The sequence below is a fragment of the Chitinophaga ginsengisegetis genome, assembly GCF_900168065.1.
Lineage (GTDB): Bacteria > Bacteroidota > Bacteroidia > Chitinophagales > Chitinophagaceae > Chitinophaga > Chitinophaga ginsengisegetis.
Genome location: NZ_FUZZ01000007.1, coordinates 1 through 57,671, shown reverse-complemented (window position 1 = coordinate 57,671; position 57,671 = coordinate 1). Strand labels below are relative to the sequence as shown.

The window sequence follows — 57,671 nt, the reverse complement described above, 5'->3', positions numbered from 1 at the left end:
GTTCGAGTCCCTTCATCCGCACATATAATATTATGTGGCAATGCGTCAATATGGCAACGTGATAATGCTATGCTCTCCCTCACTTTCATTGTCACTCCTGTCTTATTCAGACACAGTTTCACCTGATTTTATTCAAAAATAGTTTCCTGCCATTCCTACTTGCCGTTGTGACTTCATGGCAGAAAAATAAACAAGGAATCATTATTGCTTCTTAAAGAACACTTTATACAATTCAATTATGGCAACCGTTACGAGAGAAAACATTGGTTTATTGAACGATAAGATCACTGTGAAAGTGAGCCAGGAAGACTACCTTCCTAATTTTGACAAAGCAGTAAAGCAATTCAGCAAAAATGCGAACATACCAGGCTTCCGTAAAGGAATGGTACCTGCAGGTATGGTTAAGAAGATGCACGGTCAGGCTATCTTTGGCGACGAAATTCTGAAAACTGTTGAGAGAGAATTAATGGGTTATGTGCAGACAGAGAAACTGGAAATCTTCGGCCAGCCACTGTCCCTGGAAAAACAGGCAAAAGACCTGGATTTCAACAAACCTGCTGATTATGCCTTCGAATTTGAAGTGGGTCTGAAACCCAGCTTCAGCGTTACTCCCCTGGAAGATAACAAAACCACCCTTACTAAATATAAAGTAACCGTTACCGATGAAATGGTGAACGATGAAGTACAGCGTTTACAGCTGAAAGGTGGAAAAACAACAGAACCTGAAACAATTACTTCAGAAGATAACGTGATTAACGTTAAATTCGAAGAGTCTGACAAGAAAGGTAATGTAGTGGAAGGCGGTATCGTAAAAGAAAACTCCTTACTGGTAAAATACTTTTCACCGGCCATCCAGGCTGAGCTGCAGGGTAAAAAGAATGAAGACAGCATTGTATTCCAATTGGCTACTTCCTTTGATGAGCAGCGTTTGGGCTGGATCCTGAAAGATCTGGGCTTTGAAGCTGGCGACAAAGAAGCGGCAAAGAAATATTTCAAACTGACCATCACCAAAGTTGGTTTGATTGAGAAGAGAGAACTGAATGAAGATTTCTTCAAAGAAGTTTATCCGGGAGAAGAAATCACTACTGAAGAAGCTTTCCGCGCTAAACTGAAAGAAGAGATCGGCAAATACTGGGATTCTGAAAGCCGTAACCACCTTCACAACGACCTGTTTGAAGTACTGGTACACGAAACGCCGATTGAATTGCCAAAGGATTTCCTCAAACGCTGGCTGCAGGTAGGCGGTGAAAAGCCCAAAACTGCGGAAGAAGCGGAAAAAGAATTCCCTGGTTTTGACCATCAATTACGTTGGACACTCATCAGCGATAAACTGGTTAAAGAAAATAAACTGGAAGTTTCTTTCGAAGATCTGAAGGAAAATGCCAAACAAAAAGTATTAGGCTACTATGGCGGCGCCGCTGCTGATGGAGCAGAATGGTTAGACAGCTACCTGGATCGCCTGTTACAGGATGAGAAATTTGTAGACCAGACTTACCGTGAAATGATCACTGCCAAGTTATTTGACTGGGCTGAGGCTAAGGTGAACGTGAAAGAAGAGGAAATCAAAGCAGAAGATTTTGTTAATTTACCTCATAAACATCACCATCATGAACATTAATAATGAATTCAGAAAATATGCCATCCAGCATCGGGGAATCAGCAGCCTGGTAGTAGACAGTTACACCAAAAGCCACCAGATCAACAGTCTGACTCCTTATATCCTTGAAGAACGCCAGATGAATATGACCCAGATGGACGTTTTCTCCAGGTTGATGGCTGATCGTATTATTTTCCTGGGAGATCCCGTGAACGACTACGTGGCAAACGTAATTACCGCGCAGCTGTTGTTCCTCGAGTCTTCCGACCGTAACCGTGATATACAGATGTACATCAATAGCCCCGGAGGAAGCGTTTACGCCGGCCTGGGTATTTATGATACTATGCAGATCATTTCTCCCGATGTAGCTACTATCTGTACCGGTATGGCCGCCTCTTTCGGCGCTGTATTGCTGGTAGCAGGTACAAAAGGAAAACGTACCGCGCTGAAACATGCACGTGTAATGATTCACCAGCCTCATGGCGGTGCAGAAGGCCAGACTTCAGACATCGAAATCACTGCGCGTGAGTTCGTGAAACTGAAAAAGGAACTCAACGAAATCATTGCCGGCCACTGCGGACAACCGGTTAAAAAAGTGGAAAAAGATTCTGACCGTGACTACTGGATGACTGCGGATGAAGCAAAAGAATACGGCATCATTGATGACGTACTCCAGAAAAATCCAAAGAAAAATCTGGAAACGCCTCAGTAAAAGCTTAAAGCTCAAGGCATAAATAAGCTATTGTAGCGAAGATTACAGCGATACATATTAAAAAACGCTACTATCTTCACTACAATAGCTTTTATTTTGTGAGATGATAAGCTTTACCGTATTAAGACTTACGCTTTCGGCTATTTAGTGTAAATTTGTAACCCTGCAATATCAATGCAGGCAATGATAGTTTCGTAGAAAAATAATCTATTCCGAAATGAAAGAATCTAAAATCCGATGCTCCTTTTGCAGCCGCTCCAAAGAAGAAGTGCAGATACTGATTGCAGGCGCTGAAGGACACATCTGTGAAAACTGTGTAGCCAACGCGCAGGAGATAATTGACCAGGAGTTATTCACCCCCGGCAAGAAAGCAGCTGCAGCCGTAGCTCCCAACTTCGCACCCAAAGTGTCCAAACCAATTGACATGAAGAAATTCCTGGACGAATACGTAATCGGTCAGGATGATGCGAAAAAAATACTGGCAGTAGCTGTATACAACCACTATAAAAGACTCAACCAGCAAATTGGCGATGACGAGGTAGAGATTGAAAAATCCAACATCATCATGGTGGGTGAAACCGGTACGGGTAAAACCCTGCTGGCCAAATCCATTGCCAAACAATTAAACGTTCCCTTCGCTATTGTGGATGCTACCGTATTTACAGAAGCAGGCTATGTGGGTGAAGACGTGGAAAGTATCCTCAGCCGCCTGTTACAGGTTTGTAACTACGATGTGGAAGCTGCCGAACGCGGCATTGTTTATATCGACGAAATCGATAAAATCGCCCGTAAAAATGATAACCCTTCCATCACCCGTGATGTAAGCGGCGAAGGCGTTCAACAGGGTCTGCTGAAATTACTGGAAGGCACCGAAGTACTGGTACCTCCACAGGGTGGCCGTAAACACCCTGAACAGAAACTGATCAAGCTGAACACACAAAATATCCTCTTCATCTGCGGTGGCGCATTTGATGGCGTAGAAAGAATCATCAGCAGAAGAGTACAAACCCACTCTATCGGTTTTACCGTTAACAAGGAAAAAGAAGAAGAAAACAGGAAGCAGATCCTGCGTTATATCAACTCACAGGACCTGAAATCCTTTGGTCTGATTCCTGAGTTACTGGGCCGTTTACCGGTAGTTACCTATCTCAACTCGCTCGACAGAGATACCCTGAAACTGATTCTTACCGAGCCTAAAAACGCGCTGGTAAAGCAATACAAGAAACTTTTCAAGGTAGAAAATATCGATTTACAGATAGAAGAAGAAGCAATAGACTATATCGTAGACAAAGCAATGGAATACAAACTGGGTGCGCGTGGATTACGCTCCATCTGTGAGGTAGTGCTGAGTGACGCGATGTACGAACTGCCGTCTGCCAACGAAACACACTTTCATCTTACCAGGGAATATGCACAGGCAAAACTGGAGCAGTCTACCCTCATTAAACTGAAAGTGGCATAACTGTTCCGGTGATCCGTTAACAGCAACACTATCTCTAACCATAAAACGCTATTTATGCAGGAACTCATTCAGCAATTACAGGAAAAAGCCGGACTTACAGCCGAACAGGCCGCACAGTCCATCGATGTGATCAAAGAATATGTGAAGGGCAAATTACCTCCTTTTATTGCCGGTACCGTTGATAACTGGTTTGCAGGCATGTCAGACAAAGCCGAAGGAAAAAAGGCAGGTCTGATGGATCAGGCAGGTGATTTCCTGGATAACGTGAAAGATAAAGCGGAAGATTGGGCAGAAGAAGCAAAGGATAAAGTGTCCGACTTCTTCAACAAGGATAAAAAGTAGTTTTAAATACAGTGAAGAAGGGCTTTCCGGAGATATACTTTCCGGAAAGCCCTTCTTCTTTTTTAGAGGCTTCTGAGATAAAGATACAACGCGGTTAACTCTTCATCCGTGTACTGTGCAGTCATGTTCCACGGCATATCTTTTACCTGCAACTGCTTTCCTTCCGGTGTTTTGCCGGTACGCAGCGTAGTAATAAAATCGTGCTGGCTCCATTTTCCCACATGCCCGGTAGAGGTGATATTGGCTACCGGTACAGCGCCCGGCACCGGGTTATCCCCGCCGGTCAATGCAGGCTTGTGGCAACCGGTACAGGATGCCGCCAGGTATTGGCCATATTCTTTTGTAGCCGCCTTTGCCACCTGGTTGGGCTGTTCCTTGTGATGATCAATTTTCTCTGCGGGAAACAGGGGTATTTTGCCCATTACAGACAGGATTTTTCCCATTGGTCCCATCTCTATGGGAATAGAAGGCGCATCTATTTTTGGCTGTGCCCTGCAAAACGCAATTATAGCCGCAATATCGTGATCATCCATCCGGGTGAACTCCTCTGAAGGCATGAGCAATAACGGCTTATTTGCGGTATTTAAACCATGCCGTAATGCCTTTAGCCAGTCGGTGTTGTCATAGCTTTCCGGCAACCCTCCTGTTCCATACGTAATATTGTTGCCGGCAATGCGTCCAATGGCCGGATCATCCACCACCACTTTCCCGCGCAGGTCTGCACCATGGCATTCGCCGCAACCCTTTATTTCATAAAGGTGCCGGCCCTCTGCAATAGTGGCTGAATCGTTGGGGATGGGAATGTTTCTTACGGTAACTGTATATTTTTTGCTGGCATGCTGACGGAAGATAAAATTAAAAACGCCGTACACCGTCAATACGATCACTACCAGGCCCAGCACAATACGTGCGGCCCATTTTAGAACTTTGGAGAACATAACAATAAGGAATAATTTCAGCTGTAAAAGTAATAGGGATAAATATTACAGGTATCAGTAGAACTACTGAATTAAAGAAGAATCATAACGTGGATTACAGGCTTCACATTTTTACTAAGCATCTTTATACGGGATAAACCAGTTCAGACCCGGTATAGAAAAGCACCCGTATTACAGGGTGCTTTTCATTGCGTAAATGTGTTTCAAATCTTTCTTGATTTTGTGTGTTAAGGTTGATAAACGGTAAAGAGTGATGAATTAACCCAAATTTAACGTTCCTTTTGCAATATTCAATAACACTAAAGGGGTAATATTAAATTATTTTGAAAAAATGATGAGCGGCTTATAAATGCTCTTTTCATAAATTATAAAAATCCTGCTATCTCAATAGAATCAGTATCAATTGCAAAATCGTTATTCTATCTCAGTGCTTCCCGGGCAATTACGATCTTTTGAATCTCGGAAGTTCCTTCCCCGATGGTGCATAATTTTGCATCACGATAAAATTTTTCGACCGGAAAGTCCTTTGTATAGCCATACCCCCCAAAAATCTGTACGGCGTCGTTGGCTACCCTTACCGCTACTTCCGACGCATAATATTTAGCCATAGCGGCCTGCTGCGTCATTTTCACCTTACGGTTTTTCATGTCTGCCGCCTGCATGGTGAGTAATTCCGCAGCGGCTATTTCTGTGGCCATATCTGCCAGCTTAAAGGACACCCCCTGGAAGTTGGAGATGGGCTGATCAAACTGGTGCCGTTCCTTTGAGTACTTCAATGCGGCGTCCATAGCGCCTTTGGCGATACCGAGCGATAGTGCGGCAATAGAAATCCGGCCGCCGTCCAATACTTTCATGGATTGGATAAAGCCGTCACCTTCCGCGCCAAGCATATTTTCCGCAGGGATGCGGCAATTATCGAATATCATTTCTGCGGTTTCAGAGGCCCGCATACCCAGTTTATTTTCTTTCTTGCCGCCGCTGAAGCCGGGAGTGCCCTTTTCCACGAGGAAGGCGCTCATACCATGACTGTCGCGCACATCCCCCGTGCGGGCTATCACTACCGCCACATCGCAGCTTTTGCCGTGGGTAATCCAGCATTTGGTGCCGTTCAGTACCCAGTCGTTGCCATCCTTTTTAGCCACGCACTTCATATTCATGGCGTCAGAACCGGTGTTGGGTTCTGTTAATCCCCAGGCGCCAATCCATTCACCGGTGGCCAGTTTGGGCAGGTAACGCTGCTTTTGCGCCTCATTGGCGAACTGCATCGTATGACCGGTACACAATGAGTTATGGGCTGCCACGCTTAATCCGATTGCCCCGCAAATACGTGAAATTTCACTCACCACGGTTACATACTCCAGGTATCCCAACCCGCTCCCACCGTATTCCTGGGGCACAAGTACGCCCATCAATCCCAGCTCTCCGAGCTGTTTGAATATATGTACCGGAAACTCCTGCTGCTCGTCCCATTCCATCACGTGAGGCTGAATATGTGTTTTCCCGAAATCCCGGATCATTTGTGCAATCTGTTGTTGCATTTCCGTAGGCGCAAAGTTCATAAACGTGTGGCTTTAATATTTGATCTCAATGTAATGTTCAATTTTACGATAAATAATCTCATCCACCAACGGCAGGCTGCGGAGGTCGGATACCGACCTGAAACCCGCGTGGCTACTGCGATACTGCACAATGAGACGGGCCAGTTTATAGCGTATGTATGGGTGAGCTGCCAAAGATTTTTCATCTGTGAGGTTGAGGTCTAGTTTTTTTAGAGAACTGCTACCGATCTGTAAGAACGGTTGAATTTTTTGAAATGTGGAGTCAGGTAAGCCATAACATTCTGCCACCTGTTCCACTGCATAAAAACCTCCCAGCCGGTCGCGGAAGGCAATAATCCGTCGCGCGAAGCCTGCTCCGATGCCTGGGAGCGACTGCCAGGCGACGCTGTCTGCCGTGTTAATATCGATCGGTGCAGCCGGTGGTTTCTTACGATAACGCGTAAACGAAGCATCGTCGCGGGCGCTGTCCCGGTAATAGGAGCGTCCTTTGTTTTTACTTCCCTCATACAGCACATTACTATCTCCATGATAGTACGAGGCCCTCCCCCAACCACCGCTATAGTCTTTATTTCCAGGTCCGTTGCGCGGTCCATATCTCCCGGAAAACCTGTTCCCGCCTTTATCCGCAATGCGCACATAAGGTATTAGCTGTGCGCATAACGCGGGAGGCAAACCATAAATCTTCTCCAGATCAGCCGGCACCCGGAAATGCCCGCCCCGGGCCAGGTATTTACCAATGGTGGTGGCGGTGCGTTCGCTTACCCCCAACTGCTGCCAGCCGCTTGCGGGCAAAGTGTTGGGATCAAAATAAAACAAGACGGCGTTCCCCGGATCTGCGCCGGTATGTACATAGCGTCCCCTCGTCAAAGCCGATTCTTTTTCAGCGGCTGCCAGTCCGGCTTCAAAGGCGGTTACCGCCACTTTCAGGTCATCACTACCGGTAACGGGCCTACGTTGAAAATAAAAGAGCAGGTCGGGCAAATAGCTGGTTAGTATCATGAGTAACGCCAGCATTAATATACCATGCCGTTCTTTCCGGGAAAACCGCAGATATTCGCGGGCAAATGATTTCCACATGGGTCAACAACAATTTTTGCCCCAAGCTAAGTTGATCTGTACGGTGTTTTGTTAACAGAAATAGAATGCGCCTTAAATTTCGAGAGAGAGGCCGTCGTAGGCCAGGTGGGTACCAGGCGGCAGTTCCGCAGATACCGCCTCATGCAATCCGAGCTGGTGGCTGATATGTGTGAGGTATACTTCCGGTACATCCAGTTCCTTTCCCAGTGCAATGGCTTCTTCCAGGGTAAAATGAGAGATATGCTTTTCGCGGCGTAGTGCGTTCAGTACCAGGATCTTTGAACCACGGATCTTCTCTTTTTCCTCCGGCGCAATATAGTTGGCGTCGGTGATATAGGTAAAGTCGTGGATGCGGAAGCCCAGTACGGGCATCTGATGATGCATAACATGTACCGGCGTAATGGTTAGTCCGTTTACATCGAAAGGATCATCAGCAATAGTTTTCAGATTTATTTCCGGGATGCCGGGGTATTTGAAATCAGAAAAGGCGTAGGCAAACTCGCGTTTGATCACGCTTTGCGAAAACTCGGTGGCATATATATTAATAGCGCTTTTCTGGAAATAGTTAAAGGCGCGGATATCGTCCATGCCGGCAATATGATCTTTATGGGAGTGGGTGATGAGTACGGCTTCCAGGTGCCCAACCTTTTCGCGCAGCATCTGGTAACGGAAATCCGGCGTGGTATCCACAACGATATTGCCGGCGGGCGCCGAGATCATAATACTGCTGCGTAAGCGTTTATCTTTTTTATCGGCCGAGGAGCAAACTTCGCAACCACAAGCTATAACCGGAACTCCCTGCGACGTGCCTGTACCTAAGAATGTAACTTTCATCCCAACATCATTTGTCTGTTTTTGCCTATTCTGCCGCGTGTTCTTCCGGGGCCCCGCCTTCTTCTTCCCCCGCTTCCGGGATCGGTTTGCTGGCCTGTATCTGTTTATACAGTTTGTGCGACTCTGCCGTCAGCGCCTCTTCGTCCAGCGGCAGGGTCGTTAAAATATCGATCAGCGTATTGATACGCCCTTCGAGATTCAGGAATTTATTGATCACTACCACCTTCTTATGTTCCAGGATGCAGTAACCGGACAGGAAACTACCTTTTTCGAAGCGCAGCACATATTTGGCCTCATCGAAGATTTTTTCCAGCTTAGTCAGGTTATTAGGTGTGATTTTGATATTCATGTCGCAAAAATAGCAAAAAGCTGTTGTTACTTTGTTACCATCCTGGCAAAAGGTACAATCATTTCTTCCAGGGAAATACCGCCGTGCTGGAAGGTATTCCGGTAATAGTTTACAAAATAGTTATAGTTGTTGGGATAACACAGATACCCGTCTCCTTTTGCAAAGATGTAGGAAGAGTTAACGTTTGGCTTTGGCAGCCCGGCGTCACGGGGATCGCGGAAGGCCAGTACCTCTTTCGGATCATAGTTCAGATTGCGGCCGTGTTTATAGCGCAGATTGGTGGTGGTTTGTTTGTCGCCGATCACTTTCACCGGTGTTTTCACCCTTACACTGCCATGATCCGTGGCGATGATCAGGTTTATTTTTTTATCGCTGATGCGTTTCAATGCCTGATGCAGCGGGCTGTGTTCAAACCAGCTGGCGGTGATAGAGCGGTAAGAGGCTTCATCGCCGGCCAGTTCCTTCAGTACTTCCATTTCCGTGCGGGCATGACTGAGCATATCAACGAAGTTATATACAATCACGCTCAGCGGATAGTCCAGCATATTATGGATATTATTGAGCATGGTTTGGGCATCGGCATGATTGGTCACTTTGGTGTATGAAAACCGGGGATCCATCTTCATCTGCTTCAGCTGGGCAGCAAAAAAATGTTCTTCATACAGGTTTTTCCCACCTTCTTCATCATCATTCTTCCATTCCTGGGGAAACCGGTGTTCGATATCTATGGGCAACATGCCGGCGAAAATGGCATTGCGGCTATATTGTGTGCTGGTAGGCAATATGCTGTAAAACGATTCTTCCTCCACAAGCCGGAACGATTCCTGGAAAATAGGCTGGATCGCCTTCCACTGGTCGTACCGCAGGTTGTCGATAAGCAGGAATACGTTGGGTACGTTGGGGTCCAGGTTAGGCACAACCTTATCGCGGAACAGGGTATGCGACATAACCGGGGCTTCTTTTGTTTTTGGATGGAGCCAGTCGCTGTAATTACGGCTGATGAACTTGGAAAACTCGTTGTTAGCCTCGGTTTTCTGGGCATTGAATACTTCCAGCATTTCCGGGCTGTTGGTTTTGGTCATTTCCATTTCCCAATACACCAGTTTCTTGTAGATGTCCATCCACTCGTTAAAGTCGGGGTTGGAACTCAGGGCCATAAACAGGCTGCGGAACTCCTGCTGGTAGGCCGTGGTGGTTTTTTCGGCCACCAGTCTTTTGTTATCAATTATTTTTTTGAGAGATAATAATACCTGGTTTGGATTTACCGGTTTGATGAGATAGTCGGTGATCTGGGACCCGATAGCGTCGTCCATGACGTTTTCCGCTTCGTTTTTGGTGATCATGACCACGGGGATCTGCTGATCAATTTCCTTGATCTTACCGAGGGTTTCCAGGCCGGTGATGCCGGGCATGGATTCGTCCAGTAACACTACATCTACCACCTGTTCTTTCAAAAATTCGAGTGCGTCGTATCCGTTGGTAAGAGCCGAAACTTTGTAGCCTTTGCTCTCCAGGAAGATAATCTGCGATTTCAGGGACTCTATTTCATCATCTACCCATAGTATATTTATCTGACTCATAATATGATTTAAGGTGCCGGTAAAAAAAGGAAATTACCCCTAATTTTTTGCAAATATCATTCCCCGTCTATCATTTGCCGGTAATTATATGTTAAAAAGGGCTGAACACGGTAAAATGATAGCAGGAAAAAGTGAACAGGCTGATAAAGTTATTTACCTTCGCATCCATAAGATTAATTACCTGTAACCTACCAATTGTTTTGAACTGTCATAGGGGTATCGTGGATGCAGCGCGTCATTATAAGTAAAAAAATTACATATAATTAATTTCGGGTGTAGTTTTGCATACAGGCACCAGGGATTCAGACGCGGACGCCCCCGTCTGAAATCGTATAATTAAATGCAATGACCGAACGCAAGCGAAAAATTGTTAATGATCCGGTGTATGGCTTTATTACCATAGATCACCCGTTGATTCTTAACCTCATTTCACATCCATATTACCAGCGGCTTCGCCGCATACACCAGATGGCGCTGGCGCACCTGGTGTATCCTGGTGCTATGCATACGCGGTTTCATCATAGCATGGGCGCTTATCACCTTATCAGTATGGCCCTGCAGGAGCTTCGCAGCAAGGGGGCAGACATTACCCCGGAAGAGGAAGTGGCTGCAAAAATGGCCATTTTACTGCATGACATAGGGCATGGGCCTTATTCCCATGCATTAGAGAACGGCATTATTGAGGGGGTATCTCACGAAGAGATTTCCCAGTGGCTGATGGAAGCATTGAACAGGGAAATGAACGGCGCCCTGTCGCTTACGCTGGATATTTTTAACGGACGTTATCATAAGAAATTCCTGCATCAGCTGGTGTCGAGCCAGCTGGATGTGGACAGAATGGATTACCTGAACCGCGACAGCTTCTTCACGGGAGTGGCGGAAGGCACTATCGGATACGACCGCATCATCAAGATGCTGATTGTACATAAGGGGGAGCTGATGGTGGAAGAAAAGGGAATTTATTCTATTGAGAAGTTTATCATAGCCCGGCGGCTGATGTACTGGCAGGTATACCTGCATAAAACGGTGCTCAGCGCCGAAAACATGCTGGTAAAGATCCTGACCAGGGCGAAATCGCTGGCACAGGAGGGAAAGGAGCTGTTCTGCTCCCCTGCCCTGGCATATTTCCTGTATAATACCGTTACGAAGAACAATTTTGAATGCGGTCCCGAATGCCTGGAGTTATTTTGCCAACTGGATGACTATGATATAATGGGGGCTATTAAAGTTTGGACAACGCACGAGGACAAAGTTTTGTCGCTTTTGTGCAAATGGCTGATAGACAGGAACTTATTTAAAGTTGTGTTAAGCAATCAGGCGTTCGACGGAAGTGCAGCACTATTATTGAAGGAGCAGGTGAAGCAAAAATGGGGGATTGAAGGCGCTGACCTGGATTACTTTGTTTTTTCCGGTGCAGCCTCGCTGAGGGCGTATAACGTTAACGACGAGAAGATTAATATCCTATTCAAGGATGGAACTGTAAAAGACATTTCCTCCATCGACAATGCACTGATTAGCCATACACTGGCGATACCGGTAAAAAAATTCTACATTTGTCATCCAAAAATTCAGGCTAACAACGTTTTATAAGGAATAAAATGTTAAATAAATAAGTTCATACTATCCGGTGTAGCCTGGAAAACATTACAATTTTAAACTATGCAGTTTAGCGCATTACAATTAGCTACCATGTTAGATGGTAAGCTGGAGGGAAATCCGGACGTAAAGGTGAGCAACATCGCCAAGATTGAGGAAGCTGGCGAGGGCATGCTCAGTTTCATAGCCAATCCTAAATATGAAGAATTCATATATACCACCAATGCCTCCATTCTGATTGTGAATGAGAGCCTGGTGATTGAGCGTCCGATCAAATCGACCCTGATCCGGGTAAAGGATGCCTATAGCAGCTTTGCGTTGTTATTGGAGCAATACAGGTACCTGACCGGCAATAAGTCTGGTATTCAGCAACCTTCCTACATTCCTGCATCTGTAAAGATGGGGGAAAACGTGTTTGTGGGTGCTTTTGCGTACCTGGGTGAGAACGTGGTGCTGGGCAACAACGTAAAAATATATCCCGGCGTATACCTGGGTGATAATGTGATCGTTAATAACGATTCCATCCTGTACCCGGGCGTGAAAGTATACGATAACTGTATTGTAGGCAGCCGCGTAATGCTGCATGCCGGTTGTGTGATCGGTGGAGATGGCTTTGGCTTTGCCCCTCAGCCGGATGGCTCCTATAAAAAGGTACCCCAGATTGGCAACGTAGTAATCCATGACGACGTGGAAATTGGCGCCAATACTACTATCGACCGGGCTACTATGGGTAGTACGGTGATCCGTAAAGGTGTGAAACTAGATAACCTGATCCAGGTGGCACATAACGTAGACATCGGCATTAACACGGTGATTGCGGCGCAAACCGGCGTTTCCGGCAGTACCAAAATCGGCCAGAACTGCGTGATTGGCGGCCAGGTTGGGATGGTAGGTCATATCCACATCGCCGACAACACCAAAATCAATGCACAGAGCGGCTTATCCAAGTCTATTACAGTGCCCAATACCTCTCTCACAGGCTCTCCGGCGTACGATTATAAAAGTTCGCTGAAAAGTCAGGCAATTTTTAGAAATTTGCCGGACCTTGAAAAGCGCGTAAAAGAGCTGGAAGAGATGGTTAAACAACTGCTGCAAGAACGAGCGGGTGTATAAATGATTACTGGTTAAATAGTTACATATTAGTTAGCTTATTATGGAAAATCAACAGTTGCAATACCAGCATACCCTTAAAGGTGAGATCACCTTGTCGGGTATTGGTTTGCATACAGGCGCCTATGTTAATATGACCCTTAAACCGGCAACGCCGGGTCATGGGATTAAATTTCAACGTGTAGACCTGCCGGGACAACCCATCGTGAAAGCAGATGTGGATTACGTAGTAGAAACAACCCGCAGCACTACACTCGAGCACAACGGCGCCAGAGTGAGTACCGTAGAACACATTATGGCTGCTTTGGCAGGAACCGGTGTGGACAACGTGCTGGTGGAACTGGATGGTGGAGAAATTCCTATCATGGACGGAAGCGCCTACGCTTTTATTGAAGCAATAGAAAAAACCGGCCTGCAGAACCAGGATGCCAAAAAAGTATACTATACTATTGATACCAACATCAGTTATTATGATGAGAAGAAAAAGGTAGAAATGGTGGCGATGCCGGCACTGGATTACCGCATTACCTGTCTTATCGACTTCAACTCACCGGTATTGGGTACCCAGCACGCCAAAATGAAGGGTATCGAAGAGTTCAAAACAGAAATTGCGCCCTGCCGTACCTTCTGCTTCCTGCATGAACTGGAATACCAGCTGTCGCTTAACCTGATCAAAGGTGGCGATATCAACAACGCGATTGTGGTGGTAGACAAGCCGGTAACGGAAGATGAGCTGACCCGTTTAGCCAAGGTATTTAACCGGGAAACCATTTCTGTACAGAAAGAAGGTATCCTGAACAATATAGAATTACGTTTCCCGAACGAACCGGCACGTCACAAACTGCTGGATGTGGTAGGTGATCTGGCCCTGATCGGTTACCCGATCAATGCGCATATCATTGCCAACCGTCCCGGACACGCATCGAACGTGGAGTTTGCCCGCGCGATCAAAGCATATATCAAGAAGAACAAACATAATAAAGACGTACCTGTTTACGATCCCAATCAGCCACCTGTATTTGATACGCCGCGTATTGAAAGAACATTGCCGCATCGTTACCCGATGCTGCTGGTAGATAAGATCATTGAACTGGGAGAAGAGAAAGTAGTAGGTATCAAGAACGTTACCTTCAACGAACATTTCTTCCAGGGCCATTTCCCTTCAAACCCTGTAATGCCGGGCGTTCTGCAACTGGAAGCGCTGGCGCAGGTAGGCGGTATCCTTGCATTGAACCGTGTACCTGATCCTGAAAACTATGATACCTATTTCCTGAAGATAGATAATTGTAAATTCAAACAGAAAGTAGTTCCGGGCGACACCATGATCCTGAAAATGGAGTTGCTGAGTCCTATCAGAAGAGGGCTTGTGGAAATGCGGGGGACAGTATTCATCGGCAATAAAGTAGCTACTGAAGCCGACATGATAGCACAAATTATAAAAACAAGAGAAGGCAAATAATAGCAATGATCCACCCGCTTACATACATACATCCGGACGCCAAAGTTGCGCCTAATGTAAAAATTGATCCATTCACCGTTATACATAAAAACGTAGAAATCGGTGATGGTACCTGGATAGGTTCCAACGTAACTATTATGGAAGGAGCCCGCATCGGCAAAAACTGCCGTATTTTTCCGGGCGCTGTTATTTCTGCCATCCCCCAGGATTTGAAATTTGCGGGCGAAGAAACTACCGTTGAAATCGGCGACAACACTACTATCCGTGAATATGTGACGATCAACCGCGGTACCAAAGACAAATGGAAAACCAAAATCGGGAATAACTGCCTGATCATGGCATACAGCCACATTGCACACGATTGCGAAGTAGGCAACTACTGCGTATTTTCAAATAATACTACCCTCGCCGGTCATATTACCGTGGGCGACCACGTAGTACTGGCTGGAATGGTAGCCATTCAACAGTTCTGTAAAGTAGGCGATCACGCATTTGTAACCGGTGGTTCCATGGTGCGTAAAGATGTGCCTCCTTTCGTAAAAGCAGCACGCGAGCCACTTTCCTATGTGGGCGTAAATTCCGTAGGACTGAAGAGAAGAGGCTTTTCCCTGGAAAAGATCAACTCAATCCTGGACATTTACCGCGTCATCTTTGTAAAAGGTTATAAATTATCAAAAGCCGTGAACATCATCGAAGCAGAATTCCCTGCTACCGATGAGAGAGATGAAATCCTGTCGTTCATCCGTGAATCAGGACGTGGTATCATGAGAGGCTATACTTCCAGAACCAATGACGATATCTCTTAACCAGACAGGTAAGCGTTTTAACTACGACTGGATCTTCCGTCGGGTAACCCTCACCTTTAGTGAAGGACAACGTTATGCCATACTGGGTCCCAATGGTTCAGGGAAATCCACTTTATTACAGGTAATCAGCGGCGCCATTCAACACAATGAAGGCGCCGTTACCTATAGCACGCCGGAAAAACCCATCGCTCCCGATGCGTTTTTCCAGTATTGTGCCATCGCTGCTCCTTATCTTGAACTCATCGAAGAGTTTACCCTCACAGAAATCATCCAGTTCCATCAACAGTTCAAAAGCTTCCTGCCGGGGATTACACCCGCCATTGCCATGCAGCTGGTAGGACTGGAAAAAGCCGCCAACAAACAACTCCGCAACTTTTCTTCCGGGATGAAACAGCGTATCAAGCTGGCCCTCGCCATCCTCTCTGATGTTCCCGTTCTCCTGCTGGACGAACCCTGCACCAACCTCGATGCAGCCGGTATCGCCGTGTACCAGCAGCTCATCAATGACTATGGCGGCAACCGCCTTATTATTGTAAGCTCCAACGATGAACAGGAATACTTCATGTGCCGCGAGCATATCCATATCATGGATTATAAATAAGATAAAATCAACGGGAATATTATCTTCGTGAAAAGCTAAAAGCTATATGAAGACTGCCAGTAAGAAAGTGATTAATGGCTGGGCAATGTACGATTGGGCCAATTCCGTGTACAACCTCGTTATCACCACTACTTTTTTCCCTATCTATTTTTTAGCGGTTACAGGTGAACACGTTTCCTTTCTCGGGATGAACTTTGTAAACTCCGCATTGTACAATTATTCCATGGCAGCTGCTTACCTGCTGGTAGCCTTTGCCTCTCCCATCCTGTCGTCTATTGCGGATACCAGGGGTAATAAAAAGAATTTCCTGCGCTTCTTTACCATAGTGGGTTCGCTCTCCTGCTGCGCACTTTACTTCTTCGACGGGGATCATCTCCTGCTGGGCGTAGCCTGCTTTATCCTTTCTACTATCGGGTATTGCGGCGGACTGGTATTTTACAACTCCTACCTGCCTGAAATTGCAGCGCCGGAAGACCGGGACCGGATCAGTGCCCGGGGGTTCAGCATGGGTTATATAGGCAGCGTAATTTTACAACTGCTGGGCTTTGGCCTGGTGGTGCTGGGACCCAAAATGGGCATGGGTAAAAGCCAACCGGTGCAGCTTACCTTCCTGCTGGTAGGTATCTGGTGGTTTGGCTTTGCACAGATCACGTTTGCGCGCTTGCCAAAAAGCATCGCTACCGCTACCAAACATACCGGCAGCGCATTCACAGAAGGATTTACCGAATTGCGGAAAGTATACGCCCAGGTAAAACAACTGCCTGTACTGAAAAGATTCCTGCGTGGATTTTTCTTTTACAGCATGGGTGTACAAACCGTGATGATGGCGGCTACTATTTTTGGTGGTAAAGTATTAAAGCTCCCTGATGAAATGCTGATCGTTACCGTAGTGATTATCCAGATTGTGGCTATTGCCGGCGCGTGGAGCATGGCCCGGCTTTCTACCCGGTTTGGTAATTTACGTGTATTGATTGCCGTTGTAATATTCTGGATAGGCATCTGTATTGCCGGATACAAAATGCAGACAGCTATGCATTTTTATTTACTGGCCACTGCGGTGGGACTGGTAATGGGTGGTATCCAATCCCTCAGCCGTTCTACCTATGCCAAGCTGATGCCCGAAACAGAAGATACCACCTCCTTCTTCAGTTATTATGATGTTACCGAAAAACTGTCCATAGTAATTGGTATGTTTTCGTTTGCCTATATAGATGACCTTACCGAAGACATGCGGAATTCCGTGCTGGCGCTGGTGGTGTTTTTTGTGATCGGGCTTATATGGATCATTTCTGCCCTGCGCAAACAAAAGCAGCTGGCTGTAGAGAATTAGGTATCTTTCAAAGCAGAACTACCCGATAAAATTCAAGGATAATGAAATTATACACCATTGAAACAGGATTCTTTAAACTGGACGGCGGCGCTATGTTTGGCGTAGTGCCCAAAACCATCTGGAATAAACTGAATCCTGCAGATGAAAACAATTTATGCAGCTGGGCCATGCGTTGCCTGCTGATTGAAGACGGCAACCGCCTTATCCTGGTAGACAATGGCATTGGCGATAAACAGGATGCGAAATTCTTTAGTCATTATTACCTGCATGGAGATGCCACCCTGGATAAATCACTCGCGGCACATGGCTTCCACCGGAACGATATCACCGATATGTTCCTCACCCACCTGCACTTTGATCACTGTGGCGGCAGCATTATCCGCCAGGGCGACCAGCTGGCCCCGGCCTTCAAAAATGCTACCTACTGGAGCAATGAAGATCACTGGAAATGGGCTACACAACCCAACGACCGGGAGAAGGCATCTTTCCTGAAAGAAAATATCCTGCCTATCCAGGAAAGCGGTCAGCTGAAATTTATTAATCACCTGGAAGGCGTAAACTTTACGGATAATATTTCCATCCGGTTTGCCAACGGGCACACCGATGCCATGATGCTGCCACAGATCAGCTATAAGGGTAAAACCATTATTTACATGGCCGACCTGTTGCCATCCACCGGTCATATTCCCCTGCCTTATGTAATGGCATACGACATGTTTCCGCTGAAAACATTGCAGGAAAAGAAAAGCTTTTTACAGGAAGCAGTGGATAAAGAATATATTCTTTATTTCGAGCACGACCCGGTAAATGAATGTTGTGTACTGCAACAAACTGAAAAAGGCATCCGGGCGGGTGAAACTTTTTCACTCAGCAGTATTTAAATTACTGTCAGTCTGTCACTATTATTGCTGCTGCATTATATTTGATAGATACAGTGCATGGCTATACACATAACAACAGATAATAAATTGAAAAAACTGATCGTTGTGGGCGACCGCGTGCTGATAAAGCCAGCTACTCCCCACGAGCGCACCAGCAGTGGATTATACCTGCCTCCCGGGGTTCAGGAAAAGGAAAAGGTTCAACGTGGCTATGTTATTAAAACAGGTCCGGGGTATGCTATCCCTGTACCGGTTGACAGTGACGATGCCTGGAAGCCGGAGGAAGAGAAAGTAAAATATATTCCGTTACAGGTGAAAGAAGGCGACCTGGCTATTTTCCTGCTCAGTGGTTCCACTGAAGTAGTGTACGAAGAAGAAACATATTATATCGTACCACAGGCCGCTATCCTGATGCTGGAAAGAGAAGAAGATCTGTAGATCATCTTCTGTTATCTTATAAATAAAAAAATCTGCTAACGAATAGCAGATTTTTTTTTGTCTATCATGTATGAAAAAGCAATCTATTCCTTGTATTCCAGTATATCGCCCGGCTGGCATTCCAGTACCCTGCAGATCTCTTCCAGTGTGGAAAACCGGATGGCTTTTGCTTTGCCACTTTTTAGTATACTGAGATTTGCCATCGTAATACCCACCTGCACACTCAGCTCCGTCAGCGACATCTTCCTTTTTGCCAGCATCACGTCCAGATTGACGATTATCCCCATTGCATATTGTTATTTAGATCATTAAATGGTCAACGCCTGTTCTTCCTTCAGGCTTACCGCCCTTTCAAAAACGATGGCCAGCGCCAGGATAACCATAAAGGCCATCAGCAGTTCCCAGGTGGCGCCCAGTACGCTCAGCAGCCGGAAATAAAGCCGGTTGTTATACACCTTTATGCTATCGCCCGCTATCCAGGCAAAAACAATTTTAGTGAGCAGCAATCCCGATAAAACAAACAGGATTCCTTTTACTGCACTGAGATTTTTCCGGGAAATAATATCTTCACTCCCCGCGCCAATCAATAGCCGGAAAAGATACCAGGTCATTACCAGGTACAGTAAACCCAGTATGGTATTTTGAAGAACAGCCGCTTTTAAACCCGGCGTATCAGGGCTGAAACGCGATTGAAAAAAAGCAACACCATTAAAGATCGTGATGTAAACACTGATCAATACAGAAATGAGCAGCACGATTTTCAACGGAAGAAGATACTTACTGATTTTCATGTTACGCCCTGTTTAATACACCAAAGGTATTTTGATTTTATCGAAAAGCAAAATAAATTTATCGTTTATCAATAATTAATGATCGATAAACGGTACGTAAGCACCGGTAATAATTTGAAGCTCAACCGCTTGTTGCTTTTTATTATCTTCATAAAAAAAATTACGTCATGGCCAATCAGGATGCATTTCTGGAATATATCAAAAGCGGCTATACTTTTAAAGGCGAGCATTTCAAGCTGGGTTGTGCCATGCTGAACGGTGAAGTAGTAACCGGGGCGGATGTTCTTCTGCCGCTTAAAACGCTTAACCGGCATGGTTTGATCGCCGGCGCCACGGGTACCGGTAAAACCAAAACCCTGCAGGTGATCGCCGAAGGACTCAGCGATGCCAGCGTACCGGTATTGTTAATGGACATTAAAGGGGATCTCAGCGGCATTGCTGCTGCGGGCAGCGACAATCCAAAGATTGCGGAACGTTACCAGAAAATAGGCGGTAGCTGGAGCCCAGCAGCCTATCCATCGGAACTGTTATCCCTCAGCCAGGAAAAGGGCGTACGCCTGCGGGCTACCGTCAGCGAATTTGGCCCCATCCTCCTGTCGAAGATCCTGGAACTGAACGATACACAGGCCGGCCTCGTAGCCATGCTCTTCAAGTATTGCGACGATAACAAACTGCCGTTACTGGATCTGAAAGACTTTAAAAAAGTATTACAATTTGCCGGTGATGAAGGCAAAGCAGAGCTGGAAAAAGATTATGGAAAGATCTCCACCACCTCTACCGGCACAATACTGCGTAAAGTAATTGAACTGGAACAACAGGGCGCTGAACTGTTTTTTGGAGAGAAATCTTTTGAAGTAGATGACCTGATGCGGATCAGCGACGATGGCCGTGGTATCATATCCATACTGCGTGTAAACGATATACAGGATCGGCCGAAACTGTTTTCCACCTTCATGCTCAGCCTGCTGGCAGAATTATACGCCACACTTCCGGAAGAAGGCGACCTGGATAAACCAAAGCTGGTGATGTTCATTGATGAGGCGCATCTTATTTTTAATGAGGCCAGCGACGCTTTACTGAAACAGATAGACACCATCATAAAACTGATCCGTTCAAAAGGCGTAGGCATTTTCTTCTGTACTCAAAACCCGATGGATGTACCTCCTTCTGTGCTGGGACAGCTGGGTCTTAAAGTACAGCATGCCCTGCGTGCCTTTACCGCCAACGACCGTAAAACAATCAAGCAAACTGCGGAGAATTACCCGTTATCAGATTTCTATAAAACAGATGAGTTGCTTACCCAGATAGGTATTGGCGAAGCGCTCGTTACCTGCTTAAATGAAAAAGGTGTTCCTACCCCGCTTGCCGCTACCATGCTGGTATCGCCACGGTCGCGTATGGATGTATTAACACCGGCGGAAATTGACGGACTCGTAAATAATTCCAAGCTGGTAAAGAAATACGGGGAGGAAATTGACAGCGAGAGCGCCTATGAAATCCTCACCGCCAAGCTGCAGGAAGCCGCCGATAAAACCGCCGCCACCGAGGCAGCGCCTAAATCTTCCGGAAAACAAAAACAGGAAAAGGGCGTTCTTGAGCAGGTGATGGATAGCTCTGTAGCCCGCCAGGTAGGCCGTACCGCCGCCAACATCATCACCCGCAGCTTACTGGGTGCGCTGGGCCTGGGTGGAAAAAGCAGTAAAAGTAAAAGCTGGTTTTAATTATGCAACGATAGCCATACGCTGTCAGTTTACATCAATATATCAAAAGTATGAGTAGAATTATTAAAACGGGCGTATGCTCGTACGGCATGTCTGGACAGATATTTCATGCCCCGTTCCTGCACGTAAACCCGGGATTTGAATTTACAGCGGTAGTGGAAAGAAGTAAAAACCTGGCGCAGCAACGCTACCCTAACGTTAAAGTATACACGAGCGTGGAGGATATGCTGGCAGACAAAGACCTGGAACTGATCGTAGTAAACACCCCCAACTACACACACTTCGATTTTGTAAAAGCCGCACTGGAAGCAGGAAAGAATGTTATTGTGGAAAAGCCTTTCACTGTACATGCAAAAGAAGGTGAAACACTTGCAGCCTTAGCGGCTGAGAAAGGTTTACTGCTCAGCGTTTACCACAACCGCCGTTACGACAGCGACTATAAAGTAGTAAAAGAAGTGCTTCAATCTGGTCAGCTGGGTGATGTACTGGAAGCAGAAATACATTACGACCGTTTCAAGGAAGAGCTGAGTTATAAAAAACATAAAGAACTGGGAGGCCCTGGTACCGGCGCCTTATACGACCTGGGTTCCCACCTGATTGACCAGGCCATTACCCTGTTTGGCATGCCAAAACGTGTATGGGCCGACATCCGTGTAATCCGCCGCGATTCTGTTGTAGATGATTATTTTGAACTGGTGCTGTACTATGATAACCTGCGGGCGCGTGTAAAATGCAACTACCTGGTGCGTGAAGCCCTGCCTGCTTACCAGCTGCATGGCCGCATTGGCTCCTTCATCAAAACCAAATCCGATATACAGGAAGCTCAACTGCAAAGAGGGCTTTTCCCCAACAGCCCCGACTGGGGCGCAGAACAGCCACATGAATGGGGTTTACTGCACACGGAGATTGATGGTAAAGTAGTAAAGAAATATGTTCCGGGTACTAACGGCAATTACATGGACTACTACCAGGGCATTTATGAAGCATTGGTGAATAAAGCCGCTAACCCGGTACCGGCGCAGGATGCCATTAAAGTGATCAAAGTGATTGAAGCTGCTTTTGAAAGCAGTAAAGAAGGCAAAGTGATTGATCTTTAACATAGATGTTGTCTTTCTCAGGGTAATCCTGGGAAAGACAACCTTCGCTCTTACCGCGTGCAGGAAAGCCGCCCCGCCTCATCGCGCACTACAATGCCCTCTTCATTCAGGAACTGCAGCACTTCCATCAGGTCACTTCTTTTTACATCGGGCAGTTTATTTTGCAGCATATTAAACAGCAGCGGTTCTTCTTTCAGCATGGTAATAACGTGATCGGATATACGCTTAAACCCCGCCGCATCCATTGGCTGTGATTTCTTTTTTAAACAGATATCGCACACGCCGCATGGTGTGGAATCCTTCTCCCCGAAATAGGCCACCAGTTGCTGTGTACGGCACATATCACGGTTACGCACATACGCAAACATGGCGGCGAGCCTGTCGGCATAAACCTTTTTACGCACTTCCACCCTGGCCATATTGATGCGCAGGTTTTGCGCGGACACCCGCTCCTGCAGGAAGCATAGCTGGGGTTCGTCGCGGCGTGGCTGATAGTGCAGGATGCCGTATTGATGCAGCTGGTGCAGCTGTGCAGCAATGTCGTCATCTTCCATCAGCATGATGCGGCCTATCTGCCGTTCATAAATTGGTACCGCATTATCGAAGATGCCTTCGTAGGTACGCAATAATGTTTTGATAATTTCTTCCAATGCCGGGTACGCGTTTTCAAACTCGTACAGGGATTCTTTATTGGTAACAAATTCTGCCCGGGAAGGGAGGAATACGCTTTCGCTGAGCTGCAGCACGCCTTCCTGTTCCAGCAGGCGCACGGCGCTATAAGCAATGGTGAGGTTCAGGTGAAAGGTGCGGGCAAAATCGTTGATATCAAAATCGAAATACATGCCTTCTGCGCTGCCCACCGGCACCTGGAGATAGTTAACGATACCCTGGTATACTTCACGGATCTGCTCCAGTGTGGGAAACTGCAACGCAATTCGTTCGTGCATATCCGTTAGTTCCTCTTCATTATAGAGCAACACGGCATATGCTTTTTGTTCGTCCCTGCCGGCGCGGCCCGCCTCCTGGTAGTAGGCTTCCAGCCCGTCGGGCATATCGTAGTGCACTACTATGCGCACATCCGGTTTATCGATCCCCATGCCAAAGGCATTGGTACAAACCATGATGCGTGTTTCATTATTGATCCAGGCTTCCTGCCTGGCGGCCCTTTCTGCCTGTGGCAAACCGGCATGGTAATAACTGGCAGGGATACCCTGTAATTCCAGCAGGGAAGCAATTTCTTTGGTGCGTTTACGGTTACGGCAATAAACGATGCCGCAGCCGGGTACGCGGTCCAGTATATGTTTTACCTTATCAATTTTAGTGGATTCTTCCAGCACACTGTAAGAGAGGTTGGAGCGGGCAAAGCTTTTGGTAAAAACTCTGGCGTCCTTCATCAGCAGCTTTTCACAGATATCTGTTTGCACCCGTGGCGTGGCCGAAGCCGTGAGCGCCAGTACCGGCGCTTCCGGGAAGAAGCTGCGGATATCTGCGATCTGCAGGTATGCCGGGCGGAAATCGTATCCCCACTGGGAAATACAATGCGCTTCATCAATAGCCAGCAGGTTTACCGGGAGGCCATCACAATAGGTTTGAAAAAGTTTGCTTTGTAATCTTTCGGGAGATACATATAAAAACTTGCATCCACCGCGGCGGGCGGCTTCCAGGACTCTTTCCACTTCCTGGTAAGGCATACCGGAATAGATAGCATAAGCGGTGATCCCTCTTTTTTTGAGATTGGCCACCTGGTCTTTCATCAATGCAATGAGCGGGGTGATCACCAGGCATAGCCCTGGCTTCATCATGGCCGGTACCTGGAAACAAATGGACTTCCCACCACCTGTAGGCAGCAGGGCCAGTGTATCCTGTCCTTCCAGTACAGCATTCACGATATCTTCCTGTAACGGGCGAAACTGTTCGTATCCCCAGTATTGCTGTAATATGGCTACGGGCGTACTCAAATAAAAATTTAATGGTTAATGCGAAGATACGCGATTAGAGCGGATGTTGTCTTACTCAGGATTACGCTGATTTAACTGATTATATTCTCTTAAATGATTTTGGGAGATATAAGCGGGTATATTCGCCTATATCTCCCAAAATCATTTAAAATCCCAAAAGTCAAATCCCTAAATCAATAAAATCAGCGTAATCCTGAGTAAGACAAAATACGCTTAGATCACATTTTTATACCGCAACCGGATAGAGTTCACGGCCAGCACCACATCGGAGAGGCCCATCACACCGGCGCCCACAATAGGGTTCAGGAACCCGAGGGCGGCTACCGGTATCGCCACTACGTTATAAATAAATGCCCAGAAAAGATTTTGTTTGATGGTGAGATAGGTATGTTTTCCCAGTCCCAGCGCCAGTGGCAGCGAGCCGAGGTTGTTATTGAGCAATACAACGTTGGCGCTTTGCATAGCCACCTGGGTGGCGTCGCTGAGGGAGATACCAATGGTAGCTTTAGCCAGTGCAGGCGCATCATTGATACCATCGCCCACCATAGCGGTAGGTGCGGTTTTCATGAGGGCATCTATCTTCTGCAGTTTTTGTTCGGGCGATTGTTCTGCATATACTTCAGTAATACCCAATTTGGCGGCCAGTTCCCGGCACTTGCGGGTGGTGTCGCCACTCAGTAAAATGGATTTGATACCGGATTGCTGCAGTTGTATAATCACCTGGGCGGCTTCGGGCCGTATTTCATCTGTAAGATCGATCCAGCCTGCCAGCAGCCCGTTCTTCAGGAGATACAGGTTATGGCTGTCATCTTCCGTTACACCATCTGCCATACGGAAAGAGCCTAATTGCCACTGGTTGCCTGCTTTATCGCTGGCACGCATACCAAGACCTTTATGTTCGCGTACCTGCTGCAGCGGCACTTCTCCGGCAGATTTCCAGAGCGAGGCAATAGAGCGGGCAATAGGATGGGAAGAATATTTCTCAAGACTGTAAACCACCTGTTTAAAATCTTCTTCCGGCATATCAAAAAAGCGGTACTCGCCCAGTTGTAACTTTCCGGTAGTGAGGGTGCCTGTCTTATCAAAAACTACCTGCCGGATATTCTTAAACATTTCCAGGGTATGGCCTCCTTTGATAAGGATCCCGTTACGCGCGGCGCGGCCCAGTCCTACCATCACGGCAGCTGGTGTGGCCAGTCCCATTGCACAAGGGCAGGAAATAACCAATACGGCTACACTGCGCATCATGGCGGTGGCCAATGTAGTATGGCCGATAAAATACCATCCGAGGAAGGTAACCAGGGCTATGCCGAGTACCAGCGGCACAAATATGGCGCTGATACGGTCGGCCAGTTTCTGCATGGGTGGCTTATCGGACTGCGCCTGTTTTACGAGTTCTATGATGTAAGACAGCACGGTGTCTTTACCCGTAGCCGTAATATATACTTTGATGCTGCCGTCTTCCAGTATGGTACCACCGATGACTTTGTCCTTTTCTTTTTTGCTGACAGGGGCGCTTTCGCCGGTGATCATGGATTCGTTGGCATGGCCGCTGCCCCAGTAGATGGTACCGTCCATTGGTATTTTATCGCCGGTATTTACCAGTACACAGTCGCCCGTGCGCAGGGTGCGGTTATCCACTTCGTGAATATGTTCGTGACCGTGGTCGGTGTTAATGAGCCTGGCAGTGGTGATTTGTAAATGGGCCAGTTCTGCGATAGCGGAAGTAGTTTGTTTCACGGACCTTTCCTCCAGCATATTTCCCAGGAATACCAGGGTGATAATGGCTGCCGTGGTTTCGTAGAACATATAATCCGGGTTGCCGTATACTACGGTTCCTACAAAGCTGTATACAAAGGCTGCGGTGGCGCCCAGCGATACCAGCACGTCCATATTGGCCATGCGGTTGATGATGGATTGTACCGCGCTGCGGCCGAAATGCCACATTCCCACGAGGTATACCGGCAGGGTAAGCCAGAACTGTACCCAGGGATGGTGTAACCAGGCCCAGCTGACCCACATATGCAACAGCAGGGGCAGCGTAAATATGAGACAAAAAACAAATTTGAATGTAAGAGTAGTATATATTTTCTTCTCTGCGGGTTTATCTTCCGGCATTACCACGCGGTATCCCATCTGGGTAATACCATTGAGTATTTCCGTTGAGTTGGCGCCTTCCGGTGCGGTGAAACTCACTTCTTCTGTGGCAAAGCTGACGTTAACGTCCTGCATTCCTTTTTTCTCCAGGTATTTGGAAACGCCGAGCGCACAACTGGTGCAATGCATTCCTTCCACCTTGCAATTAATAGCTGTCATCTGACATCTTTCCTCCTTATACAAAGTTAGCAGCGGATGAAATAGACAGGTAAAATATTAATGCAACGAAGCGGCAGAAGTGTCATAAAGGTACCCCGAAACAGGCCGGACAAGGGCTTTACCCGATTTTTGACGCATTGCTGCAACTTTTGCAAAATCTGGTGACAATCGCTTTTGCTTTCCGCTTTCTCCTTATTTTTGGACATGCAATGGACATTTACGCTGGATCAACTGCCGGAAACTGCCCGGCAGTTCTGGGATCATTTCGCCGGTAAACAGGTTTTTACCCTTGAAGGCCCGATGGGGGCAGGAAAAACCACCCTGGTAAAGGCTTTATGCGCCGCCAGAGGAGTGCAGGACGCTACTGCCAGTCCCACGTTTTCGATCATTAACGAATATGCCTACACCGACGCACAGGGGGCGCCCCGCCGCATTTTCCACCTGGACCTGTACCGGCTCCGGGATGAAGACGACGCCATCAGCGCCGGCGTGGAAGACACCCTTTACCAGGACGCCATTTGTTTTGTGGAGTGGCCGGAAATAGTAGCGCATATGCTGCCGCCGGGTACCATTCACCTCCAGCTGGAGGTACAGCCGGATCAAAAAAGGGTCCTGCGCGAAACTGCTTCATCTCTCAAATGATGTATCTTTGAATACTTCGATTTAAAAAAACTGAACACGCATATGGAGCAGAGGCAAAAACCTGTAGTAAGTGCTGGGTTTACCTATTCACCGCTGGAAGAAACGTTGGATATTCCGCAGAAAAATTCCCGTTTGTTTATAGGTATCCCGAAAGAAACATCTTTCCAGGAAAACCGGATTGCCCTTACGCCCGATGCAGTCAGCATTCTAGCGGCACACGGACATCACATAGTAGTAGAACATAAAGCCGGCGACGGGTCGCATTATTATGACACCGACTATTCAGAGGCCGGGGCGGAAATTGTATACGACAAAAAGGAGGTCTTTAAAGCAGAGATCATTGTAAAATCCGCACCGCTGAACGATGAGGAAATAGAGCTGCTGCACCCGCACCAGATCGTTATTTCTCCCATCCACCTGGCTGCCCTGAAGGCGCCACAGGTAGAAAAAATGATGGATAAGCGTATCACGCTGTTGTCTTTTGAAAACCTGAAAGATGATGCGGGCACCTACCCTATTGTAAGAGCCATGAGCGAAATTGCGGGAGGCGCCTGTATGCTGATTGCCGGACAATACCTGAGCAACGATAACAAAGGGAAAGGAATCCTCCTGGGAGGAATTACCGGCATTCCGCCAACGAAAGTAGTGATCATAGGCGCTGGTATCGTGGGTGAGTTTGCAGCCCGTACTGCACTTGCATTGGGATCTTCCGTAAAAGTATTTGATAATAACATTTACAAGCTAAAAAGGCTGCAAAACAATATCGGGGTACGTGTATTCACCTCCGTTATCCAGCCCAAAGTGCTGGCAGAGCAGCTCCGCAATGCCGACGTAGCCGTAGGCGCATTATCGTCGCAAAGCGGGCGGACACCGATTGTTGTCAGCGAATCAATGGTGAGCAACATGAAAGCCGGCTCCGTTATTGTAGATGTGAGCATCGACCGCGGCGGCTGTTTTGAAACCTCGGAAATCACTACACACGAAAATCCGGTGTTTAAAAAGTACGATGTAGTACATTATTGCGTACCCAATATTCCATCCGGATTTGCCCGTACCGCCTCTGAAGCCATCAGTAATGTGCTGATGCCTTTACTCGTGGAAGCCGCCGACGATGGCGGATTTGAAAACCTGGTGTGGATTAAACGGGGCGTACGTAATGGTATCTATCTTTATAAAGGTGCATTAACCAACTACCACCTGAGCGAGAAATTCAAGCTGAAATATACCGACCTGGAATTGTTACTGGCAGTGAAAGGATAACTCCTGGTAAAACATAAAAAAAGAAAGCGCCCTTCCGGACCGGAAAGGCGCTTTCTTTTTTTATGCTGAAGCTACACCTCGAGCTGGTAGCCCATTAATATAGCTGCTATGATGATAATACCTACCACAATACGATAGTATCCCCACATTTTAAATCCATACTTCTTCACTGCGCCGATAAAGAATTTAATAGCGCCCAAAGCTACCACGAAGGCCACGATATTACCGATCAGCAGCAGTTTCAGGTTTTCGGGATGCGCGGTCAGCAGCTCCTTCCCTTTCAGCAGTTTGTAGCCGGTGGCAGCTGCCATTGTAGGCACTGCCAGGAAAAAAGAGAATTCGGCCGACACACTGCGGGACAGCTTTTGCTGCATACCACCAATAATGGAAGCAGCACTGCGACTGGTACCCGGAATAAGCGCCAGGCACTGGTAAAAGCCTATACGTAAAGCAGTAAAAATATCTATTTTTTCTTCTGTGAGAATGGTGGGTTCTTTAAACCAGTTGTCTACAAACAAAAGGACGATACCACCTACCAGCAGCGTGATACCTACGGTTAGCGGACTTTCCAGCATCGCATCGATCTTTTTGCTGAACAGGAAACCGAGGATCAGCGCCGGAACCACGGCTACAGCCAGTTTCAGGTAAAAGTTAAGCCGGTTTTTATCAAATACCAGGAATTTTCTCCAATAAAATACCACTACTGCCAGGATCGCTCCCAGCTGGATCACTACTTCAAATAACTTGGTAAATTCATCTTTACCAATACCCAGCAGGGCGCTCACAATGATCATATGCCCGGTGGAGGAAACGGGCAGGAATTCCGTTAGTCCTTCTACGATGGCAATAATGATAGCCTGAAAAACATTCATCGAATTTAATATGGTTAAAAGTTAAAAAAAAAGCGATGAGGGATCATCGCTGTTAAAATACTTTTATAGAAGCAATTATGCTTTCGGTTTCGGACGGTGCATAATAGCGTACACTTCTATCACGAGGCCCAGTACAATAACGATGGGCGCCAGGGTGATTCTGCGGAAGCTATATACCTGTTCGGGTTTGAAGCTGTTGGGATCACTGGAATCTCCTCCCATCATAAAGAGGAAGCCCAGGATAATCACCACAATACCAGCCAGCATAAATTTGTAGTTTTCTTTTGGAAAAATAGGGCGGCTGTCGGCCAATGTGTTTTCTGCCTCCTTATTTAAAGCTGTTTTAGCCATAGTGTTTGGTATTATATCTTCGTTAAAGATTTAAAGTTAATACAGATCGTCCAGTTTCAGGCGCAGGTATTTCATTACCGAGCGGTGTGTGCTCACCAGGGAAATACTGATCCCGATAAGGATCATGCCTATAAAGAGGAATGCGATCATCAGGTTATCACGTAATCCTGCCAGTTCCGGCAATAATTTATCGGATACCGACATGATACCGATCAGCCCTGCGATAGCGATTACTGCGGCGATGGCGCCATTGGCAATACTGCGCAGGTCAAAGGGTTTGGCAATAAACCAGCGGGTAGCCCCCACCATTTGCATGGTTTTGATGAGGAACCGGTTGCTGAACATGGCTAAACGAATGGTATTGTCGATCAGGAATATCACCACCAGGCATAATAACCCGCTGATGATCAGGATAATTAATCCGATCCTGTTTACGTTTTCGTTCAGTTTGCTCACCAGCATACGCTGATAGGATATTTCCCTTACGATGCTTTGCTGCGACAGGTTATTTTCAATGACCTTCAAACTATCATTGTTTACATAATTGGCGTTTGCCTTTATGTTGATGCTGCTGTACAGCGGGTTGTATTGCAACAGGGAGATAAAGTCCTCCCCGAAATCCTTTTTGAACCGCTGTGCCGCCATGTCTTTCGACACATATTCAATTGACTTAATATATGGCCTGTGGGCCATAGAATCGCGCAGGGCCGTGGCCTGTGCTTCTTTCACGTTATCCCGGAGGATGACCTGTATCTCTATGCTTTCCTTAAAATACACACTCAGCTTGTTAGCATGTATTACCACCAGACCCAATGTGCCCAGTAAAAACAATACCAGTGCCACACCAATGATGGAGTACAGGTAGGATGGTTTCGACTTCTTTGCTGATGATTTCCCGGATTGCGCCATTAATCTGCAGTTTATCGGCGAAAATAATAAAAATTAATAGTTATGTGTTTAATTTTGCCAACCCGGTCAGGTAATACACCCTTTCCGGACAATAGAACGGCAATATATAGAGATGTTGGGGAATGACATTGGAGTATTAATGAATTTAACATTATTTTGCTGAACAGGCATTAGAACAACTTTTTAAATTATAACTGATAACGCCTTAATGACCGGACGTATTGTTTATATCCGGACAATTAAGGTTCATCTACAACAGATATGGAATACAATTTCAGGGCAATCGAAAAAAAATGGCAGCAACAATGGGAGCAATCGCATGCTTACCGTGTGAGCAATAACAGTCCCAAGCCCAAATGTTATGTACTGGACATGTTCCCCTATCCGTCCGGAGCCGGCTTACACGTAGGCCATCCACTGGGATACATTGCAACAGACATCTATTCGCGCTATAAAAGACTAAAAGGCTTTAACGTGCTCCATGCAATGGGATATGATGCGTTTGGTTTGCCAACAGAACAATATGCCCTTGAAACAGGTCAGCATCCCGCAGTAACCACCGAACAAAATATCAAAGCCTTCCGTGAACAATTGGATAATATTGGCTTTTGCTACGACTGGGACCGCCAGGTAACCACCAGCGACCCTTCCTATTATAAATGGACCCAATGGATCTTCCTGCAGATCTTTGAAAGCTGGTATAACCGCAGCACAAAGAAAGCAGCACCCATCGCGTCCCTGGTAGCTATTTTTGAGAAAGATGGTAATGCCGGTCATATCTGCCCCGGCGACCGGAGCATACAATTCACCGCCGCCAACTGGAAAAGCTATAGCGAGCAGGAACAGCGCAACATACTGATGCAGTACCGCCTGGCCTACCTGGCGCACGCCGAAGTTAACTGGTGCGCAGCACTGGGCACCGTACTCGCCAACGATGAAGTAGTGAACGGCGTGAGTGAACGCGGCGGCTACCCCGTAGTGAAAAAGAAGATGAGCCAGTGGTTTCTGCGTATCACCGAATACGCCAACCGCCTCCTGGAAGGACTGGAAACAGTATCCTTCAGCGATGCCATGAAAGAAATGCAGCGCAACTGGATCGGTAAAAGCCAGGGAGCCGAAATTAAGTTCGCCCTGAAAAACTCTACCGAACACGTGGAAGTATACACTACCCGCCCCGATACCATTTTCGGCGTGGACTTCATGGTAGTGGCGCCTGAACACGAACTGGTATCCCGGATCACCACCCCGGAACAACAAGCCGAAATTGACAAATACCTCGAATACGTGCAAAGCCGCTCCGAACGGGAACGCATGGCCGATGTAAAACAAATCACCGGCTGCTTTACCGGCGCATACGCCATCAATCCGTTTGATGGCCGCGAAATCCCCGTGTGGATTGCGGAATACGTGCTGGCCGGCTACGGTACCGGCGCTATTATGGCGGTGCCCTGCGGCGATCAGCGCGACTTTGGCTTTGCCAAACATTTCAATATCCCCATCACCAACATCATCGGCGATGCTTTCACCGGACAGGAAGCCAATCCTACCAAAGAAGCCAAACTGCAAAACAGCGGCTTCCTCGATGGCATGGACATGAAGCCCGCTATGGATGTGGTGATCACCAAACTGGAAGAACTGGGAATCGGCAAACGCCAGATCAACTATAAAATGCGCGACGCCGGCTTTAGCCGTCAACGTTACTGGGGCGAGCCTTTCCCCATCATCTATAAAAACGGTATTCCTTACGCAATGGATGAAAAAGACCTGCCGCTGGAATTACCGCATGTGGAAAACTATAAACCCGGCGAAGAAGGCGAAGGCCCCCTGGCTAACATTACCGATTGGGTAAACGTGGCCCCCGGCGTGAAACGCGAAACCAACACCATGCCCGGATATGCCGGCAGCAGCTGGTATTTCCTGCGCTACATGGACCCGCATAATGATAAAACCTTTGCCGACCGCAAAGCTACCGACTACTGGAACCAGGTAGATGTTTATGTAGGCGGTACCGAACACGCCGTAGGACACCTGCTCTACTCCCGTATGTGGACCAAAGTGCTGTACGACCTGGGACATATCGGTTTTGATGAGCCGTTTAAGTCGCTGATCAACCAGGGGATGATTGGCGGTAGCTCCAGACTTGTATACCGTGTTCGCGGTACGCATCAATATGTTTCACATGGTTTGAAAGATCAGTATGAAACTGATGAACTGCACGTAGATGTAAATATCGTAGACGGCGTAGAACTGGACACTGAAGCGTTTAAAAAATGGAAGCCCGACTTTGCAGATGCAACATTCATACTGGAAGACGGTAAATACATTTGCGGCGTACAGCTGGAAAAAATGAGCAAGCGTTTATTCAACACCGTTAATCCAAACGACCTGGTGGAAAAATACGGCGCTGATACTTTCCGCATGTACGAAATGTTCCTGGGCCCGGTGGAACAATCCAAACCCTGGGATACCAAGGGTATTGAAGGTGTACACCGCTTCCTGAAAAAACTATGGCGCCTGTTTGCCGATGAGCAGAAAGGCATCCTGGTGAATGAACAACCAGCCACACCGGAGGAACTGAAAATACTGCATAAAACTATCCAGAAAATAGATCACGATACTTCCAGCTTCTCCTACAATACAGCGGTGAGCCAGTTTATGATCTGTGTAAATGAACTCGCTACCCTGCGTTGTCACAAACGCAGCATCCTGGAGCCATTGCTGATCCTGCTCACGCCCTACGCGCCTCACCTGTGTGAAGAACTGTGGCAATATATCGGCAATAATGAAAGCATACTGAATGCACTTTACCCGGTGTATGACGAACAATACACAAAGGAAAGCGCCTTCAATTACCCGATAGCTATTAACGGTAAAACCCGCTCTGAAATGGGCTTCTCACTGGATGCGGCTATTCCTGATATTGAAAAAGAAGTGCTGGCCAGTGAAGTAGTGCAGAAATGGCTGGAAGGTAAGGCGCCTAAAAAGGTGATTATCGTAAAAGGAAAGATGATTAATGTGGTGATATAGCGGAGGTTGTCTTTCCCAGGATTCCCCTGATTTTACTGATTAACTTTTTGTGATTTTGGGAAATTAGGGGATAACAGGGATTGCTTAAAGATTGACTGGGGAATGCTTCATTTATACTTAGCATATGCTTAGGACATGCTTAATACATGGAGATTCCCCGGAGGTGACGTGGAGGGGACGTGGACTTGATCATGTAACCCTTTACCACAGGGCTTTACAGACGAAAAAGTACAGGGCGCTTATGCAGGCGCTGCCATATAAGTGAAATGATATATATCAAATATACTGGTGTAAGTAATTGAGCGGCATTTAATAAATCATTGCAGTTAAATGCCGCTCACCATATTAAATTATTTAAAGAATGATGTTGGTGAAGCCTCTGAATTTCACTGAATTTTCCAAAAATTCTATAAAACGCAAAAAATAAACCAATTTTCCGTAGAAAACACTGGATAAAATCCGGCCAGCGCATAACGGACCTCTTTATGCTATGCCGGTGTAGGAAATTAATGCTACTATAAAGGATGCAATAGTTCCAATAATCAATACTCCTCCGGCAATCAATAACGACTTTCCCAACTGCGGATCTCCTGTAAACAGCAATATTAATCCCATAATGATATATCCCCCTATCAGGTATTTAAAAATGCCCAGGTGCTCCATAGTAGCTTGCGGCTCTATAGCAAACAATAATGCAGTACATACTACGGGAATTAATATTAAAAGCAGTACTTGTTTTAAGGTTTTATTCATCGTTTAATTTATTAGGAAGCAGCTACACCAATGCAACATGTTTTAAAATTCTTCTCATAAACATTGCTTACCGTATACTCAAACCGCTTAAAATAAGCCCGCAGGTAGACAACCCCACCAGCAAAATAATCCCTGACGACAATAACAACACTTTCCCCATATGATTCTTATTAACAATGACCAGGATGAGGCCAATCACAAAATAGGCCGCTACCAGGAACATCGCTATCAATCCGGCAGCAATGATACCTTCATCGCCGGCTATGCACATCACCAGGAAAATGCCCAGTGGTATCAGGGTAAATAAGAGTACATCTTTGAAAAATTTATTCATATACAATCATTTAAACGATAGGAATAAAGGTCCGTTCTTCCTGGAGTTGTTTTAAATAGGCTTCTTTGTCATCGCGGTAAAACAGGTTCATGGTTTCAAACGGGATGATGCGGCCATCTTTATGTACAATATGCACGCACGATTTTTTAATGGCACGCACATCAAAATCGTAGGCATCCAGGAAACGCATGATCACAATGCGGAACAGGTTCGTATAGTCGAGACCGGGAGCCTGTACCTGTGGCAGGCAGCAAAGCAGCGACTGCATATCATTTACAGCAGCATCGGTAGAGATGCCGGTACTGAATATTTTCAGGATGTGCTGATGCAGCCTTTCGTCCTGTTCATACACGATGGTATTTTTTGAATTATTCAGTAGTACAGCGGGATCCACGTAACGGGTGAGCGGAAATACCTGTCCGTCTATTTTGAGTGCATAAGCCATTGCCAACGCATCGGGGTTGCAGGGAACGGGAATAATGTCGTGATCGTTCCAGATGGGTGATTGCTCCAGGATACGCTGCCGTACTTCTGTAAGCGTAATACGATCCGTAGCGGGGTCGAAGCCATCGGTGCGGCCTGCCACCTGCACCGGTTGAAACGTAACGCCACGAACGCAGGGTTGCTTCAGGGCATAGTCGATAATGGCGCCCATTTCATCTTCATTCACGCCGCGTTGCAGGGTAACCACTAATGTGGTGCTGAGATTTACTTCATTGAGATTTTCCAGCGCCTGCTTTCTTACATCCGTCAGATCCTTTCCACGCATACGTTCCAGCGCTTCCGGCTTAAAGCTGTCGAACTGAAGATACACTTCAAAATCCGGCATATAGGTGGCCAGTCGTGCGGTGAATTCTTTATCTTTTGCGATACGCACACCGTTGGTGTTGATCATAAGATGGCGGATCGGTTTTGTTTTGGCGATATCCAGTATTTCAAAGAACTGTGGATGGATAGTAGGTTCTCCCCCGCTGAGTTGCACCACATCCGGTTGTCCTTCGTTTTCCACGATGATATCCAGCATCTGTTCTATTTCTTCCAGGGTGCGGTGCCGGCCGTAGTGTGGCGACGACATCGCGTAGCAGGTAGGACAGGTAAGGTTACAGCGGTCTGTTACTTCAATCACGCTCAGGCAGGAATGTTGCTCATGATCTTTACAGAGGCCGCAATCATAAGGGCAGCCGTAATGTGTGCTGGTATTGGTTTTCAGCGGTGCTTCGGAAGGTTTGTTATAGTTGCGGGTATTTTTGTAGTAATCGATATCGGTAGCGATTAACACCTTTTCTTTTCCATGATGCGGACAATGCTTGATCATGAAAACCTTTTCGTCTTCAAATATCACCTTCGCGTCTACACGGCGTAAACAGGTACTGCAGATGCTGAGTGTAAAATCATAGTAGGTGTAATTTTTTTCAGGCATATTGTTTTTGTGTTAGTCGTGAAGGAAAAATAATCACCGGCGAATAATAGAGTAATCCGGCCAAACAGGCCAGCTGTATGGACCCCAGCCCGAAAGCGAAGCGATATCCCGGCTTGATAAAATCCAGGCCGAAACGGAACAGCAGGTAGGCAATCATGAAAAGTTTAAACCGTGCGCCGTTTACCAGGGAATAGTGGTGGCTGATGCCGGTTAACGTCTGCCATAATAATATTAAAAAAATAATTTCATAGAGAGATACCGGGTGCCGGGGGATGCCATCGCCCAGATCCATGCCCCAGGGCAATGAGGTGGGCAGTCCGTAGGTTTCTTCATAAATACCCATCGTAAAACAACCTATACGGCCTATGATCATAGCCAGTATCAGGGGATACACAAACAGGTCGCCCGTGGAATGCTTTTCGCCGATTATTTTCTTGATCAGCTCCACCCCGATCAGCCCACCCAGCAATCCTCCCACGATGGTTTTATTCTGATAGATATAAAAAAGCAGGTTATTGGCCTGATACAGGCCCGGCGGGTTTTCCAGCGCACCTAACAACCGGCTTCCGAATAAAGCGCCGAAAATGGCGCCTATAATGGCCCAGAGGCGGTTACTGCTTTCTATCCGGTCGCCCTGCTGCCGGCGCAGGTATAAAAAATACCGGAAGCCGATAAACATGCCCAGGGTTTCCGTTACAGCGTGCAGCGGAAGATGTAAGGAAAACAAATTGATATAGATGGGGAACTGCAAAGGACCAGCATTATTTAATCCACAAATTAATATTTATATTTAGACGAAAGTCAAGCATCACAAAATATGTTACAGGAGGTATTAAAGAAATATCAGTCCACCTTTAAGCCGGTTATTCCGCTTTTGGGAGATCATGAATCCCTGCTGGTAATGGATTTCACCGCCAATAACACTACCCTCACCAAAAACATACTGCAGGATATTAACCGGTTTAGCCGGTATATCGACAATACGCTGGAGCAAAGTGGCTGCCGGCTGGGTATCGGCGGCTATGCGGAGCATCGTACTATTTATGCGGTAAGCCCTCATTTTGATGCCGGGGAAGAACCACGGCGCTTACACCTCGGTATTGATGTATGGGGAGAAACCGGCACCCGGCTTTATGCCCCTATGAATGCGCATGTACATAGTTTCCGTTTTAATGATCATTTCGGGGATTATGGCGCTACCATCATTCTTCAGCACCAGCTGGACGGATACACCTTCCATACCCTGTATGGTCATCTCAGCATTTCCAACCTCCAGGGGTTGTATGAAAATATGCCCATCACTGCGGGACAGGCGCTGGCTCATTTCGGTACGCCCGCCGAAAACGGCGGATGGCCGCCACACCTGCATTTCCAGGTAATTGAAGATATGCAGGGTTTCCGCGGCGATTATCCTGGCGTGTGCCGCTACAGCGAAAAAGAAAAATACCTGCAAAACTGCCCCGACCCCGACTTAATCCTTCAACTCAACCAGTATACCCACTAAGAATATCTTACTGATAAATTATTCCTGCTTCACTGGGATTTATGCTTCCCCGTGTTATTTTTACAGGCTAAAATTGAATTAGTATGAGAAGACTATGGCTGACAGTTTTTTGCTGCCTGCTCGTGAGCGCTCTTGCCGCACAGGTTCCATTGAAGGTAATGACTTTCAACATACGGTATAATAACCCGGACGACAGCGCTAATGCGTGGCCACACCGCAAAGATAAAGTAGCATCCGAAATCCTGTTCCTGGGCGCCCATACGCTGGGTGTGCAGGAAGCACTATACGACCAGATGCAGGATCTTCAGCAAAGGTTGCCCCAATATAAAATGATTGGTGTAGGCCGCGACGACGGAAAAACAAAAGGAGAATTTTCCGCGATATTCTACGATACTGCCCGTTTGCAAATGTTAAACAGTGAAACTTTCTGGCTGTCGGAAACGCCTGCAATAGCCGGTCATATCGGATGGGACGGCGCCTGCGCCCGTATTGTTACCTGGGGAAAGTTCAGGGATAAAAAAACAAACAAGCTGTTTTATCACTTCAACACCCACTTTGATCACATGGGGAAAATTGCCCGCAGGGAAAGCGCGAAGCTATTGCTGCAACGGGTACATCTCATTGCGGGAAAAGAGGCGGCCATTATTACCGGCGACTTCAACGCGGTACCATCTGATGAACCCATTCAGATTATTATGAATCCCAATGATCCGCTGCATTTAACCGATAGTAAGGCAATCAGTAAAACGCCACACTTTGGTCCTGCCGGCACTTTCAACGGATGGAATATCGCAGAACGGGACAACCAGCCCATTGATTATATCTTTCTCAAAGGAAAATACGATGTTTTAAAACATGCCAGCATTTCTGAAACGTGGGAAGGAAGATATGCGTCTGATCATTTCGCGGTGTATGCGGAGATTATTATAAGATAGTAAAACAATAACGGATCTGCAGAGAAGTGTATCTCTCCACAGATCCGTTATTTTAAAAGTTTTCGCTACTTAGTCGTGCGTATGTTCCACTGACATACTGTTTTCCAGTGCATCCACCACCTTGTTATGGAGGTTGCCGTTAACATCTATGCTGATCTGTAACTTACCATTGGCAAAGGAGCCGGTAAAGTCGCCGATCTGCAGTTTGGTGAGGATGAGGTCCATAGAAATTTTGAGGGAACCTTTCCAATCAATTTTGGTATCGGTTACCACTACATCCTTTCCATGAGCCTGCAATTCAATCTTGCCGGAGAGCAGGATTTCAACTGGAATTTTCTTGCTGTCCCAGGTGATAAAACCTTTCAGTCTTACTGCAGGATCTTTCTTATCCCCTTCTACTCTTGCATACACTTTTACCTGCTGGTAAGTTCCTTTAGGAATTTTAATAGCACCTATTATAGCAGGTACTTGTTTCAGGTCAATCTGCCTGTCTGTTTTTAATTTGAATTCCACTTCATCTTTACCACGTCTGGCATCGAAGCGGATTTCTCTTAAACGTGCAGTGGCAGTGTCCCAGGTGATGTCGAAACCTCCAGAGGCTGCTTTAGCCATAGCTGCATCTCCGGTGAGAGCAGATAAGCGTCCTGAAGCATCAGGTGATAACGTGGCAGTTGGGTTGATCGCTGAAATTTCATAGTTCACGCTGGCAGCATCCGCGTTGTCGATTGGTTGATTGGTATCTGGTTTAGCCATGTCCGTATTGGCACACGACGATAGTAAGATACTTGCAATGCCTATAGCACCGCAGAAATGTAGGATTCCGGTTTTCATTATCGATATGGTTTTAAATGACTAATTGGGAAAAGTCGTGCAGTAAATTTAACAAAGAATTTGGAGAAAAAAATAAGTTCACTGTTAATTAAAAAAGAATGATCCGGTTGAGCTTCGTTCAACCGGATCAATATATGAGTTATTTTCTCAGCAATGCCTTCTCAATTCGTGTAGGCGTATCCGTACCATTCACAATAGTACCGGCGCTGATGGCAATTGCCTTAATAATATCGGTAATGTTTTTAATATCAAGTGTAGCCAATTCATCTTTCACGGTGTGATAGAAGTGGTCTTTATCTATCTGCGTAGTGGAAATTGTATGTGCCGGAACGCCTTGCCTGGCAAGGGTGGCATTGTCTGACCGGTAAAACAGGTCCTGCTCCGGGTAAGGATCGGGATGGAAGGTAAAGCTCGATCCTTTCAGGTTGCGTTGAAGGATAGGGCCAAAGCTGGATCTTTCAAACCCGGTGATAAAGGCGCTGTTCTTCCCGAATTTGGACTCCTTACCAATCATCTCAATATTAAACATGGCGACTACTTTCTCCGGATCCTGGTGTTCTGAAAAATAACGTGATCCATGTCCGCCGGATTCTTCTGCTGTAAAGGCTACAAAAATCACGGAGCGTTTGGGAGGGTGTTTCTTAAAATACTTCGACAGCATGATTACCGCTGTGGTACCCGATGCATCATCATCTGCGCCGTTGGCGATACTGTCGCCTGCCTCGGAAGGTAATATACCCAGGTGATCGTAGTGACCGGAGAAGATCACGAACTCATCTGGTTTGGTGCTTCCTTTAATCATACCGGCTACGTTGGCAAAGTGCTGCCCGGTAATTTCGCGGCGGAGATGAAGGCTCCAGGAAGCAGTATCTGCCACTGTCTCTTTTGCGAATACGAGTATAACCTGCTTTTCAGCAGGTGGTACTGCTTCCAGCTCACTCTGTGTATCATAACTACGTTCTGAAAAGGAAGCGGTGATATAGCTGATGTAACCGGCCATTGCTGCGCCTACCCAAACGAGGGTATTCTTTTGCAGCGCTGCCGGGTTACGCAGTATTTTCATCAGCTCAGCCGGTTCGTTGGCATAAACGGTGTTGTAACTGCTGTCTTTTTCCCAGTCGAAGCTGCGGCCGGTGCCTACAGCGGCCACGGGCCAGTCTTTAGTTTCCCCGCTAACGGTAAGGGATACACTGGAAGTTTTTAAACTGAACTTGCCGAATTCCTGCAGGAAGTTTTTTTCGCCGGGCAATGGTTGAATACCTGCTTTGGCAAACTCGCTGCTGATAAACTGCGCAGCCTTTTCTATACCGGGTGTGCCGGGGTAACGTCCTTCCATGTCGTCGGCAGCCAGTGTGCTGATCACGCGGGCTACTTCCTTTTCTTTGATATCCTGTGCATAACCGGTAGTGGAAAGGCTGCCGGCAGCCAGTAATAATAACAGTGATTTCTTCATATAAGCGGTTAATCCTTTTTCTTGTTGTCTATTTTGATGGTGGATGGTTGTTCTTTTTCCTGTGTGAAATAGGCATTGCTATATGCCTGCAGGATGGAAGCATAGTCTGCTCCGAATTGCAAGTCTAACATTTTCCCATCAGGCGAAACTAACACTTTGGTAGGATAACCTTTTATTTTGTAAGATTTTTCGATCTTATCGTCGGCGTGGGCGGCCGGGAAAATGTATTTGTTGGCGGTAATGAAACTGCGGGTTGTTTCTATTGGCTCCTGGCAGGAAACGGCCAGGATGGCGTTCCCGGGATACTTCCCGGCATTTATTTCTTCAGCCAGTTGATTGAGGTGTGGTAAGTCTTTCCGGCAGGGTGCACACCAGGTACCCCAGAAGTCGAGCAGCAGCCATTTGCCCCGGTAATCTGCCAGGCGGATATTTTCATTGTTCATCCCTTTCAGCGTGAAATCCGGTGCATCCTCCCATTCCTTCAGCAATACATCCCGGAAGTAAGCATTGAAAGATTTACCGGGAAAATGTGCATTAAAAAAGGCGCGGGTACTGTCCAGCATATCCGGCTGGGCGGTAAGCTGCTTCGATAACACTCTCATGGCTTCTTCCGGTTTGCCGAGTGCTTCCAGTTCTTTAGCGAAATGAGCGCTGTAATTTTCTTCCGAGTGGAGAAAATGGCGATCGTAAAAACTTTCATGAGCTTTTTCCGCGTTGCTTTTCGGGGCAGTGCCGGCCGCCAGCGCGAGGTAGTTCAACGCTGTTTTTTTATCGGTCGCCTTTGTATGTTCGTATTTAAGGTAATAAGCGTGTGAAAGGATATTTTTATTCGCTGCTTTTTTATTTTTCAATTCCGGATGCGCCGTCCAGAAAGCGGTATCAGCCTGGTTATTTTTAAGATCGGTTAATGCCTTGTCCAGCAAAGCATCTGCGGCAGCGGGCATATTGGCTTTGCGCAGGATATCCTGCACCAGCAATTCATAACGGGCTGCTTTACCCAGCGTCATTTCCGCCGGACTTATTTGCCCGAAATCTGCCGCAATACTTTTTAATATAGCCGTATCCGTTGTATACATGGCTTTATTCCATAACGACATGGGGCGTAAAGATACCTGCAAAATACTGTCCTTTTCGGCCATCATCCTGGTCATCAGCAATTGAGCGCCTGCAGGCGCTTTCCTGCTTTCTTCAAATATTTCCGCGATGCGCGCTTCACTGACACCTCTGCTGCGAAACTCCTGCCTTGCTTCCGTGGTATCAAAATCATGTTGTGGTAAATATTGCGCAAAGGATTGATCGAGCCAGGAGTCGAGCATGCTTCCGTCGGCAGACAAAAGTTTCAACAGTACCATTGCACTATCCGGATTTTGATAGTAAGTATTCTGCAATTTATTAAACAGGTGAGAAGATGATCCTGCCAGTGCTGCTGAAGGAAGATCTTTCAGTGCGTGTTGGTATTGCTCATACATGTATTCAGAACCGCTGCCATAAATATCCAGCTTTGCCAGTTTAAAAGCCAGCCGGTTGCCGTACTTAGGCGTAGTCACCGCGAGGAACTGTGCAATTTTTGCGGAATCGGATTCCCCGTTTACCTTCAGCGAGTTACTCATTCTGCTCATACGTACCAGTGTGTTAGCCCAGGCTGTATCGGCCGGCAGTGCTTTAGGAGGAGACGGTAATATGTTTACTTCTCTTGCCGTTAACACCTTGCCGTTTCTCATCGCCTGCCGGCTTATGGACCTGAACTTCTGCACATTCCCCTTGTTACGGGAAAGGGTATACGAAATGGCGCCTGTTACCACCACGCTGTCGCTGTTGTTCTCTTCCGGGGTACCCGCTACTTCCACCAGCTCCTTTTCTGCGTTCACAACTTTGAATTTCCAGGGGCTTTCTTTCCATTCATCATTTTCAGCCAGCTGTTTGGGCGATGTGGGGAAAAGGAATTTCAGTTCCATCTGCAAAAACTTCCAGTTGCCGGCAAGAGCATCCTGCATTTCGCCGGGCAAGCCCAGGGAAGTTCCAGCCGCTTTAGCAACAGCCGCTGTATTACTAGGCTCACTGATACTGTCGTTGGCAAATATTTTAAATTCCAGCGGCTGATGCAACAGCTGCATAAACTCCATGATCCTCCATTCTCCGGCATAAGTATCCGGATCTGCTGATTTAAAATTAGCGCCCGATCCGTGGACGGCTACACTTTCCAGCACATATACTGCATTGGTGCTGCCATCCGGGTTGTTGCCGGTAATAGTAACCCGTACTATTTTCTCCACTTCCTGTACAATGTGTGGTGGAAAACTATCTTTTACGATTAACTGGTACCGCCAGGAATCATTCTTCTTAAATTTTAACTGGGCAATGGTCGCAACGGGGCTGCAGGCAAGGGCTAAGTAAACAAGGAGCAACAGGTACTTTGGCATATCAGGGGGTGGTTTTATTCTCTCAAAATAAACATATAAAAACGAACATACAATAGCTGCCCGCTACCTTTGAATATTTGTGTATTTTTGGCATATACAATTATGTCCAATCAGCCTTTAAGACCAGAAGAGAATAAGCTCAGCGCCGCTGAGAAAGAGTTCGAGAATAGTATACGTCCGCGGGAGATCCTCGATTTTTCCGGGCAGGACCAAATTATCGAGAACCTGAAAATATTCATTAAAGCGGCGAAAATGCGTGGGGAAGCGCTTGACCATGTGTTGTTCCACGGCCCTCCGGGTCTTGGTAAAACCACGCTGTCGCGTATTGTAGCGAATGAACTGGGCGTAAATATCCGCGAAACTTCCGGGCCGGTGATTGAAAAGCCCGGCGACCTGGCCGGCCTGCTGACCAACCTGGAAGACAAAGATGTATTGTTTATTGATGAAATTCACCGGTTAAGCACCGTGGTGGAGGAATACCTGTATTCCGCCATGGAGGACTACCGTATTGATATCATGATTGATACGGGCCCCAGTGCGCGTGCCATACAGATTAACCTGCAGCCGTTTACGCTGATCGGGGCCACTACCCGGTCCGGGTTGCTTACTGCCCCGCTGCTGTCGCGGTTCGGGATCAAATCGAGGCTGGAATATTATAATGCCGCCACGCTGCATAAAATCCTGTGGCGGGCTGCCGGGTTGCTGAATACAAAGATCACTTCCGATGCGGCCAGTGAAATAGCCCGCCGGTCACGTGGTACGCCGCGTATTGCCAATGGGTTGCTGCGCCGCGTGCGCGATTTCGCCCAGGTAATAGGCAATGGGGTTATTGATATGGAAATAGCGCTCCTGAGCCTGAAAGCACTGAATGTGGATGAATATGGCTTAGACGAAATGGATAACCGTATTCTCAATACAATCATTGAAAACTTCAAGGGAGGACCGGTAGGTATCACCACTATTGCCACTGCGGTAGGGGAAGAAGCGGGTACCCTGGAAGAAGTATACGAGCCATTCCTGATACAGGAAGGGTTTATTAAACGTACCCCGCGGGGCAGGGAAGTAACAGAGAAAGCTTATATCCACCTGGGGAAGACGTCTTTCCGGGGAGGAACAAATATGTTGTTTTAACGGTTCATGTCAATAAAAAAAGCAGCAGGGATAGGTATCCCTGCTGCTTTTTTTATTGAATACTGTTGAAGTAATTATTCTTTCACTACCAGTCTGAAGCCGTTACCATGAATATTTACGATTTCAATATTGGTATCGTCTTTCAGGTATTTGCGCAGTTTGGCAATGTATACGTCCATGCTGCGGCCGTTGAAGTAGGTATCGCTACCCCATATTTTCTTCAGTGCCAGTTCGCGTGGTAAGAGATCGTTTTTATGTTCACACAACATGTGCAGCAATTCGTTTTCTTTAGGGGATAACGTATGTGTTTCACCGTTATGGGCCAGGGTGCGCAGGCGGGAATTGAAGGCATAGGATCCGATCACGAATTCGTGAATTTCTTCTTCCTTGCTATTCAGTTCCTGGTTGCGTTTCAGGATGGCTTTGATTTTCAGCAGCAGTAATTCGCTGTCGAATGGCTTGGAGATATAATCATCTGCGCCTAATTTGTAACCCTGGATAATATCTTCCTTCATGGTTTTAGCGGAGAGGAAGAAGAGGGGAATATCGGGGTCTACGTCCCTGATTTCTTCCGCCAGTTTAAATCCGTCCATATTGGGCATCATAATGTCCAGCAAACAGATGTCAAATTTTTCGCGGCGGAAGGCTGCCAGGGCCAGGATACCATCGCGGCATAATTCCACATCATAGTCGTTCAGCTCCAGGTAATTTTTCAGCACCATACCCAGATTGGTATCATCCTCAGCCAATAATATTTTCGGTTTACGTTCTTCCATAATCATAAAGGGTTGATTACAACAAATATAAAGTTTTTCTGCGGCACGAAAGGTCGGTAAAATTTGGGCGCCAGCCCTCAAATGAATTGTTAAACTTATGATGATGGGTGGGGCTTAAGCCTTATTATTTCTTGTTTAGCAGCGAAGTGAAGGGGTAACGGAGGTTGGTATAATTGATCATATCTACTATGATATTCCCTACAGATATGGGGCTTTCAATGCGTAAAGGCACTTTGTTGGCGTCGTCGCTTACCCACACGGTCATTTTCTCACCGCCTTCGAAGATGGTGCCTTTGATAAGGAGGGGCTTGAACTTGATGGCCCGGAACTTCCCGAACTTGGTGTTTACTTCTTCCTTACCCATGTATCTTATGTAGATATTATATACCTGGTCGTCGAGGAACATGGCGAAGGGGATCTTATCGCCTGTGTTGTATTTGTTAAAGTCGATGTTACGGGCATAATAGATGGCGCTGATCACGTCCTGTACGCAGGGAGGCACTGTAAAGGTGCCATTTGTGCTGATGGCCTGGTGGCCGGCCTGGTTAAACACTACGTTATTAAAGATCTTGTAGCCGCCTTCATTTACGTTCCGGATAAATTTGAGGGGTTGGAGGGTAGCGGTATCTATGTAGCTTTCGTACCTGTCGCGCACTTTAAAGATCCAGTCGTATGCCCGGTAGGTTTTGCCATCGCCTACCACATGATAAACATCGCGGTTGGCAAAGCGTTCCAGGGCCACGTTGAAAGTAGCTTCTCCTGCGCCAACGTACATTTTACCAAGATTATAGAATACTTTCAGGGTAATACTTTCACCAGCATTAAAGCTGCTGTTACGGATGGAGCAGAAATCGGTTTGTGCTTCAACGGGTTGAATACAGGATAGTCCTAAAATTATGAGTAGCAAATACTTCATTGATGGAAGCTATTTTTCCTTAAAAATTTTTACCCCTAACAACAGCACACTTCCCAAAACGGCCGGTATTACCAGGTTTATCAGCCATATACCTACAGTGGCGGCTACGATGGCCACGGTATTGGAGCTAAGCAACCCAAGAAAAAAGATACTCACCTTTCCCCGAACTCCTAATTCAGCGATAGCGATGGTAGGAACTCCTGCCATTACCAGGTAGATGACACTGTTCAGTAAGAAGGCCTGCCACCATAGAAATTCCACGCCAAGTGCGTCCAACAAAATCAAATACTGTGCCGAGAAGACTATGTACCGGAGGGCTGAAAGCAGCAACAGGTAACGTAAATCGCCGGATGAGTACTTAACAATGATCTGCACAAACACCTTCGCTTTACGAAGGAAAGGTATCTTTTCAAATACAGACAGAATTATTTGTAACCGAAAATATAACAATATCGTCAGGCCACAAATTACTGTACCGGTAATCAGGACTAATTTCTGCCACAAAGAAGGCGTAAGGAAGGCGCTTTCTTTTGCCAGTGCGTAGTTGTTGATATAATAGAGCAAACCAATTAACCCAAAAATAATAGTGACGATCAGCTGGCTGAAACTTCCTACTATGGTTGCCGCGATAGCTTTCAGCTTATTATGGTTTTTCAGGTAAAGTATGCGGCCACCGTATTCGCCTACACGATTTGGGGTGTTTATAGAGAGAGATACGCCGGAAAGGATGGCACTGAATGAGCGCAGGAAAGATACTTCTTCCAGGGGTTTCACCAGCTTCTGCCACTTTCGGGCTTCGAGTCCCCAGTTGAACAGCATCAGTACCGTTACGAGGAAGATGCCCACCCAGCCTTTCTCCTGCAATACTCCCCACATGTGCTGCACTGATTGTTGCAGGTTATCACGATGGATGAGTTGCGAGTAGATAGAGTATGCCAGCCAAGTAAAAAGCCCTGCCCCTAATAAGTAATTGAGAATTATTTTGGTACTTTTGTTCAGACAGTCAAATTTTGGCAAAAATAAACTCCTGTTGGCAAACAAGTCAAAAATAATTCTCGGCATTGACCCTGGCACCCTTGTAATGGGCTATGGGCTTATACTTATCGAAGGAAAAAAGGCCAGCCTCCTGGAGATGAACGTACTGAAACTCTCTAAATTCAAAGATCACTACGAAAGACTACAGCTGATTCATTGCAGGGTACAGGAACTTATTCAAGAGCATAAACCAGCCAGTTTTGCCATTGAAGCGCCCTTTTTTGGCAAGAATGTGCAAAGTATGCTGAAACTGGGCCGTGCCCAGGGTGTGGCTATTGCAGCGGCTATCCAGGCTGGTCTGGAGGTCACCGAATATTCCCCGAAAAAAGTAAAACAATCTGTTACAGGTAACGGTAATGCTGATAAAGAACAGGTTTGGCTGATGCTGCAACGCATCCTCAATATCTCAGAACGCCCTGATTACCTTGATGCTACAGACGCTCTCGCAGTGGCCGTGTGCCACTTTTACCAGGAAAGTAATCCGCTCGCAGGAATAGGCAAAGCAAAAGGCTGGGAGAAGTTCCTGCAGCAGCACCCCGAAAGGATTTCCAGATAAAAAATACCGGGGTAAAAGGTTATTTCATAAATCCGTAAATTGTAGTTACTTTGGCTGAAATTCAACAACCCATTTAAAGCTAACGGCCATGTGTCCGGATAACAGCTTAACTATGAAAAGTGACCATCATTTGTTATATGGAAATTGTATAACAAGCTTTTTTATATTAATCAGCATCAGGCAGATATGAAAGCAAGAATCCTATTGGTGGAAGATGATCAAAATATTGGTGCGGTTACGAAGAAACGATTGGAAGAAGCGGGCTATGATGTAGTGCACAGTATAGACGGCCAGGCAGCATGGGAGCAGTTCCAGTTACGCTCATTCGATATCTGCTTGCTGGACGTGGTAATGCCCAAAAAAGACGGCCTACAACTGGCACAACAGATCCGTGAACTCAATGACCACGTTCCTATATTATTTCTCACTTCTAAGAATGAAAAAGAAGACCGAATAGCCGGACTCCAGACCGGTGCAGATGATTATATCAGCAAACCTTTCAGCATGCAGGAACTGATCCTGCGTATAGAAGTTTTCCTGAAAAGGACCATGAGCCGCGGGAAAGACAAGTTAAACCTCTATACGATAGGACAACTTACCTTTGATTATGAAGATCTCCGGCTCTATACTTCCAATGGAGAGATATCCATTTCTGTTACGCAAAAAGAAGCGGACCTGCTGAAATACTTCTGTAATAATCCCAATAAAACACTGAAAAGAGAAGACATACTTTCCAATGTGTGGGGGAAAGACGACTATTTCCTCGGACGCAGTATGGACGTATTTATCACCAAGCTGCGGAAACATTTCAAATCAGATCCGCAAATAAAACTGGAAACCGTGCATGGCGTGGGATTCCGTTTCAATATCCCCTCGAAATAACCGTTACATGGCGGCGACAATCTGCGCCTGTATTGCCTTAAATTCTTCTACAGACAGCTTCAGCTTACTGCGGGAAAAATTCATATCGTCTGCCGAATTAATCGGGATCAGGTGCATATGCGCATGCGGCACTTCCAGTCCTACCACACTAACGCCTATACGATTACAGGGAATTACTTTTTCTATGGCCTGCGCAATGGGCTTGGCAAACAATAACCACTCCTGCAACAGGTTATCTGCCACGTCAAAGAACTTGTCCGTTTCTGTTTTAGGTATCACCAGGGTATGCCCTTTTACCAGCGGGAAAACATCCAGGAAAGCATAAAAATGTTCGTTCTCTGCTATTTTATAGCTCGGAATCTCGCCTTTGATAATTTTCGTGAAGATGGTCATAGTATGTAGTTCTTAGTAACATGATAAAAAAACAGGGGCTGCAAATGAATGCAACCCCTGCAAATATCATGAAAAAGTAGGCTTATGCGGTTATATTATCAATCTTAAATTTAATCTGCCCGTTTGGCGCCTGTACTTCAGCTACCTCGCCTACCTGCTTGCCCAACAGGCCCTTGCCTATCGGGGAGGTCACCGAAATTTTGCCAGCCTTCAGATCCGCTTCCGTTTCAGAAACAATCTGGTAAGTAACAGTCTTCTTATTAGCTACATTAGTAATAGTTACCTTACAAAGGATAGACACTTTTGAAGTATCAATTGCATCTGCACTCACTATCCGGGAAACTGCAATCGCATTTTCCAGTGTGGCAATCTTCGCTTCATGCAAACCCTGCGCTTCTTTGGCGGCATCATATTCGGCATTTTCCTTTAAGTCACCCTTCTCCCTGGCTTCTGAAATAGCACGTGCAATCTCTGCCCTTCCTTTGGTTTTAAGCAAGGTCAGTTCGTTCATCATTTGATCAAGGGTTTCTTTCGTAACGTAATTTATGCCAGACATAACCTGTTGTGTTTTTTTGGTTATAAGAAAAAAAAATCAACGCCTCCATTTGCACAGAAGCGTTGTTTACTGGTATTATTGCAAATATAATGAAATTTGTATAAAGAAAAAAGCTCCTTCTTTCGGATGCATATAAATTGATAATCAATCATTTATATCCGAAAAACACACCCATTGGGCTGGGTTAAAGTATATTCAGTTTCTCTAATACAATACGGGCCATTTTGATGCTTGCCTGATGTGAGTACCCTGCAATATGCGGAGTTACTACTACATTGTCAGCCTTCAGCAACCAGGCCAGTTGTTCTTTTTCTTCTTCGTTATAAGTAGCTAGTTTTTCATTCTCCAACACATCCAGACAGGCACCCGCCAGCACCCCATTATCGAGTGCGGCGATCAGGTCGCGGTTATTTACCAGCTTGCCCCTGGCCACATTCATAAACCATACCGGCCGGGCAAAAGAGGTAAAAAAGGCCGAGTTACCCAGGTGTTTTGTTTCGGCGGTCAGTGGCAGGTGTAAGCTTACCACATCTGCTTCCCGGAATATTTCTTCCATGGTGGACTCCTTCACAGTCGCGGTACCAAAACCTGTTTTATATTTATCGTACGCCAGGATATTAACGTCGAACCCCTGCAACTTATGCGCAAAGGTGCTGCCCGTGTTACCATAGCCAATGATAGCCACGGTTTTACCGTTCAGTTCATATCCGCGGTTACCATCGCGCTCCCAGATGCCCTGCCGCAACTCCAGGCTGCTTTTCAGCACATTGTTCAACAGGCACAACAGCATGCCCACGGCCTGCTCGCCTACCGCATCCCGGTTGCCTTCGGGGCTACTCACACAACGGATACCTTTACTTTCTGCATAAGGCACGTCGATCAGCTCCATGCCCGAACCCAGGCGGCCGATCCACTGCAGGTGTTTAGCCTGGTCGATCATCTGCTTGTCTACGTGGATACGGGTGGTAACAATCAGTCCTGTACACTCACCGATCTCACGATATACTTCGTCATATGTAACAGCCGGCAGGTAAGTAACTTCATACCCTTTGCTTTCCAGCTGTTCAATCAAATACGGATGTGTTTTTGCCGTAACTAATACTTTCCTGCTCATATCATCTTATGGGATAATGCTGCAAAATCAGCCACACTCAGTTCCTCTGCCCTTTTTGTAAAGATGGGGTCCTGTGCTAACAGTTCCTTGTCAAACATCGTTTTCAGCGGATTGCGCAACTGTTTGCGCCGTTGACCGAAAGCCGTTTTCACCAGTACAAAAAATTTGCGCTCAGAGGCAATATCTACCGGTTGTTCCAGCCGGGTAAGGCGGATTACGGCAGATTTTACTTTTGGCGGCGGATTGAAGCAGTTTTCATGTACTTCAAACAAATATTCAATCTTATAATAAGCCTGTAACAATACGCTCAGGATACCATATTCCTTGTTCCCGTGCGGAGCAGCAATACGTTGTGCCACTTCTTTCTGGAACATTCCCACTACCACATCCACCTGCTGACGCCAATCGAGCAGCTTAAACATGATCTGGGTAGAAATATTATAAGGGAAATTGCCAATGAGGCGGAACGGGCCTTCAAAAGGCAGGGCGGCATCCAGGATGCTTTCGTTGATCAGCTTGCCCCTGATATCGGGGTACGTTTTTTCCAGGAACTCCACCTTTTCCCTGTCCAGCTCAATTGCCTTGAAATGAATGCCTGGCAGCTGCAACAGGTATTTTGTGATGGCGCCCCCACCGGGACCCACTTCCAGCACTTGCTGGCCGTCAATTACAGGTAGCGACTCCACAATTTTCCTCGAGATGTTTTCATCTGTGAGAAAGTGCTGGCCGAGTGATTTTTTTAGTGTATACATTGTGAAGCGCAAAGATAAAGCATTTATTAGCTTTTAGCCGCTGCCTTTTAGCTTTTGAAAATGCCGCCGGCTAAAAGCGAAAAGCTAACCGCTAAATACTTTATATTTGCCATTCATTGAGGCAATTCAGCATGAGTACTACCCAGATCAACAAACCGGTAATCGGCATCACCATCGGTGATATCAACAGCATAGGCGCCGAAATTATCATCAAAACGTTTATGGACGCGCGTATGATGGAATTTTGTACGCCGGTGATTTTTGCATCCAACAAAACCATCAACTTTTACCGGAAGCTGATGAATGAAAATAATTTCAACTACCAGAGCATCAAAGACTTTACCCGCCTTAATCATAAGCAGGTGAACGTATATAACTGCTGGGAAGAAGAAGTACAGATCACCCCCGGAGTACTGAATGAAACCGGTGGCAAATACGCCGCACGGGCGCTCGAAGCGGCCATCAACTGTTTGAAAGACGGGTATATCACCGGCCTGGTGACAGCTCCCATCCATAAAAACAATATTCAAAGCGAAACTTTTAACTATACCGGCCACACGCCTTACCTGAGGGATTCCTTCAATGCTAAGGACGTACTCATGTTCATGACCGCCGACAATATGCGCGTGGGCCTGCTCACAGAACACGTACCCCTGGCAGATGTAGCAAAATATGTGACCAAAGAAAATATCCTGGGCAAGCTGCATCTGATGAGAGACAGCCTGGTAAAGGATTTCGGGGTAGACCAGCCACGTATTGCTGTATTGGGGCTCAACCCTCATGCCGGTGACGACGGACTGATAGGCCGCGAAGAAATTGAACACATTGCCCCTGCCATCAGGCACGCGAAAGGCAATGGTATCCTGTGTTTTGGACCATACAGCGCAGATGCCTTCTTTGCAAGGGAAATGTTTAAACAATTCGATGGCGTACTGGCCATGTACCACGACCAGGGCCTCATACCATTTAAATCACTGGCCAGCGGCAACGGTATTAACTATACCGCCGGACTGGGCATTGTACGCACCTCACCGGATCATGGCACCGCATTCGATATTGCGGGCAAAAACCTGGCTGACCCGGATTCTTTCAGACAGGCCATCTTTGCCTGCCTGGAAATACTGGAACAACGGGAACGCTATGCCGAGAACACCCGGAACCCACTGAAGAAAACAGAACTGGCGTCGGAGTAACTCAGTGCTTACCCGCTTTCAGGTAGGATTGTATAGAAGTAACGTAGTTTCCAAAGGCTTTTTTGCCGGTGGGAGTTATTTTGCAGATGGTTTGCGGGTAGTTGTCCTTAAACTGTTTCACCACGGAAATATATTCCGCATCGCGTAGTTTATTAATCTGCACACTCAGATTACCTGCGGTGGCATTTGTTTTTTCTTTCAGCAGCGTAAATTCTGCTTCTTCTTCACTGATCAACACGGACATAATAGCCAGCCTCAACTGTGAATGTAATACCGGGTCCAGATCTTTAAAGTCCATGAGCTTAATTTTCTTATACAGCTATTTTGATATTTAGCTATTTTGTTTCAGTGGTTTATCTATCACGGAAACAAAATAACTAAATATCTGAATAATATATTCCGTGATTATTTCTGGCTTTGTTCCAGCAGCTTGCGGGTATATGGTTCCCCCCAATGCGGAGCTATGCTGCTTTCCGGCTTAAAGGCGGCAAACTTTTGCAATGCCAGCTCCAGTGTTGTTTTCGCTTTTGATTTACTGCCACCCCATTGTTCAGGTGTAAATAATAATGATTGTCCGCGTAACATGTAAATGCGCGGGTTCTCCGGATTGAATTCTGCCGCCTGTTCCAGCAGTGCTGCTGCTTCGGGGCCATACTTCATACCGCGTGTCATAGGATCCACTGTTAACCGGGCCGTAGCTATCAATGAACGGATACAGGCAATTTCAGAATTCTTTGGGCTCAGCGCTTCTGCCTTGTCCAGGTTGCCTTCTGCCCTGTCGGCCAGCGGATCTATCTGGCTTTTATCCTGCAGTATCAGTGCCTGCATCACCTGTGCATAGGCAGCATAATAATAAGGCAGCCACTGGCTTTTTTCGGCATCCGCAATACGTTCAAAAGTGTTGGCCTTTTGTTGCAGGCCATCGGCAGTGAAAGTGCCGCTACTATCCAGTTCAGACGTTTGCTTCGTCATGGCGTCGGTATATTGCGCGCTTTGTGCCATTGCAGTAGCCAGGCTACCGGTAAATAAAAAAGCAAGAAAGAATCGTTTCATATTTATTGTGATTAGAGGTTATTAATAACATCCTGTCTTCTGTCGATACCAAAATTCATAAACATACCCAGGTAAATAAATCTCGGTACGTTAGGCACTACCTCATCCCTGCGCATCCCATCAGTAGAATAATGATAGCCGAATACCTGTTTATTGCCCAGCACATTGCTCACCGACAATACAAAAATGGTGAATGCTTTCCGGATACTGGTAAGGTAACTGGCGCTTACGCCCACGGAGTTATAAGTCATTGTTCTATCAGACATGAACTTGTCCGTAGGCTGATTGGGATTGTAATAAGGACGGCCTGTAGCAAAAGAATACGTTAATCCAAGATTGGTACTGAGCTTTGGCAGAAAATGCTTGTACACAATGCTGGCAGTATGATTGGCGGCAAAGTCGGGCTGTACCCGGAACGGATAGTTCAGGTAATCGCGTTTGGTATCCAGGTAAGAATAGGATACCCAATAGTCCACATTCTTAAACGTTTTCCGGTCGCGCCAGAACAGCTCTATTCCCTGCGCATAGCCGCTGCCGTTGTTGTTATACGCAGGGGTTGTTTTTACCAGGTCGGTATACTTCTTATAAAATATCTCTGTGCGGAAAGTATAATCCATTGCCACACGTTGATAGCTGAGGATGTAATGGGTAGCTTTCATATAGCCCAGGTTGCGGCTGAAGCGGATATACTGTGGTTCCGGCTTCTGGTAATAATCGCCGTAGGCCACGGAAAACTGGCTGAAGTTATTCATTTTATATGCCAGCGACACGCGGGGTGCAAAATTCATTTCTCCCAATACCGAACTATATTCCGCACGGCCACCTACGCGTCCTACGAAACTGGGGGTAAAGTAAATATCTCCTTCTGCAAAAGCAGCGGTGTAGTTGTCGGTGAAATTGGCTTTATTTTCATTAAAGGCAGATCTTTCTTCCGCATACTGATACTCCCCTCCCAGCCGCAATACAGAGAAGCGTCCGAGGTTCTTATAAAACATAACCCGCGTCTGGCTCAGGTCTGAGCGCACTTTGATCAGCGAGGGCGCCGGATTTTTCAACAGCGTGTCTGCATCGATATTATCCGTGTTGCTGCTGAAAGAAGCACCGATATACAGGTGCCAGTCGTGGCCAATATTTTCCCGGTAGGTCAGATTCGTATATACGTTATTGTTATGCAGTTTAAACGACTCCGTATAACCCGGATATTCCAGGCTGTTGGAGTTAAACCCCATTTTGGTCCAGTTGCCATATCCGTAAAATTTGAGCATGCCCGTACGGGAAGTTTTACGACGGAAATTGACGGAGGTACCAATGATTTCCGGTCCCAGGTTCGGCGAGTTTTTGGGCTTAACAATGTTGAAGTAGGGCGACAGGTTTGTATAATCTGTCTCTATCCCGTAGGATGTTTTTTTATCTTTTGAAAGATTATCCAGCCCGGCGCTTACACCTATTACAGATACCCCGACCGAAGAAGAGGAACGCTCCGGTAAATCGATAGATTCCAGGATCAGCGCGGACGACAGCCCCTGGCCATATTGCGCGGAATAGCCGCCGCTGCTGAAGGTGGTTCCTTTAAACAGGAACGGAGAAAAGCGGCCACGTCCCGGAATGTCCGGCAGACTGCTGTAAAAAGGATTCCTTACCAGCATGCCATCTATCAGGGTTTGCGTTTCATAGCCGGTACCGCCACGTACAAACAGGCCCTCGCGGTCGTTGGTTTGCTGGGCGCCCGGCAATGTTTTAATGGCATTGGCAATATCGGCGCCGGCACCGGCTGTGGTTACAATATCCAGCGGCTTCAGCACGGTGCCTTTCTTATCATCGCTGGCTTCAAAGCTGCCGGCAGAAATGGTTACCACCCGTAAAGCATTCACTGCATTTTTCAGCACGATGTTCAGTTGTTCGCCTGCAGCGGTATTTATTTTCAGTTCCAGTGTCTGGTAATTGGTGAGCGTGGCCGATAATAACTGGTCGCCGGTGGCGGTGGTGGTAAAGGAAAAAGAACCGTCTGCTGCGGTGGTGGCGCCATCATAGGAACCTTTCACAGCGATGTTCACACCGGGTAAAGGACGCTTTTTTGTATCGGTCACCTTGCCGCTGATCTTATTCTGTGCCAGTGAGAATAAGGGTGTAAAAATGAAGAGACATAGATAGCGGTTGATGTTGGACATATTCAGGGATTAATTATACATCAAACATAAACTAGTTTACATTATAAACCAAATATTATAAAAGAAAACCGGGCAAAACGCCCGGTTTCTTCCGGAATTATTAATTTTCACCTATCGCAGGAGTTCAATCCAGCCTTTATAGCTTCTTTCTCCTGTGGGGGTATTGAGTTTGAGTATGTAATAATAGGTGCCTTCATTCAGGGAATCGCCGGTCCATTCGTTCTGGTAATTCTTTGACTGATACACCATATTTCCCCAACGGTTATAAATAAACAGGGAAGAATTAGGGTATCGCAGGATGCCGGTGATAATGAACTTATCATTCTTTCCGTCGCCGTTAGGCGTAATCACGTTCGGGATCATGATATCATCGCCGGTAACGGTAACTACCTTGCTCACCGCAATATTATTGGAGCGATCCGGATCCGGCAACAGGGAAGTAGCCGTTGCACTGTTTATTACATCTCCGGTATTGGTGATGCGGGTAGTGTATTTCAGTGTAGCCGTTTGCGTGAGGGAGAGGCTGTCCAGGCTCCAGATCAGTATCCGTGTGGCCGGATCATAAGTTACCTCCCCGATGCTTGCATCAAATCCGTTGATAATATCCAGGTTCTCTTTCAGGGTATCTCTCACCACCACCTGGGTAGTATTAAACGGACCGGCGTTAGTCAGCGTTAACGCAAAGTCGGCCTTACTGCCCACCTGCATTGGCCCCGTATTAAGCAGCTCTTTCTGTAACCGCAGATCCGACGTAGGAATAGGCGATACTGTAGTGATAACAGTGGCACTGGTATTATTACCTGTAGTTGTATCTACAGTGCCCGCCGGGGCTGTAATAATAGCCTGGTTACGCAATTCTATGATGCTGTTTACCTTACCCGTAATGGCCAGGGTAATCACCCCTCCTGCCGGGAACGTGCCGATAGTAGCTTTTACCACATTTCCGGCGTTGGTAGTTTGTACGCCTGCAACGCCACCGGTAGCAGATAATATCTGCACATAAGATCCTTCAATATTTGCCGGCAGGATATCTGTAATCACCGCACCATCTCCCGCAGCCGGACCACCATTTTTAGCCACAATGATGTAGGTAATTGAATCATTGTTGGTGAGTTGAGCCGGGCCGGATTTGGTGACAGAAAGATCCAGTTTCTTAATACCCGGTACCACTTCCGTTACCACCGGATCAGATGAAACAGGCGTACCTGTACCCTGCTTCAGTGCAGCCGTATTGGTAACACCGGTAATAACTGCATCTGCCGGAATAACGCCTTTAATATTCACCTGTATGGTATTGCCGCTACCTGCATCCAGGTTGCCGGTTACAGATACATTATTGCCACTGCCTGTTGCGCCGCCGGTTACCTGTGACGTACCATTAGCGGTGGTAGTCCACGTTACCTGTGTAACAGCCGCAGGCACCACATCGCTGATATTGATACCTGCTGCCGCAGACGGTCCTGCGTTGGAGGCAATGATCAGATACCGGATAGTGTCTCCTGCATTGACGCGGGCCGGGCCGGTTTTGATAATACTCAATTGTGAACGGCTGCTTACCTGCGTGGTAGCACTTGCTGTAGTGGTATTATTATTTGCATCCTTCGCACTGGCGGTATTGGTAATGCTGCCCGTAAAGGCAGTATTGATTTTACCGCTGATCTTTATGTTGATGGCGTTACCGGCACCTGCGCTGATGTTACCATTCAACAGTACATCACCGCTTCCGCTGCTGCTGCCGGTGATCTGTGCAGCACCCGTAGTGGTAGCTGTCCAGCTCACGCCACTCAATGTATCGGATACAATATCGCTGATCTGTATACCAGTAGCATCAGATGGCCCATCGTTGGTAACCGTGATGTTGTAGTGTAAGCTGTCGCCCGC

General features: G+C 46.7%; 54 protein-coding genes and 1 tRNA gene (1 of these 55 running past the window's edge). 24 read left to right on the top strand and 31 right to left on the bottom strand.

What is annotated here, in order from left to right; genetic code table 11:
* The 5 genes from B5Z18_RS31585 to B5Z18_RS31565 form a co-directional block, all read left to right on the top strand.
* A tRNA-Leu gene (locus tag B5Z18_RS31585) sits at positions 1-21 on the top strand; it begins 61 nt to the left of the window's first position.
* A gap of 217 nt (positions 22-238) precedes the next feature.
* On the top strand, positions 239-1,618 hold the full coding sequence (gene tig / locus B5Z18_RS31580) for a trigger factor (RefSeq protein WP_079473578.1): 1,380 nt from the start codon (positions 239-241) through the stop codon (positions 1,616-1,618).
* Positions 1,608-2,309 carry an ATP-dependent Clp endopeptidase proteolytic subunit ClpP gene (clpP, locus tag B5Z18_RS31575; RefSeq protein WP_079473577.1) on the top strand — a complete coding sequence of 234 codons (702 nt, stop codon included), beginning with the start codon at positions 1,608-1,610 and terminating at the stop codon, positions 2,307-2,309. Before tig ends, clpP begins: the two co-directional genes overlap by 11 nt.
* Before the next feature lie 217 nt (positions 2,310-2,526).
* Entirely contained in the window at positions 2,527-3,771 is a 1,245-nt protein-coding gene (clpX, locus tag B5Z18_RS31570; protein WP_079473576.1) for an ATP-dependent Clp protease ATP-binding subunit ClpX, read from the top strand.
* 54 nt (positions 3,772-3,825) lie between these two features.
* On the top strand, positions 3,826-4,113 hold the full coding sequence (locus B5Z18_RS31565) for a hypothetical protein (protein ID WP_079473575.1): 288 nt from the start codon (positions 3,826-3,828) through the stop codon (positions 4,111-4,113).
* 62 nt (positions 4,114-4,175) lie between these two features.
* On the opposite strand, the gene B5Z18_RS31560 is transcribed toward B5Z18_RS31565, so the two are convergent.
* From B5Z18_RS31560 to porX, 6 genes are all read right to left on the bottom strand, one after another.
* A complete protein-coding gene (locus tag B5Z18_RS31560; protein WP_079473574.1) occupies positions 4,176-5,051 on the bottom strand; it encodes a c-type cytochrome in 876 nt (291 codons plus the stop codon).
* A 419-nt stretch (positions 5,052-5,470) separates the two neighbouring features.
* Positions 5,471-6,610, bottom strand: a complete 1,140-nt coding sequence (locus B5Z18_RS31555; protein WP_079473573.1) for an acyl-CoA dehydrogenase family protein — start codon at positions 6,608-6,610, stop codon at positions 5,471-5,473.
* Between the two features lie 12 nt (positions 6,611-6,622).
* Complete coding sequence (locus tag B5Z18_RS31550; RefSeq protein ID WP_079473572.1) at positions 6,623-7,687, bottom strand: ComEA family DNA-binding protein; 1,065 nt, start codon at positions 7,685-7,687, stop codon at positions 6,623-6,625.
* A 72-nt stretch (positions 7,688-7,759) separates the two neighbouring features.
* Positions 7,760-8,521, bottom strand: coding sequence for an MBL fold metallo-hydrolase (locus tag B5Z18_RS31545; protein ID WP_079473571.1), 762 nt, complete (start codon positions 8,519-8,521; stop codon positions 7,760-7,762).
* 25 nt (positions 8,522-8,546) lie between these two features.
* Positions 8,547-8,870: a hypothetical protein gene (locus B5Z18_RS31540; protein ID WP_079473570.1), complete on the bottom strand. Its 324-nt coding sequence runs from the start codon at positions 8,868-8,870 to the stop codon at positions 8,547-8,549.
* Between the two features lie 26 nt (positions 8,871-8,896).
* Complete coding sequence (gene porX, locus B5Z18_RS31535) at positions 8,897-10,450, bottom strand: T9SS response regulator signal transducer PorX (RefSeq protein WP_079473569.1); 1,554 nt, start codon at positions 10,448-10,450, stop codon at positions 8,897-8,899.
* A gap of 345 nt (positions 10,451-10,795) precedes the next feature.
* On the opposite strand from porX, the gene B5Z18_RS31530 reads away from it, so the two are divergent.
* The 8 genes from B5Z18_RS31530 to B5Z18_RS31495 all read left to right on the top strand — a co-directional run bounded on the left by B5Z18_RS31530 (position 10,796) and on the right by B5Z18_RS31495 (position 18,671).
* On the top strand, positions 10,796-12,040 hold the full coding sequence (locus B5Z18_RS31530; protein WP_079473568.1) for an HD domain-containing protein: 1,245 nt from the start codon (positions 10,796-10,798) through the stop codon (positions 12,038-12,040).
* 69 nt (positions 12,041-12,109) lie between these two features.
* A complete protein-coding gene (lpxD, locus tag B5Z18_RS31525; protein WP_079473567.1) occupies positions 12,110-13,159 on the top strand; it encodes a UDP-3-O-(3-hydroxymyristoyl)glucosamine N-acyltransferase in 1,050 nt (349 codons plus the stop codon).
* A gap of 40 nt (positions 13,160-13,199) precedes the next feature.
* Positions 13,200-14,615 (top strand): bifunctional UDP-3-O-[3-hydroxymyristoyl] N-acetylglucosamine deacetylase/3-hydroxyacyl-ACP dehydratase, encoded by a 1,416-nt coding sequence (locus B5Z18_RS31520; protein WP_079473566.1) that lies wholly within the window; start codon positions 13,200-13,202, stop codon positions 14,613-14,615.
* A gap of 5 nt (positions 14,616-14,620) precedes the next feature.
* A complete protein-coding gene (lpxA, locus tag B5Z18_RS31515; protein ID WP_079473565.1) occupies positions 14,621-15,421 on the top strand; it encodes an acyl-ACP--UDP-N-acetylglucosamine O-acyltransferase in 801 nt (266 codons plus the stop codon).
* On the top strand, positions 15,405-16,022 hold the full coding sequence (locus B5Z18_RS31510; protein WP_079473564.1) for an ABC transporter ATP-binding protein: 618 nt from the start codon (positions 15,405-15,407) through the stop codon (positions 16,020-16,022). The genes lpxA and B5Z18_RS31510 overlap by 17 nt, the downstream gene beginning before the upstream one ends.
* Positions 16,023-16,068: 46 nt before the next feature.
* Complete coding sequence (locus B5Z18_RS31505) at positions 16,069-17,352, top strand: MFS transporter (protein WP_079473563.1); 1,284 nt, start codon at positions 16,069-16,071, stop codon at positions 17,350-17,352.
* A 41-nt stretch (positions 17,353-17,393) separates the two neighbouring features.
* A complete protein-coding gene (locus B5Z18_RS31500) occupies positions 17,394-18,233 on the top strand; it encodes an MBL fold metallo-hydrolase (protein ID WP_079473562.1) in 840 nt (279 codons plus the stop codon).
* A 57-nt stretch (positions 18,234-18,290) separates the two neighbouring features.
* Entirely contained in the window at positions 18,291-18,671 is a 381-nt protein-coding gene (locus tag B5Z18_RS31495) for a co-chaperone GroES (RefSeq protein ID WP_235016102.1), read from the top strand.
* A gap of 83 nt (positions 18,672-18,754) precedes the next feature.
* Here the strand turns inward: B5Z18_RS31495 and B5Z18_RS31490 are convergent, their stop codons facing one another.
* Positions 18,755-18,958, bottom strand: a complete 204-nt coding sequence (locus B5Z18_RS31490) for a helix-turn-helix domain-containing protein (protein WP_079473561.1) — start codon at positions 18,956-18,958, stop codon at positions 18,755-18,757.
* Positions 18,959-18,979: 21 nt separating this feature from the next.
* Entirely contained in the window at positions 18,980-19,462 is a 483-nt protein-coding gene (locus B5Z18_RS31485; RefSeq protein WP_079473560.1) for a DUF2975 domain-containing protein, read from the bottom strand.
* 167 nt (positions 19,463-19,629) lie between these two features.
* Here B5Z18_RS31485 and B5Z18_RS31480 point away from each other — a divergent pair, with 167 nt between their 5' ends.
* Positions 19,630-21,183 (top strand): helicase HerA-like domain-containing protein, encoded by a 1,554-nt coding sequence (locus B5Z18_RS31480; RefSeq protein WP_079473559.1) that lies wholly within the window; start codon positions 19,630-19,632, stop codon positions 21,181-21,183.
* Between the two features lie 50 nt (positions 21,184-21,233).
* Positions 21,234-22,280 carry a Gfo/Idh/MocA family oxidoreductase gene (locus tag B5Z18_RS31475; RefSeq protein ID WP_079473558.1) on the top strand — a complete coding sequence of 349 codons (1,047 nt, stop codon included), beginning with the start codon at positions 21,234-21,236 and terminating at the stop codon, positions 22,278-22,280.
* Between the two features lie 50 nt (positions 22,281-22,330).
* Here the strand turns inward: B5Z18_RS31475 and B5Z18_RS31470 are convergent, their stop codons facing one another.
* Both B5Z18_RS31470 and B5Z18_RS31465 read right to left on the bottom strand, forming a co-directional pair.
* The gene (locus B5Z18_RS31470) at positions 22,331-24,238 is read right to left on the bottom strand and encodes a RecQ family ATP-dependent DNA helicase (protein WP_079473557.1); all 1,908 of its coding nucleotides are present in this window, start codon (positions 24,236-24,238) and stop codon (positions 22,331-22,333) included.
* A gap of 213 nt (positions 24,239-24,451) precedes the next feature.
* Positions 24,452-26,554, bottom strand: a complete 2,103-nt coding sequence (locus tag B5Z18_RS31465; RefSeq protein ID WP_079473556.1) for a heavy metal translocating P-type ATPase — start codon at positions 26,552-26,554, stop codon at positions 24,452-24,454.
* 204 nt (positions 26,555-26,758) lie between these two features.
* On the opposite strand from B5Z18_RS31465, the gene tsaE reads away from it, so the two are divergent.
* Complete coding sequence (gene tsaE / locus B5Z18_RS31460) at positions 26,759-27,196, top strand: tRNA (adenosine(37)-N6)-threonylcarbamoyltransferase complex ATPase subunit type 1 TsaE (protein ID WP_079473645.1); 438 nt, start codon at positions 26,759-26,761, stop codon at positions 27,194-27,196.
* A gap of 42 nt (positions 27,197-27,238) precedes the next feature.
* Positions 27,239-28,456, top strand: a complete 1,218-nt coding sequence (locus tag B5Z18_RS31455) for an alanine dehydrogenase (protein ID WP_079473555.1) — start codon at positions 27,239-27,241, stop codon at positions 28,454-28,456.
* 71 nt (positions 28,457-28,527) lie between these two features.
* Here the strand turns inward: B5Z18_RS31455 and B5Z18_RS31450 are convergent, their stop codons facing one another.
* From B5Z18_RS31450 to B5Z18_RS31440, 3 genes are all read right to left on the bottom strand, one after another.
* The gene (locus B5Z18_RS31450; RefSeq protein WP_079473554.1) at positions 28,528-29,328 is read right to left on the bottom strand and encodes an undecaprenyl-diphosphate phosphatase; all 801 of its coding nucleotides are present in this window, start codon (positions 29,326-29,328) and stop codon (positions 28,528-28,530) included.
* Positions 29,329-29,403: 75 nt separating this feature from the next.
* On the bottom strand, positions 29,404-29,679 hold the full coding sequence (locus tag B5Z18_RS31445) for a DUF3098 domain-containing protein (RefSeq protein ID WP_079473553.1): 276 nt from the start codon (positions 29,677-29,679) through the stop codon (positions 29,404-29,406).
* A 36-nt stretch (positions 29,680-29,715) separates the two neighbouring features.
* Entirely contained in the window at positions 29,716-30,588 is an 873-nt protein-coding gene (locus B5Z18_RS31440; RefSeq protein ID WP_079473552.1) for a cell division protein FtsX, read from the bottom strand.
* Positions 30,589-30,849: 261 nt separating this feature from the next.
* Here B5Z18_RS31440 and leuS point away from each other — a divergent pair, with 261 nt between their 5' ends.
* Positions 30,850-33,615 carry a leucine--tRNA ligase gene (gene leuS / locus B5Z18_RS31435; RefSeq protein WP_079473551.1) on the top strand — a complete coding sequence of 922 codons (2,766 nt, stop codon included), beginning with the start codon at positions 30,850-30,852 and terminating at the stop codon, positions 33,613-33,615.
* 483 nt (positions 33,616-34,098) lie between these two features.
* On the opposite strand, the gene B5Z18_RS31430 is transcribed toward leuS, so the two are convergent.
* The 4 genes from B5Z18_RS31430 to B5Z18_RS31415 form a co-directional block, all read right to left on the bottom strand.
* Positions 34,099-34,368 carry a hypothetical protein gene (locus B5Z18_RS31430; protein WP_079473550.1) on the bottom strand — a complete coding sequence of 90 codons (270 nt, stop codon included), beginning with the start codon at positions 34,366-34,368 and terminating at the stop codon, positions 34,099-34,101.
* Between the two features lie 67 nt (positions 34,369-34,435).
* A complete protein-coding gene (locus B5Z18_RS31425; RefSeq protein WP_079473549.1) occupies positions 34,436-34,702 on the bottom strand; it encodes a hypothetical protein in 267 nt (88 codons plus the stop codon).
* Between the two features lie 10 nt (positions 34,703-34,712).
* The gene (locus B5Z18_RS31420) at positions 34,713-36,122 is read right to left on the bottom strand and encodes a radical SAM protein (RefSeq protein WP_079473548.1); all 1,410 of its coding nucleotides are present in this window, start codon (positions 36,120-36,122) and stop codon (positions 34,713-34,715) included.
* Complete coding sequence (locus B5Z18_RS31415) at positions 36,115-36,873, bottom strand: prolipoprotein diacylglyceryl transferase (RefSeq protein WP_079473547.1); 759 nt, start codon at positions 36,871-36,873, stop codon at positions 36,115-36,117. The genes B5Z18_RS31420 and B5Z18_RS31415 overlap by 8 nt, the downstream gene beginning before the upstream one ends.
* 66 nt (positions 36,874-36,939) lie before the next feature.
* Here B5Z18_RS31415 and B5Z18_RS31410 point away from each other — a divergent pair, with 66 nt between their 5' ends.
* Together B5Z18_RS31410 and B5Z18_RS31405 are read left to right on the top strand one after the other, a co-directional pair.
* Positions 36,940-37,626 carry a peptidoglycan DD-metalloendopeptidase family protein gene (locus tag B5Z18_RS31410; protein WP_079473546.1) on the top strand — a complete coding sequence of 229 codons (687 nt, stop codon included), beginning with the start codon at positions 36,940-36,942 and terminating at the stop codon, positions 37,624-37,626.
* Positions 37,627-37,709: 83 nt separating this feature from the next.
* Complete coding sequence (locus B5Z18_RS31405) at positions 37,710-38,561, top strand: endonuclease/exonuclease/phosphatase family protein (protein WP_079473545.1); 852 nt, start codon at positions 37,710-37,712, stop codon at positions 38,559-38,561.
* A gap of 69 nt (positions 38,562-38,630) precedes the next feature.
* On the opposite strand, the gene B5Z18_RS31400 is transcribed toward B5Z18_RS31405, so the two are convergent.
* The 3 genes from B5Z18_RS31400 to B5Z18_RS31390 form a co-directional block, all read right to left on the bottom strand.
* Positions 38,631-39,392 carry a hypothetical protein gene (locus tag B5Z18_RS31400; protein ID WP_079473544.1) on the bottom strand — a complete coding sequence of 254 codons (762 nt, stop codon included), beginning with the start codon at positions 39,390-39,392 and terminating at the stop codon, positions 38,631-38,633.
* Positions 39,393-39,531: 139 nt separating this feature from the next.
* Positions 39,532-40,845, bottom strand: coding sequence for a M20/M25/M40 family metallo-hydrolase (locus B5Z18_RS31395; RefSeq protein WP_079473543.1), 1,314 nt, complete (start codon positions 40,843-40,845; stop codon positions 39,532-39,534).
* 8 nt (positions 40,846-40,853) lie between these two features.
* Positions 40,854-43,265, bottom strand: coding sequence for a TlpA family protein disulfide reductase (locus B5Z18_RS31390; protein ID WP_079473542.1), 2,412 nt, complete (start codon positions 43,263-43,265; stop codon positions 40,854-40,856).
* An 87-nt stretch (positions 43,266-43,352) separates the two neighbouring features.
* Between B5Z18_RS31390 and ruvB the strand changes: the two genes are divergently transcribed.
* Positions 43,353-44,396, top strand: a complete 1,044-nt coding sequence (gene ruvB / locus B5Z18_RS31385) for a Holliday junction branch migration DNA helicase RuvB (protein ID WP_227024681.1) — start codon at positions 43,353-43,355, stop codon at positions 44,394-44,396.
* A gap of 74 nt (positions 44,397-44,470) precedes the next feature.
* On the opposite strand, the gene B5Z18_RS31380 is transcribed toward ruvB, so the two are convergent.
* The 3 genes from B5Z18_RS31380 to B5Z18_RS31370 form a co-directional block, all read right to left on the bottom strand.
* Positions 44,471-45,172, bottom strand: coding sequence for a response regulator transcription factor (locus B5Z18_RS31380; protein ID WP_079473643.1), 702 nt, complete (start codon positions 45,170-45,172; stop codon positions 44,471-44,473).
* Positions 45,173-45,296: 124 nt separating this feature from the next.
* A complete protein-coding gene (locus B5Z18_RS31375) occupies positions 45,297-46,088 on the bottom strand; it encodes a DUF3108 domain-containing protein (RefSeq protein WP_079473541.1) in 792 nt (263 codons plus the stop codon).
* Between the two features lie 9 nt (positions 46,089-46,097).
* Entirely contained in the window at positions 46,098-46,964 is an 867-nt protein-coding gene (locus tag B5Z18_RS31370; protein WP_354032668.1) for a lysylphosphatidylglycerol synthase domain-containing protein, read from the bottom strand.
* Positions 46,965-47,118: 154 nt separating this feature from the next.
* On the opposite strand from B5Z18_RS31370, the gene ruvC reads away from it, so the two are divergent.
* Both ruvC and B5Z18_RS31360 read left to right on the top strand, forming a co-directional pair.
* Positions 47,119-47,679, top strand: a complete 561-nt coding sequence (ruvC, locus tag B5Z18_RS31365) for a crossover junction endodeoxyribonuclease RuvC (RefSeq protein WP_200817408.1) — start codon at positions 47,119-47,121, stop codon at positions 47,677-47,679.
* 186 nt (positions 47,680-47,865) lie between these two features.
* Positions 47,866-48,561 carry a response regulator transcription factor gene (locus tag B5Z18_RS31360; protein WP_079473641.1) on the top strand — a complete coding sequence of 232 codons (696 nt, stop codon included), beginning with the start codon at positions 47,866-47,868 and terminating at the stop codon, positions 48,559-48,561.
* A gap of 3 nt (positions 48,562-48,564) precedes the next feature.
* On the opposite strand, the gene B5Z18_RS31355 is transcribed toward B5Z18_RS31360, so the two are convergent.
* The 4 genes from B5Z18_RS31355 to rsmA all read right to left on the bottom strand — a co-directional run bounded on the left by B5Z18_RS31355 (position 48,565) and on the right by rsmA (position 51,376).
* Entirely contained in the window at positions 48,565-48,954 is a 390-nt protein-coding gene (locus B5Z18_RS31355) for an HIT family protein (RefSeq protein ID WP_079473539.1), read from the bottom strand.
* Positions 48,955-49,036: 82 nt separating this feature from the next.
* On the bottom strand, positions 49,037-49,510 hold the full coding sequence (gene greA, locus B5Z18_RS31350; RefSeq protein ID WP_079473538.1) for a transcription elongation factor GreA: 474 nt from the start codon (positions 49,508-49,510) through the stop codon (positions 49,037-49,039).
* A 184-nt stretch (positions 49,511-49,694) separates the two neighbouring features.
* Positions 49,695-50,624: an NAD(P)-dependent oxidoreductase gene (locus B5Z18_RS31345; RefSeq protein ID WP_079473537.1), complete on the bottom strand. Its 930-nt coding sequence runs from the start codon at positions 50,622-50,624 to the stop codon at positions 49,695-49,697.
* On the bottom strand, positions 50,621-51,376 hold the full coding sequence (rsmA, locus tag B5Z18_RS31340; protein ID WP_079473536.1) for a 16S rRNA (adenine(1518)-N(6)/adenine(1519)-N(6))-dimethyltransferase RsmA: 756 nt from the start codon (positions 51,374-51,376) through the stop codon (positions 50,621-50,623). Before rsmA ends, B5Z18_RS31345 begins: the two co-directional genes overlap by 4 nt.
* Positions 51,377-51,507: 131 nt before the next feature.
* On the opposite strand from rsmA, the gene pdxA reads away from it, so the two are divergent.
* Positions 51,508-52,569, top strand: a complete 1,062-nt coding sequence (gene pdxA, locus B5Z18_RS31335) for a 4-hydroxythreonine-4-phosphate dehydrogenase PdxA (protein ID WP_079473535.1) — start codon at positions 51,508-51,510, stop codon at positions 52,567-52,569.
* 1 nt (position 52,570) lies between these two features.
* Here pdxA and B5Z18_RS31330 read toward each other — a convergent pair whose 3' ends face one another.
* From B5Z18_RS31330 to B5Z18_RS31315, 4 genes are all read right to left on the bottom strand, one after another.
* Entirely contained in the window at positions 52,571-52,867 is a 297-nt protein-coding gene (locus tag B5Z18_RS31330) for a winged helix-turn-helix domain-containing protein (protein ID WP_079473534.1), read from the bottom strand.
* Positions 52,868-52,974: 107 nt separating this feature from the next.
* Positions 52,975-53,622 (bottom strand): hypothetical protein, encoded by a 648-nt coding sequence (locus B5Z18_RS31325; protein WP_079473533.1) that lies wholly within the window; start codon positions 53,620-53,622, stop codon positions 52,975-52,977.
* 11 nt (positions 53,623-53,633) lie between these two features.
* Entirely contained in the window at positions 53,634-55,790 is a 2,157-nt protein-coding gene (locus B5Z18_RS31320; RefSeq protein ID WP_079473532.1) for a TonB-dependent receptor, read from the bottom strand.
* Between the two features lie 111 nt (positions 55,791-55,901).
* A partial coding sequence (locus B5Z18_RS31315; RefSeq protein ID WP_143313762.1) for a T9SS type B sorting domain-containing protein occupies positions 55,902-57,671 on the bottom strand: 1,770 nt, incomplete at its 5' end.

Bases quoted from the DNA above. Each gene is read 5' to 3' on its own strand.
- tig (WP_079473578.1), top strand. From the start codon at position 239: ATGGCAACCGTTACGAGAGAAAACATTGGTTTATTGAACGATAAGATC.
- clpP (WP_079473577.1), top strand. From the start codon at position 1,608: ATGAACATTAATAATGAATTCAGAAAATATGCCATCCAGCATCGGGGA.
- clpX (WP_079473576.1), top strand. From the start codon at position 2,527: ATGAAAGAATCTAAAATCCGATGCTCCTTTTGCAGCCGCTCCAAAGAA.
- B5Z18_RS31565 (WP_079473575.1), top strand. From the start codon at position 3,826: ATGCAGGAACTCATTCAGCAATTACAGGAAAAAGCCGGACTTACAGCC.
- B5Z18_RS31560 (WP_079473574.1), bottom strand. From the start codon at position 5,051: ATGTTCTCCAAAGTTCTAAAATGGGCCGCACGTATTGTGCTGGGCCTG.
- B5Z18_RS31555 (WP_079473573.1), bottom strand. From the start codon at position 6,610: ATGAACTTTGCGCCTACGGAAATGCAACAACAGATTGCACAAATGATC.
- B5Z18_RS31550 (WP_079473572.1), bottom strand. From the start codon at position 7,687: ATGTGGAAATCATTTGCCCGCGAATATCTGCGGTTTTCCCGGAAAGAA.
- B5Z18_RS31545 (WP_079473571.1), bottom strand. From the start codon at position 8,521: ATGAAAGTTACATTCTTAGGTACAGGCACGTCGCAGGGAGTTCCGGTT.
- B5Z18_RS31540 (WP_079473570.1), bottom strand. From the start codon at position 8,870: ATGAATATCAAAATCACACCTAATAACCTGACTAAGCTGGAAAAAATC.
- porX (WP_079473569.1), bottom strand. From the start codon at position 10,450: ATGAGTCAGATAAATATACTATGGGTAGATGATGAAATAGAGTCCCTG.
- B5Z18_RS31530 (WP_079473568.1), top strand. From the start codon at position 10,796: ATGACCGAACGCAAGCGAAAAATTGTTAATGATCCGGTGTATGGCTTT.
- lpxD (WP_079473567.1), top strand. From the start codon at position 12,110: ATGCAGTTTAGCGCATTACAATTAGCTACCATGTTAGATGGTAAGCTG.
- B5Z18_RS31520 (WP_079473566.1), top strand. From the start codon at position 13,200: ATGGAAAATCAACAGTTGCAATACCAGCATACCCTTAAAGGTGAGATC.
- lpxA (WP_079473565.1), top strand. From the start codon at position 14,621: ATGATCCACCCGCTTACATACATACATCCGGACGCCAAAGTTGCGCCT.
- B5Z18_RS31510 (WP_079473564.1), top strand. From the start codon at position 15,405: ATGACGATATCTCTTAACCAGACAGGTAAGCGTTTTAACTACGACTGG.
- B5Z18_RS31505 (WP_079473563.1), top strand. From the start codon at position 16,069: ATGAAGACTGCCAGTAAGAAAGTGATTAATGGCTGGGCAATGTACGAT.
- B5Z18_RS31500 (WP_079473562.1), top strand. From the start codon at position 17,394: ATGAAATTATACACCATTGAAACAGGATTCTTTAAACTGGACGGCGGC.
- B5Z18_RS31495 (WP_235016102.1), top strand. From the start codon at position 18,291: ATGGCTATACACATAACAACAGATAATAAATTGAAAAAACTGATCGTT.
- B5Z18_RS31490 (WP_079473561.1), bottom strand. From the start codon at position 18,958: ATGGGGATAATCGTCAATCTGGACGTGATGCTGGCAAAAAGGAAGATG.
- B5Z18_RS31485 (WP_079473560.1), bottom strand. From the start codon at position 19,462: ATGAAAATCAGTAAGTATCTTCTTCCGTTGAAAATCGTGCTGCTCATT.
- B5Z18_RS31480 (WP_079473559.1), top strand. From the start codon at position 19,630: ATGGCCAATCAGGATGCATTTCTGGAATATATCAAAAGCGGCTATACT.
- B5Z18_RS31475 (WP_079473558.1), top strand. From the start codon at position 21,234: ATGAGTAGAATTATTAAAACGGGCGTATGCTCGTACGGCATGTCTGGA.
- B5Z18_RS31465 (WP_079473556.1), bottom strand. From the start codon at position 26,554: ATGACAGCTATTAATTGCAAGGTGGAAGGAATGCATTGCACCAGTTGT.
- tsaE (WP_079473645.1), top strand. From the start codon at position 26,759: ATGCAATGGACATTTACGCTGGATCAACTGCCGGAAACTGCCCGGCAG.
- B5Z18_RS31455 (WP_079473555.1), top strand. From the start codon at position 27,239: ATGGAGCAGAGGCAAAAACCTGTAGTAAGTGCTGGGTTTACCTATTCA.
- B5Z18_RS31450 (WP_079473554.1), bottom strand. From the start codon at position 29,328: ATGAATGTTTTTCAGGCTATCATTATTGCCATCGTAGAAGGACTAACG.
- B5Z18_RS31445 (WP_079473553.1), bottom strand. From the start codon at position 29,679: ATGGCTAAAACAGCTTTAAATAAGGAGGCAGAAAACACATTGGCCGAC.
- B5Z18_RS31440 (WP_079473552.1), bottom strand. From the start codon at position 30,588: ATGGCGCAATCCGGGAAATCATCAGCAAAGAAGTCGAAACCATCCTAC.
- leuS (WP_079473551.1), top strand. From the start codon at position 30,850: ATGGAATACAATTTCAGGGCAATCGAAAAAAAATGGCAGCAACAATGG.
- B5Z18_RS31430 (WP_079473550.1), bottom strand. From the start codon at position 34,368: ATGAATAAAACCTTAAAACAAGTACTGCTTTTAATATTAATTCCCGTA.
- B5Z18_RS31425 (WP_079473549.1), bottom strand. From the start codon at position 34,702: ATGAATAAATTTTTCAAAGATGTACTCTTATTTACCCTGATACCACTG.
- B5Z18_RS31420 (WP_079473548.1), bottom strand. From the start codon at position 36,122: ATGCCTGAAAAAAATTACACCTACTATGATTTTACACTCAGCATCTGC.
- B5Z18_RS31410 (WP_079473546.1), top strand. From the start codon at position 36,940: ATGTTACAGGAGGTATTAAAGAAATATCAGTCCACCTTTAAGCCGGTT.
- B5Z18_RS31405 (WP_079473545.1), top strand. From the start codon at position 37,710: ATGAGAAGACTATGGCTGACAGTTTTTTGCTGCCTGCTCGTGAGCGCT.
- B5Z18_RS31400 (WP_079473544.1), bottom strand. From the start codon at position 39,392: ATGAAAACCGGAATCCTACATTTCTGCGGTGCTATAGGCATTGCAAGT.
- B5Z18_RS31395 (WP_079473543.1), bottom strand. From the start codon at position 40,845: ATGAAGAAATCACTGTTATTATTACTGGCTGCCGGCAGCCTTTCCACT.
- B5Z18_RS31390 (WP_079473542.1), bottom strand. From the start codon at position 43,265: ATGCCAAAGTACCTGTTGCTCCTTGTTTACTTAGCCCTTGCCTGCAGC.
- B5Z18_RS31380 (WP_079473643.1), bottom strand. From the start codon at position 45,172: ATGGAAGAACGTAAACCGAAAATATTATTGGCTGAGGATGATACCAAT.
- B5Z18_RS31375 (WP_079473541.1), bottom strand. From the start codon at position 46,088: ATGAAGTATTTGCTACTCATAATTTTAGGACTATCCTGTATTCAACCC.
- B5Z18_RS31370 (WP_354032668.1), bottom strand. From the start codon at position 46,964: ATGTGGGGAGTATTGCAGGAGAAAGGCTGGGTGGGCATCTTCCTCGTA.
- B5Z18_RS31360 (WP_079473641.1), top strand. From the start codon at position 47,866: ATGAAAGCAAGAATCCTATTGGTGGAAGATGATCAAAATATTGGTGCG.
- B5Z18_RS31355 (WP_079473539.1), bottom strand. From the start codon at position 48,954: ATGACCATCTTCACGAAAATTATCAAAGGCGAGATTCCGAGCTATAAA.
- greA (WP_079473538.1), bottom strand. From the start codon at position 49,510: ATGTCTGGCATAAATTACGTTACGAAAGAAACCCTTGATCAAATGATG.
- B5Z18_RS31345 (WP_079473537.1), bottom strand. From the start codon at position 50,624: ATGAGCAGGAAAGTATTAGTTACGGCAAAAACACATCCGTATTTGATT.
- rsmA (WP_079473536.1), bottom strand. From the start codon at position 51,376: ATGTATACACTAAAAAAATCACTCGGCCAGCACTTTCTCACAGATGAA.
- pdxA (WP_079473535.1), top strand. From the start codon at position 51,508: ATGAGTACTACCCAGATCAACAAACCGGTAATCGGCATCACCATCGGT.
- B5Z18_RS31330 (WP_079473534.1), bottom strand. From the start codon at position 52,867: ATGGACTTTAAAGATCTGGACCCGGTATTACATTCACAGTTGAGGCTG.
- B5Z18_RS31325 (WP_079473533.1), bottom strand. From the start codon at position 53,622: ATGAAACGATTCTTTCTTGCTTTTTTATTTACCGGTAGCCTGGCTACT.
- B5Z18_RS31320 (WP_079473532.1), bottom strand. From the start codon at position 55,790: ATGTCCAACATCAACCGCTATCTATGTCTCTTCATTTTTACACCCTTA.